This window comes from Haloarcula sp. Atlit-47R (assembly GCF_003665985.1).
Classification (GTDB): domain Archaea; phylum Halobacteriota; class Halobacteria; order Halobacteriales; family Haloarculaceae; genus Haloarcula; species Haloarcula taiwanensis.
This window is the reverse complement of the sequence record NZ_QPLQ01000001.1, coordinates 221,488-276,746: the sequence shown is the minus strand read 5'-3', so window position 1 is coordinate 276,746 and position 55,259 is coordinate 221,488. Positions and strand designations below refer to the sequence as shown.

Genomic DNA, 55,259 nt, shown 5'->3' with positions numbered 1-55,259 from the left:
CCCGACGAACGAGGCACAGAACGCTACAGCGGCGACTTGGCCGCCGACCGGTAACAGCGTCGGCGCGAGCAGACCGACGACCAACCCGACGACCGCCGATCCGACGACGGGGCCATGGTCGAGGCGGACGCTCACGACGAAGGTCAAGGCTGCGGCGACGCCAGCTACCGCGACGAGTGCGACCGCCGTCACCGGGTCCGGGAGCGCTGCTGGCTCGGCCGGGTTCGTGCCCGTCGTCAACGCGACCGTCCCGCATCCGACGAACGCCGTCGTGCCGAGTTTGCCGCCGAACCCGTCGAAGACGCGTTTGGCCGCGACGAAGGTGACGCCGGCCATGAGACCTGCGGCCGCGACCGCCAGGCGGCCCACAAAGACGCTGGGGGCGACCATCCCGACGAACGACCCGCAGTACACCGGAGCGCCGTACGTCGGCACGAACAGCCCGGCTAGCAACCCGACCAGCGCCGAGGCGACGACCGGCCCCAGGCCGGCCTCGACCGCGAGCCAGCGCGTGACCGGCGCGGCGACCGCGACGGCGTGTAGATTCACGATATCGGTCTCTGTCACGACGAAGCCGCCGTCAGTCACGACACGTCTGGCCTCCCCGGCCGTCACGTAGCCGATACAGACCGCTGGCAGACAGGCGAGTGTGATGACCCAGGGCAGAGAGTGCGCGTGAACCAACTCTGCGACACCGCTCGCGGCCGCAACCGTAACCGTCGACGCCGCTACCGCGAGAGTACTCGCTCCGAAAAGATGCGCCGTCCGACGCATGCAACGAGGGTAAGGAATAGTGACGGAACCACACCGTCCCTGCATATACGGGCTGTACTCCGACCCCACACCTCGCTGGTGAGTATCCAGGGCATACTTGCAGAATATACCTACAGAGTGCCGAGAAGCTACATCGACGGACTATGAACGGGTTGGGGCCTCGCTTGGCTGTGAATATCAACGAATCGCCGAGACAGCGACCTCAGACGGGGCCCAACGACTCACCGAGGCTGCTCAGTCGCTCCCGCCGTGCGAGTGGCCGACGAGCAGCGAAACTGCGTTACAGACGACGAGTGCGACGAACGCTGTCCGCGTTGCTCCGGAGTGCAGTCCGGTGACCAGTAGCGGGAGATAGAGAAACGGGAGTGCGATCGCTGTCCAGAATGCGATACCTCGAACGGCGGAGACGAACGGCTCGTCGAACTCCGGAATGGACTCATCAAACTGGGCGAGTAACTCGTATGCGGACGAACTTGACATGTGGGAGGGACCTGTCCACGACTTCCACTGGAGATAGCTTATAACCTCTAGAGGTTTCCGCCCGTTTCGCTTCGTTTCACACACAGCGACACCCCAGCAGCTCATTTTACTACAGTCTGAGCGGTGCTTAGACGTTTTATCCGCGTTGCAGATGCTGTGTGATACGCAGTGGCACTTCCGCTTTCGGTGACAGCTCTGGATGGCGTATTCGACCGATTACGGTCCGAGTAGTGACACGGTTACGTCGTGGTCCGTATCCACTAGTGTCGTGCTATCGACGACGTGATCAGGCAGGGACTCACGCCACTCGGCGAGCCGTTGTTCGTGGTAGGTCCGATGGCGTTCCACCGAGTACGTCTCGTCGTCCGCGTCTCGAAGTTCGTCGGCGGTGTCGTCGGGCGTCGGATACGACGGTGCGTCCGTCGCCAGTAGTGAGTCGGGCTGGATGTGTATCGGCTCATCGTCGTCGCCGGGCTGGACGACGTGGAGACGCGCTCGCATCCGACCGCTGAACGGCGGTGTGACGCGCAACACGGTCTCTGATCCGTCCGCAGTCGCTTCAATGGCTGCGACGAGGTCAGTTGCGTTTATCGCAATTGATTTGATGTCTGTCGGATCTGTGTCCATGGCTGAGTCTGTGGGTTCCATTGGTTCAGGCTGTTACATTCGGTTGCTGTAGTCCCAGGTGTGGAGGCGGTCGGGCGTGATAGTGATCTGTATCTCGCGGCGGTCAGGTGCAAGCAGTCGTTCGGCCAGCGGCGAGTCAGTGCCGCCGAGATACCGGTGTAACAAGTCAGTGAGAACGGTTTTATCATCGTCCGCTGTCATCGTCGCTGTCCCGTTACCCCTGACACCGCAGTACGGCGGCTCGTTCGTCGAAACCTCGAACGAGACGTCGTCGTCGTAGTCGAGGTAGTCGACGACTGCCGCGTCCGCGCCAGTCGCACACTCGAAGGTCCCGTCGACGAACCGGTACCACAGCGAGAGCATCCAGGGCCTGCCTGCTGGAGTTCGACACCCGAGGCGGAGTGGCACAGTCTCGGCGCTGAGAAACTGTGACATTTCCTCGCTCGTCCACGGTCCGGAGACGGTCACCATACACACAGCGTACGGTCGCCGCTATGTTAACATCTCTGGCATGAGTCACTGCATTGTGACAGTACAGTCGCATAAAATGGCAATAGAACAACTGCTGCATTCTCAGAATTGATAATATACTGGATAGCTTTATCCTGTTGTTCAGGAAAGTCTCGGTGAGAGCAGTACGTGAGTCGACAGGAGGGATAACAAGTGCAAATGCGTGGTGAGACGGAGGAAGCAACGGTACTCGTGGTCGACGATGAACAAGACATCGCAGATCTGTATTCGACGTGGCTGCTGACTGCACACGACGTTCAGACCGCACACAGCGGTACGGAAGCGCTCGAGTTAGTGGACGCGTCGGTCGATGTCGTTTTTCTGGACCGGCAGATGCCCGACATGAGCGGTGACGAAGTGCTCGACGCTATCGCACAGCAGGGCATCGACCCGGCAGTGGTGATGGTGACAGCCGTCGACCCGGATTTCGACATCGTCGAGATGCCCTTCGACGAGTACCTGACCAAGCCGGTCGGTCGTGATGACCTCCTCGACACTGTCTCGGAGATGCTCGTCCGAACCACGTACGATGAGCAGGTCCAGGAGTACTTCGCCGTGGCTTCAAAGAAGGCAACGCTAGAAACGCAAAAGAACACGCCGCAACTCGAAGCGAGCGACGAATACCAGAGCGTCAACGAGCAGTTCCACGAACTCCGTGACAGAGTCGACGCCACGGCTGCAGAGATTGACGATTTCGAGTCTGTTTTCCAGCAGTTCCCCGGCAGCGGTCTCTCGTCTGGGTGACCGCTGCCGATTCTTGCTCAGTGAAATCGCTCCACCCTCCGGAACTGCCATGACGAACGTAACGGCGTTTGAGAGCCACTCACCGCTGCGGCGACCTGCTCGCTCGGAACACCATTCTTTCAACCGACACAACGCCATCTGTCCGGCTCCGTGACAGAGAGCTGGTCGCTATTGACCGATGTGATCTGGAAAATGCCCGGGGAGGGCTCCGAACCCTCGATCTCCGCATGGCCCAGGTCTGGGGCGTGACGAGCGCCCCGGGGTCATGACGGGTGTGTGCCGCATGAGTCGAGAGACCCTATGAGTGCGGCGCTATGTCCAGCTAAGCCACCCGGGCGCGGGTGCATTCAGCCGTTGGCCGTTAGCCGTCTTGAAGGTTCTCATCTCCACCGGGACTGTGGCACAGTCCCACGCTGCGTGGGCGCATCGTCGCTGATACTCGACCCGCGGATTTAAGCCATCACGCAGGTATGCAGCCAGTATGGAGATACCAGACCTCGTCCAGCAGGAACTCGGGGACGAGGAGATCCGGGGCGGTGTCAACCTCGGCGACGAAGACGCGGCCTGTTTCACACCGACCCGGACGCTCGTCTACCGCGGTGAGGGTCTTCTCAGCGACGAGAAGGTCGCCAGCTATCCACACGACTTCGAACGGCTCACGGTTTCGGCCGGTCGGCGAAAGACCAAGTTCTCGCTCATCTACACTGGTGAGAAGCTTGAGCTGTCCGTTCCCGGCAACCGCAGCGACGCCGTCCTCGAACGGCTACTCGAAGGCAAGCTCGCCGTCTCGGGCGGTATTGCCCCGGACGAGAGTCTCGCCGGCGTGTTCCGGTTCAGCGAACTCACGCTGGTGGTTACCGACCGCCAGTTGCTCAAGCACATCGGTAACGTCACCTGGGATGCCGACTACGAAGCGTTCTCCTTCGACGACGTGACCGGCCTTGAGTTCGAAGAGGGCAGCGTCGCTACGGCGGTCGTGCTCTCGTTTAACGAGCGACCGGAGCGCATCAAGGCTCCGTCCGAGCAAGCACCGATGGTCCGGAAAACGCTCGAAGAGGCCCTCTTCGCGTACCACGACGTCGACTCGCTTGCCGACCTCAACACCAAAGTCGGGGCCGACCCAGACGAGAGTGCAGACGAAGGTGGCAACGGGCTCGGCCTGGAATCCGGCATCGACCCCCTTGTGAGCAATGACGAGGAGGGCAGTGATGAGTCCGAGACTGCATCTGCGAGCACCAGCACGCAGGCCGCGACCCAATCGACCAGTGAGCAGGGAACTACCGCCGAAGCCACGACCGAGACACGATCCACTGGCACAGCAGGCATAGACACCGACTCGGTCGAGCCGGACACCGCTGCAGACCCCGATATCGCTGAACTCGAAGCACAGGTCGCCGAACTGACCGCTGCTGTCGAGGCCCAGAACGAACAGCTCCAAAAGCAAGAGCGAACAATCAAACAGCTCATCAAGGAACTCCGGCAAGGCCGCTGAGTCGTCTGTTTTGACTGGGGCTGTACTTCTGAGGCCGCTTGGCTAATGAAGTCGTGGGTGCAGCCCCGACCTCGCTACCTGCAGGCCGTACCGTCCCAGTCACAGAATCAGGACCGTCCCCTAAGATTGCGATGCTCACGGCTCCTTGCGTCGCTGTTCGCATCAACGAGGGTCGCTCCCTGCGGTCGCTCCTTTGCTCGCGGGTCGTTCCTCCCCGCTCGCCTGACCGACGCCGTGGCCTCTGTCGCGGCCACCGCTCCGCTACTCCCGCCCTAACACTTTCCGAATACACGTCGACCCGAACGGGCCCAGTTCGCCACCGTCGAACTGGACGAAGTGACCCGTGTTGATAGCTGCACCACAGCGCTGACACGAGAACTCTCCTTCCCGGACGACCACGTCACTGTCGAAGTTCACGTACGACCCCTGTGACCGTGGGCGGACGACACCGTTCTCGCGTTCGATGAGGCCCCGCATCACGGCGGTATCGAGTATCTCGCGCTGGACCTGTGGGTTGGTCGTCACCGTCTCGATACGGTCGAGGGCGTCAGCGACGGACAGCTCACCGTGTTCCAGATGGGCGAGCAGTTCGACGCCGAGTTCGACCGGGTCTCGCGTCTCGGACACAACCACCGATTCAACCCCGAACAACGTAAAAGATACCACAAAGCGTTTGTCGATTGCTGCCGCTCAATTGGGTAGATGGACCGCCTCGCGAAGCGACAGCTGGTCGGGACTGCTGGGCTGGTGGGAGTCGTCGCCATTGCGACGACGCTGCTCACGCCCGAGCGGGTGGTAGCTCAGATGCTGCACCTGGCCGACCACCCTGTCTACCTCGCGGGCGTCATCGTCGGCCTGTATCTCATCCGCCCGTTCTTTGCGTGGCCCACGATGCCGCTGTCCGCGTTCGTCGGGTTCGTCCTCGGCGTCAAGTACGGCTTCCCGGTCGCGCTGATGGGGGCACTCGTCACGTGCCTCATTCCCTACCGGTTCGCGCTCCGGGCTGGTGAACAGGGCGGGATGTTCGGCTGGCTGGGCGACTCCGGCCGCCGGATCATCGAGGTAACCGGCGAGATGCGGGGCGTCCTCGCAGCGCGGCTCTCACCGGTTCCCGCGGACCCCGTGTCCTATGGGGCCGGGTTCGCCCGCGTCTCGCCGCGTTCGTTCGCTGTCGGGACCTTTCTCGGAGAGATTCCGTGGGTTGCCGTCGAGGTCACTGCGGGCGCGTCGCTGCGGTCGTTGACGCTCACCGGCCTCACTATCGACGCGCTCCCGCACGTCCTGCTGTTTTCGGCGGCGCTGGCCGTGTTGGTGCTTGCGGGACCGGCCTATCGCCACGTCAACGCTCCGAACTCGTCGTGAACTCGAACCGCGCGCCACCGCTTTCGCTCTCTGTCACCGACACCGACCAGCCGTGAGCCTGCGCAACTTCGGTGACGATTGCCAGCCCGAAGCCGGTCCCCGTGTCGCTCGTGGTGTAGCCGCGGCCGAACACGTCCTGTCGCTCCTCCGGCGGGATTCCGGCTCCGTCGTCGGCGACGTAGAAACCGTTGTCTGTCGTCCCGACGGAGACCGTTATCGGTGCGGCATCATCCGTCGAGGCCCCGTGTTCCACGCCGCCGTCGGTCCCTGACCGACTGCTCGTGGACCCATGTTCCACACTGTTTCGGAACAGATTCTCGAACACCGTCCGGAGCCGTGCCGCGTCGGCCTCAACCGTCGCCGTTCCGTGCTCTTCCAGCTTGGCTTCGCCTGTTTCGACATCGGCCCAGGCCTGCCCAGCGAGAGCGGTGAGATCCACCATCGCCGTCTCACCGACCGTCTCGCCCTGTCTGGCGAGGGTCAGCAGGTCGTTGATGAGGTCGTCCATCCGGTCGGCCGCGGACTCCGCCGCTTCGAGGTGCGATACGTCGCCCGACGTCCGAGCGGCCGATATCCGCCCTTTGACCACGTTCAGCGGGTTCCGGAGGTCGTGGCTCACGACGGAGGCGAACTCCGCGAGCTGTCGCTCTCTCTCTTTCCGGTCGCTGATGTCGCGGATGACGCCCGCCGTGCCGTTGAACTCTCCATCGGCTGCCGGAAGTAACGCGATGTGAATCTCGATAGGGGTGTGCTCCCCGTCCTGGTCGACGATATCGGTTTCGAAGGTCACGTTCTGCCGGGTCGGCTCGGATAGCATGGTCCGGATGAGGTCGCTACCGCGGTCGATGTCATCACCAGCCATAATCGTGGAGATGTGTTCACCGATGAGGGTATCCGGCTCGAAGCCCGTCAGTCGCTCTATCGCCTCGTTCGCGTAGGTGAACACGCCCTCGTCGTCGAGGGTGTACACCGGGTCGCCGACGGCCTCGATAATCGTCTCGTAGCGTTCGAGTTCCCGCTTGCGCTGCTTTCGATCCGTTATTTCACGCATCACACCGACCGAGCCGTCGAAGGTTCCATCCTCGTCGAACAGTGGGGCGATCCTGTCTTCGTTGATCCGAACCGTCCCGTCAGCCGATATCGTCCGCATCTCGTAGGACGCCCACGTTCGCTCGTCGTCGAGCAGGTCACGAATGAGGTCTGCCGCTTCCTCGACGTCCGCGTCGGGCATGAACCGGGCCGGATTCGAGCCGATGATTTCCGAGCGGTCGTACCCCAGATGGACGGCCATCGCCTCGTTCACCATCTCTATGGTCCCGTCCCTATCGAGGACGTACATCGGGTCTCCGACGTTTTCAACTAGCGTGCGATACTCTCTGAGTGCCCGCTCTCGACGCTTCCGCTCGGTGATATCCCGGCCGATTCCAGCAATCCCGAACGGGTCACCGCGCTCGTCCTCGATGAGCGAGCCCTTGAACTCATATTGGAGTTGCTCGCCGTCAGCCGTCTCAACACCTGCCTCGATGGTTCCGTACCCGGTCTCCAGCGTCTCCTCGAATATCCGCCACAGTTTGTCGTGGTCAGAGTCCACAATGAGCTCGTCAATTCCTATCGACGCTAATTTCTCGTTGGTGTACCCGGTCACCGACGGGACGGTGTCGTTCCATCGGACCAGGCTCCCGTCGGTAGCGACCACGTAGAACATATCGTCGATAGAGTCGATGAGCTTCTCGGTAAATGCCCGCTGATCCGCGAGTTCCCGTTCGCGCTCCTCGCGTGCGGTCACGTCGGTGATGAATCCTTCGAGGATTTCGACGCCGTCGTCGTCAGTGTCGACGACACGCCCGCGTTCCCACATCCAGCGAGTCTCACCGTCGGCCGTCTCAATCTGGTAGGAGACTTCGAACGGTTCGTCGGCGGCGATACAGGTCTGGACTGTCTCCCAGAGACGCTCTGTCTCGGAATCCTCTATGAGCGTGCCCCAAGAAACGTCGCCACTCTCGAGCGCCGCCGAACTGTAGCCGACGAGTTCCGCTGCACCGTCGCTGACGAACTCCATTGGCCAATCGGGTTCGTTCCGCGCGCGATACACCATTCCCGGAAGGTTCGAGATGAGCGTCGACAGCATCCGCTCAGACTCTTCGAGCGCGGTCTTGGCCCGTCGTTCCCCCACAGCCCGCTCGATACGGTTCGCGAGCACGGCGTACTGGTCCGTTCCGACTCCCTTCTGCAGGTATTCGGTGACGCCGGCAGAGATCGCGTCACTCGCGATTTCCTCGCTTCCCTTGCCAGTAAAGAGGATAAACGGGAGTTCCTCGTACTCCTCGCGAACGACTCTCAGAAACTCGAGTCCGTCCATGCCCGGCATGTCGTGGTCGCTGACGACACAGTCGAACGCGTGTTCAGACAGTCGCGCTAACCCGTCGGCCGCACTTCGTTCGGTACAGACAGAGATGTCGCCGTGCGTTTGCTCCAGATGGACCGCAACGAGGTCACCGAGGTCGGGGTCGTCGTCGACGTGCAGCACCGAAATCTCCTCCCCGTGACCACTCATACCACTCTTTTCATTGTTCCAAGCTAATAAACCCGTGAGCGTCTCGTCAGTAGAACGTGTCGGCGCAGTCGTACACGACCCCGTGTTCCGGACAGACGTACTTGCAGTGTCGGTGGTACATCGCCCGTTCACAGAGCGGGCAGGGCCGACCGCCGGGCTGCTCGTCCATGATTCCGTAGACCAACCCCGCTCGCTTGTGTCTTCCGGAGTTTCGGAACGGAATCTGGGTGAAATTGGAACAATCTCTTTTGCCGGGTAGACCGTCAGTGCAGCCATGACTGACGACCTTCTCGACTCGCCCGGCGGGCGGCTGCTGGTCAGTGTCGTTGCAGCCGTCGCGGGCCTGGCCGGCTCCTACGCGGTCACTGGCTACGCACCTGCGTTCATCGCCTCGCCTATCGAACGGACGCTCGCACGGTCGATGCCCGGCATCATCGTCTCGACCGCCATCTCGTCGCTTGGCAGTCTCGGCCAACAGTTGAATCTCCTGTTCGCCATCGCGCTCGCTGGGCTGTTCATCGCACTGGCGGCCAGGGCAGCCATCCTCATCGGGCAACTGGCGAATAACCGCGCCCTCCCTGTTGTCGGAACGGCTGTCGTCACCTGGGTTGTCAGCGTCGTTCTCACCGGCGAAGTCGTCCTTGCCGCTGGCCCGGCGGTCCCCGCCGCCGCCGTCGTCGGCCTTGCGCAGCTCCTTGACGGACTCAGTGGCTCGGTGTCGCCGATATCCTCGAAACGACGGCGGGCGCTCTCGACGGTCGGTGCGGCTGTCGCCGCGGCAACGGTCGGCTACACGGCTGGTAACCGGCGTTCGGTCGCCGCGACGGGTGACGACGCGCCCGTACTGAATGCGCCGGGGGCAGACCTCGACGATGTCGACGAGAAGCTCGCCGTCGCCGCGGAGTCCTCGCTTGGCTTTGGCGACATAGACCCGCTGGTCAGCGAGAACTTCTACGAGGTCGATATCAACTCCATCGACCCGCAGATCTCGGCCGCGGACTGGTCGCTCTCTATCACTGGTGCCGTCGAAGAGGAGATCACGCTCGACTACGGGGACATCCTGGAGATGGACGCCGAAAACCGGTTCATCACGCTCCGCTGTGTCGGCGAGAGTCTGAACGGCTACAAGATAGACAACGCGCTATGGACCGGCGTTCCCGTCGACAGCCTGCTCGAAGAAGCCGGCGTCCAGAGCGGCTGTGAGTGTGTGATGCTCCGGGCCGAAGACGACTACTACGAGGAGTTCCCCATCGACGCGCTCCGGGGCGGGATGCTCGCCTACGGAATGAACGGGAAGATACTCCCGCGCGGCCACGGCTACCCCGTCCGGGCGCTGGTCCCCGGCCACTGGGGCGAGGTCAACGTCAAGTGGCTCTCGGAGATCGAAATTCTCGACGAGGAGGCCGACGGCTACTGGGAGAAACGCGGCTGGCAGGGGACCGGGCCGGTGAATCCGGTCGCCAAACTCCACCACGAATCGATGCTTTCCGACGGCCGGCGGCGGATCGGCGGCCCCGCCTACGCCGGCCTGCGCGGCGTCCAGCGCGTCGAGGTCTCCACCGACGGCGGCGAGACGTGGGCGGACGCAACGCTCTCGGACCAACTGCCGGCCGCCAGCGGCGACGGCCCCGCCGAGGACGCATGGCGACAGTGGGAACATACCTATGACCCGCCGTCCGGCGGCCACACCGTCGTCGTCCGGATGGTCGACCAACGCGGCGAGGTACAGCCCGAGGAGGAGACTGACTCCTATCCCAGCGGTGCCTCGGGCTGGGTGTCGAAGCAGTACTCGTAATGCAAAGCGAGCGGCACATACCGCTGTAGTCGCTATCGTGTGTATGGACGAGACGATTGCCGGCGAGGTCATTCACGTCGTCCCGCCGGCCGATCACGAGGACTACGACTTCGAACCTGAGATGGCGTCGCTCGCCGAATCGCGCTACGTTATCGTCTGCCGGAAGGGTGGGACGCCGTCGTGGCTCGAACGGATTGCAGCCTTTCTTCGCCGCCAGCCCATCGAACCAGTCACGCTCGTCGCAGATTCGGCGGCTGAGGAAGGGACAGAAATCACCGCAGCCGTCGAGGAAACGACGATTACCGGCGTGTACGACGTGACCGAGTTCCGGTAGCCGGTCCTCGGCGAGTCAGCGAACGTGAAAAGAACGGGCTTCAAGCGCGGCGAATGACAGAGCCGCCTCTCAGGCTGAGACGGTCAGCACTCGGACCAGCCACAGGACTCGCAGGTCTTGCAACCCTCTGAGTAGTACAGCGACAGCGAGCCACAGTCAGGACATTCCGGGCTCTCGCCGGCGTCGATGATGTCCTGCTGGTCGCCGCTCGTGTCGGCTGCGGCGGCCGCACCGCCGTCGGTCTGGGTCTGTGTGGCGGGTTCGGTCTCGCCTTCGGCCTTCTCGGCCGTCTCCTCCAGCGTGGTCTGGTCGGGATAGGCCTTGTCGACGTCGCCGTCGAGGTAGCGACGCAGGGCGGTGCCGATGGCGTCCGGGATAGACTGTATCTGCTCGCCCTTGTCCCAGGCGACCTTCGGCGACCGGATGCCCTGCAGTTCGTCGGCGATTTCCTCGGGGTCGACGCCCGAGCGTAGCGCCGTCGAAATGGTCTTTGCCAGCGCCTCGGTGAAGGAGGCGGTGAAGCCGCCGGAGTTGCCGATGTTGGCGAACAGCTCGAACGGCCGGTCGGCCTCGGGGTCCTCGTTGATGTTGACGTAGAGCTTTCCGTAGCCGGTGTCGATGCGCTGGGTGACGCCATGGAGCACGTCCGGCCGGGTCTGCTTCTTGGCGAACTCGGCGTCGGTGTCGCCGTCGGCGACACTCAGGATTTCCTCAACGGAGTCGTCGAGGGCGGCCTGAACAGCCTCGTCTTCGAGGAAGCCCTCGATGCCGCCGAAGACCTCCTCTATCTGGGCAACGACCTCCTCGGCGTCCATGTCCGAGAACTCCGTGTTCTGGGCGCGCGTTGTCAGCACCTGCTTGCTGCGGGTGCCGTCGCGGTAGTAGGTGACGCCCTTGCCGCCGTGGTCGTAGATGTACTCGAACACTTCGGCTGCGTCCTCGGTCGTGGAGTCGTTCGGGGCGTTGACCGTCTTCGAGATGGCGGAGTCGACGCCCTCCTGACAGGCCACCTGGATACCCGCGTGCTGCTTCGCCGAGAGGTCGCCAGTCGTGACGAACAGCTCGCCGATGGCGTCGGGCACAGTCGTCAGCCCGTCGACGCCGTCGAACTCGTTGTTGGCCATCTGCTCTTGGGCCTCCTGCTTGACGGCCTCGACGTCGATGTCGTTGTCCTCCAGTGCGCGGAGGAAGTAGTCGTCGAACTCCACGAGCATCTCGTCGCCCTGCACGTCGTCGGAGACGTTCTTGTAGTAGGCGACGTTGTAGATCGGCTCACAGCCACCGGTGGTGTTGCCGATCATCGAGGTCGTCCCGGTCGGGGCGATGGTCGTGGTGTTGTGGTTGCGGATCGGGTAGCCGTCCGCCCAATCCTCGGCGTCCTCGCCGGTCTGCTTCTCGAACCAGTCGGGGTAGTCCGTCGGGTTCGCGTACTTGGAGTTCTCCCACTCGGAGAAGACGCCGCGTTCCTCGGCGAGTTCGTGGCTCGTGGCCTTGGACCCGTGGTTGATGTGTCGCATCGTCTGGCGGGCGATCTCGTTTGCCTCCTCGGTCCCGTAGGCGACGCCGAGCTGGATGTACAGCTGTGCGAGGCCCATGATACCGAGGCCAATCTTGCGCATCTCCCGGACCTTCTGCTCGATCTTCTCGACCGGGAAGTCGGACATCGTAACGACGTTTTCGAGGAAGCGGGTGCCGAGTTCGATGCGTCGGTCGAACTCGTCCCAGTCGATCGCTTCCTCGAGGAACGCGTCGATAGCCGCTTCAATCGAGTCGTATTCGTCAGCGTGACGGTCCGACCAGACGCGCCAGTCCGGCGCGTCCGTGGCAGCCAGCGTCGAGAGGTTGATGTGCCCGAGGTTGCAGGCCTCGTACTCTTCGAGGGGCTGTTCGCCACACGGGTTCGTGGCGAGAATCTCGTGGTCGGGGTGTTCCTCGACGTCGAAGGAGTGTTGCTTGTTCACCCGTTCGAGATAGATGACACCGGGCTCGCCGTTCTCGTGAGCGCCCTCGACGATGTCGTCCCAGAGCTCCTCGGCCGGAATCGAGAGCTCCTCGCCGACCTCGACGTGCTCGCCGAGGCCGAACATGTCGTACAGTTCTTTCGTCTCTTCGGTGACGATGTGGGCGTCGCCCGTTCGTGGATTGGTGAAGGTGAATTCTTCGCCGGCTTTCAGCGCCTCCATGAAGTCGTCAGTGACCCCGACGGAGATGTTGAAGTTCGAGAGGTGGCCCTCGACGGCGTTGCGGAGGTGCTTTGGCACCTTTCCGTCGTCGTCAATGAGTTCCCGTGCTTCTTCCAGGGCCTCGGCAAAGGAGTTGTGCGTGAAGTCGTCCGGGTCGTTCAGGCGGAGTGTCTCGGCCAGCGAGACGTCCTTGTTCTTGGCGTGGATGAACTGGATGACATCCGGGTGGGAGACGCGCATGACGCCCATCTGTGCGCCGCGGCGAGCCCCGCCCTGCGCGATGGTCTCGCACATCTGGTCGTAGGTCCGCATGAACGTGATGGGGCCGGACGCGATGCCGCCGGTGGAGCCGACGGGGTCGCCGTACGGGCGGAGCTTCCAGAACGCATAGCCCATGCCACCGCCGGACTGGAAGACCTGTGCGGCCTCCTTGGCGGTCTGGTGGATGTCGTCGATGTCGTCAGCCGGTGAGTCGACGAAACAGGCCGAGAGCTGCTGGAGTTCGTCGCCGGCGTTCATCAGCGTCGGCGAGTTCGGCATAAAGGAAAGCTGTTCCATCTGCTCCTGGAAGGCGTCGGCGGTTGCTTTGACATGCTCGCGGACGCCCTCGGGCAGTTCCGGCACAATCGTCTCGTAAGCGAACTTGTTGACGTTGTAAACAGAGAGTTCGGTCTCGACATCGTCGTCGACCGACGTGCCCTTGCCGAACACCTCGTCGGCGAGCTCGTCGCGGCGCGGGTGGTCGGGCTTCAACTGGTCCGGCGAGACGTATACGTCGATGTCTTGCTTGTTGGCCTCGAACACTGCTTCGGCGAGCGCGATGTTCTTGGCGACGCGGTCGAAGAGGTCTTCGGGTTCCTCGATGAGGTCACCGTTGGCATCCTTCCGGAGGTAGCGAGCCGGGAGAATGTTGTGGTAGGCGTTGCCTGTGAGTCGCTCTTCGATCGTGTCACCGTCGGTACGTTTGATCGGGAGCGTGATCTCGTCGGCGGAAAGGTCGCTGTTACTCATCGCCCGCTCCTCCTCCCGACAGCGGCCGTCTGTCGGTCGATACCCCTCGTCGTAGCTACCCGTGATCCTGTCATTTCTGGCGGCGAATACGTATTCATCGATAGCGTTTAATCCTTCTTGTCTGCGATTCGGTGGCGGCCGTAGCAAGCTCCGGAGTCGCGGCTACGGTGCTCGACGAACTGTGCTGGTGACGCGTGAAACGATAGCCGCGTACAACGGAATAGATGCCGTCGATTCTTCTTAATACTGTCTAGACCGAGGTGAAAGTGAAAACCCGTCCTCGTGAACCACCAGACGTGACCGAGATATCCAGTAGAAACAGGCGGGGGTTTGCGCGTTGTGACAGCCGCTCACTAACGGTACGTGGGGAGGTTATAAGACTGTGTTAGGCCCTCCGCCCTAGTGCGGTTTTGCCAAATCAGTCCTGTCAGTCCGTGCGGTTGTCGATATCGCGTGCATGTTCGCTGTTTTGCTCTTGGTTCTTCTGGAACGTGTCCGCTATAGAGTCCGAGAGCGAACTGATTGACAGGCGAGAGGCGGGACGCTTACAGGTCTGTGGACCGAAGAAGAACGCGTGCAGTACGATGGGCTCACCAAGGGAATCGCAGTGGTGTTTGGAGGCCTGACAGTCGTCCTGACGGCGGTGGGCCTCGTAATCAATCCTGCGGTGCTCTTTCTGGCGCTCATGTTCGGGGTGTCGACGTATTTCATGTACTACCACCTCAGCGGGAAGATGGCGGCAAGCCTCTACGAACGGGTTGAGCGACAGGCGGCACAGAACACGGGGAATGCCCGTCGCGGCGGGTTCGGAGCCGGGCCACGAGAGGAGTGGGAACCACCGCGAGACGGTCGTCGAGCACGCCGCTCACAGGCGAGTCAGGGTGGCCAGCGTCGCCGCCAGCGACGCCAGCGCCAACGACGCCAGACAGCGGGCGGCCGGCAGCGCCGACAGCGCGTTCAGTCGTCGGGACCGAGTCCGGCGGAGGCCTACCGACGGCTGGGCCTCGACCCGGATGCCGACCAGAGTTCCATCAAGCGGGCCTACCGGGAGAAAGTCAAAGAGGTCCATCCCGACACCGACAGCGGGAGTGAACGGGAATTCAAGCAGGTGCAGGCAGCCTACGAGACGCTGACCGACGACTGACCGCAATTTCCATAAGCGGTGCTCCGAACCGGAACGTATGGACACCGACACGCCGCCCCTCATTGTCGACATCGACGGGACACTAACCGACGAGAACCGCGCAATCGACCCCCACGTCATGCCAGTCCTCCGCGAGTGGCCTGCACGCGTCGTCATCGCCACCGGTAAGGCAATGCCGTTCCCGATTGCCCTCTGTGAGTTTCTGGGTATCGAGCGGACAGTCGTCGCCGAGAACGGCGGCGTCGTGTTCGTCGAAGCGAGCGACGAACTCAGGCTGGAAGGCGACCACGAGGCGGCGTTAGCGGTCGGCGAGTCCTACCGCGATCTGGGCCACGACCTCGGTTTCGGGCAGGTCGATCTGGCAAACCGATGGCGCGAGACGGAACTCGTCGTGTCGCGCGATCGGCCGCTTGAACCACTGGAGGAACTGGCTGCGGCGCGCGGGCTCGTCGTCCTCGACACCGGCTTCGCCTACCACGTGACGGACCCGGTCGTCGACAAGGGGACCGGTCTTGAAGCGGTGTGTGCAGAACTGGGCTTGGAGCCGGCCGAGTTTCTGGCGGTCGGCGACTCGGTAAACGACGCCCAGATGTTCGACCTGGCCGGCGAGGCTGTTGCTGTTGCTAATGCCGATGAGACGGCACTCGAACGGGCCGACCGAGTGACCAGCGGGAGCTACGGCGACGGCTTTCTCGAAGCGGTCGCGCCATACCGGGAGTGACGGTCGCATGACCGACGGTCTGACCAGTCCCTGTCCGAATGGGCAAGCAGGTGACGCCATCGACACCAGCTAGCACACGGAGCGGCGTCACGCAACCGCGAACCCCGCGTGGCGGCTCAGTCCATGGCCCGCGCTGGCCGCGTCCTTGCGTATAAATATCCGTCCGAGCGCTACTGTGAGAGATACACTCAGCCACCGGATTCAGGAGGGCTCTAGAGCCGTAAATCCGGGGAAGGCTTATGTCTGCCCCACGGTAACGAGGGGATATGAGCCCCGACCGGGCTGTCCTCCGGCGTGCGCTTGACCGCGGCGAGCGTGAGGGCGGCAGCGTCGAGTTCAAAGAACGGCTCACCGAGAACCTCCACCTGTCCGAGGGGCGACTCGAATCTCTCGCGGCGCAGCTGCGCCACCGCGTTCTCTCCGGGGATGGGGAGGCGACGTACGTCGTCGGGGTCACCGACGACGGTGGTCTCGCAGGCATCTCGCCGGCGGAGTTTTCCGAGTCGATGGACGTACTCAGCCTGCTGGCAGAAGAGGCCGGCGCACACATCGAGGATGTCAAAACATGGGGCGTCGATGGCATCTCGGACGACGGGTCGACCGACACGGACGGCATCGTGGGTGTGGCAACGGTCTCCGAGGGGTCGGTCCTCGCGGACGACGACCACATCGTCGTCGGAACTGCTGGGCACGTCGACCACGGCAAATCCACGCTCGTGGGGTCGCTGGTCACCGGTGACGCCGACGACGGCGAAGGCGGGACCCGCGGTTTTCTGGATGTCCAGCCTCACGAAGTCGAGCGGGGACTGTCGGCGGACCTCTCCTACGGCGTCTACGGCTTCGACGACGACGGAGAGCCGATCCGCATGGACAACCCACATCGGAAAGACGACCGAGCACGAGTCGTCGAAGAGTCCGACAGGCTCGTCTCTTTCGTCGACACTGTTGGCCACGAACCGTGGCTCCGGACGACAATCCGCGGCCTCGTCGGCCAGAAACTCGACTACGGTCTCTTGACCGTCGCGGCCGACGACGGGGTGACCGAGACGACGCGGGAACACCTCGGTATCCTGCTGGCGACGGACCTCCCGACGATTGTCGCCATTACCAAAACCGACCTCGTCGAGCAAGAGCGGGTCGCCGAGGTCGAACGCTCCGTCGAGCAGGCACTGCGAGAGGTCGACAAGACGCCGCTCCGGGTCGAGCGCCACGGCGTGGACACGGCTATAAACGAGATCTCCGAGACCGTCGTGCCGGTAATCACCACCAGCGCCGTCACCAAGGAGGGGCTGGACGACCTTGACGAGATGTTCGAGGCGCTGCCCAAAACCGCCGGCGAAGTGGGCGACTTCCGGATGTACGTCGACCGGACGTACAACGTCCAGGGCGTCGGCGCGGTCGCCTCGGGTACCATCAAGTCCGGCGCGGTCGAGGCGGGCGACGAACTGCTTCTCGGACCGATGCAGGACGGGAGCTTCCGCGAGGTCGAGGTCCGCTCCATCGAGATGCACTACCACCGGGTCGACGAGGCCAAGGCCGGCCGCATCGTCGGCATTGCGCTGAAGGGCGTCCGCGAGGCAGACATCGAGCGTGGGATGGTCCTGCTCCCGAGCGACGCAGACCCGTCGCCGGTCCGCGAGTTCGAGGCCGAGGTGATGGTGTTGAACCACCCGACCCGCATCGGTGACGGCTACGAACCCGTAGTCCACCTCGAAACGGTCAGCGAGGCCGCAGCCTTCTATCCGGACGGCGGGCAGTTGCTCCCGGGCGACGCTGGCAAGGCCCGGATCAGTTTTAAGTTCCGCTCCTATCTTATCGAGGAGGGCCAGAAGTTCGTCTTCCGCGAGGGCAGTTCGAAGGGTGTGGGCACCGTCACCGACACCGACCCGGCAGAGTAGCGCCCCGCCGTCTCTATCGTCCTCTCACCGGTCTGCGCTGTCTCCGGTCAGTAACCTGTAGTCGTCATCCGCTCTTTCTGCGAGACCAAACAGCACGGCCCAATCCAACAGACTCGTCGTCCGCTCTCGCCAGACGGCCTCCCAATCGGTGTGCCGCTCGCGCTCCCAGCGAGGAATCTCAGCCCGAAGCGCCTCGAACGCAGCATCGGCATCTACGCCCTCTGAATCGAGAGCAGCGAGGAGCACGTCGACACCGAAAACCGCTTCTTCGAAGGCTGTCGCAAGGGCCGCCCGGTCGGGATCAGTCCTCGTCCGGTAGTAACCTCGTTCGCTCTCGGCGACCAGTCCCAGTGCCTGCAGGAACACCAGGTACTCCTGTGCCGTTTCGCGGTCGGATACGTCGGTTGCTGTCTGTATCGCTCGACAGCAGTCGGCCTCGCTGTCGGGGACCAGCGGAATCGCCTTTCTCGCCGTGTCCAGAAACGAACGCGATCGGGCCGGCGGCGCGACCTTGTAGCGCATACCCGATTACAGGCCGAAGCTCTCGGCTAACACGTTCTCGCTCGTCTCACCGACGACGTGCGTGTCGCCGCCGACAACGTCGATGGTGACGGCAGCTGGGCCAAACAGTTCGACGGGAAGCTCCGCGAAGTCCCAGTCCACGTCCTCGAAGACGCCCTCCAGTGGCTCGCCGTACTCCCTGGCGGCGACGGAGGGGACCTCGTCGAAGCGGTCGAAGGACTCGTCGACGGTGAGATGCACCTCGCTGCCGTAGGCGAGTGCGTCTGTGGTCCGAGCCATCGCGGTCGCCTCGTTACTGGCGACCGGCGCGACCGGCGCGCGGCCGCTGGCCGACAGCACCGACACCGGATCGAAGCCAAGCTCGGCCAGCCGGAAGACGGCCAGCTCGGCGGCCCGCGCCGCGGCGACAACGCTCCCGGTCACGCTCGCTGTCGCAAACGACGGCAGGAACACGCCGGTCTCGGGGACGCCGGTGCGCTCGGCGACCTGGCTCGCAACGTCCTCGTCCGGCAGTTCGTCGGTCTCAAGGGCCAGCACAGCGAAGTCGGCGTCCTCCCGGTAGCCGATACGCTGGAACGCCTCCTCTTCGGCGACCAGCGCGCGTGCCGGGCCGCTCCCGAGCGCCTCGAAGCCGTCGACGGCCAGTTCCCAGCCGCCCTTCTGCGAGCACAGCAGGGCCAGTGCCGGGTGGTCTGTCGACAGCTCGACGTGGTTCAACGGTGCGCCGCCAACGGTGTCCATCGTGGACTGGACCGTCGCCAGCCCGGCTGTCTGAATTTCCGCGAGCAACATGCCAGCTTCGACAGCACCGGGAACCTCGACGCCGAAGTCCAGCACCGCGGCGTCGCCTTCCAGTGCGTGTACGTCTATCGTGAGCTCATCGGCAAAGTCGATGGCCTCGTCGACGAGTTCCGTGGCCATCCGATTGAGACTGTCCATACGCCGTCTTTGGTACCCTTCCCTTTAGTCTCCGCCTTCGGCCGCGTCGCTTCTGGCCGCCCGACCCAGGTGCTCCTCGACGGCGTCGACCTTGTCCCGCGCCTGCTGGTCGACAGTCCGCTTGTCGTCGATCTTCAGGAACGTGCTCACGCGGTCGGTCTGCTCGCCGACGGCCTCGTGAGCCGCGTGGGTGGCCGCGAACAGTTCCTCGCTGTCCTCCGCTTCGATGATGGTCCCCATCGGCGTCGTCTCGTAGTCGACGTCGAACGCCTCCAGCGCCGCGACGGCGTCGGCGACGTACGAGGACATGCTGCCTTCGATGACCGGTGCGACCGAGAGAAACCCTATGCAGGTCATATCAGTCTCCACGCGCGCCCGCGACCTAACCACTGTGGTGCTCGCGTGCTGCTATCGCTGTCGGACTGGAGTAACGAAGCCGCCGCTGTTCGGAACGGTTACTCGCCTTCTTCGACTGGTGCGCCGCGCGCGTTCGTCTTCACGCTCTGGAGCCCCTGTTTCGCCTTCTGCTTCGATGCGTACCCCTGTCCGCAGTCGGCGATTATCTCACCGTTGTCGTGGCGGAGCCGCCAGCGGGCCTTGTCCCCGCTGTCTTTGAACAGTTCGAACGTCGCCTTGCTCCCGCCGTCGTCGGGGGCGGTCTCGTCCTTGGATTTGTCGACGACATACGCGCCGGGGGCGTTGTTCTTGACGCTCTCGAGCCCTTGCTTTGCCTTCTGCTTCGAGGCGTAGCCCTCGCCGCTGTCGGCGATGATGTTCCCGTTGTCGTGGCGGAGCCGCCAGCGGTACTGCTCGGCGTTGTCCTCGTACACCTCGAACGTGGCCTTGCTCGCGACGACCTCGGTCTCGACCTCGCCGTCCGCTTCCTCCCACTCCATCTCGATTTCGAGAGTGACGGTGCCGTCCTCGCGTTCGACCCCGACCTCGAAGTCGGACTCAGCCGGTGGGTCGACAGTCACAGTCTGTTCCTCGTCGGCCGGCACTGGCTCGCCGCGGCTGAGCCTGTTTGCCAACCGCCGGAAGTACGACGCGATTCCTCTTCGACTCCGCGTTTCCTGTGACTCGTGGACGGTCTCGTCTGTCATGCAACCACACTGTCGACGGGAAAACGGATAACGCTGCCCCCCGATTCGTCAGCCGACGGTGCTGTCTGTCGCAGAAGCACGTCATCAAAACGTCAGGAGCCGACACGGCTCGCTGTGCTCGTCGGTCGATGTCGGCAGAAATGCGCTGGCTGGGATTTGAACCCAGGTTGTGACCATGGCAAGGTCACGTGATACCAACTACACTACCAGCGCGTACTTCGTTCGCCCTGACCTTCGCGGCCGTCGGCCGCTCGGTACCAGCGCGCAACGCCTCGTTGCAATCAAATCTGGCGAGGGTGAGAGTAAAAAGCCTTCCGTTTTCCGGGGAAAACCATGGGAAGTGAGGGCAATCATCTCCCCGGCTGAGCGCCGGATCATGTGATGGCGTCACGAGACATAGACTTTCGGAAGCGGCAATACAGTGAGCCGTTGCATCGGTCCCGAACCGGCATGACGGACCATGTGAACGCGACGCATCGCGAACGCGAAACGGGGGCTTTTTAAGCCCTGGAAAGGGAGATATCGGCACAGTCTAGTGGCGCGACGTGGAAGCGTCACGGCATGACGACCAGCGTACTCGTGCCGTCTTCCCTCGCACGGGAAGCCGAGGACAGACGCGAGGCAACTCGCAAGCTCGGTTACGTGGCCCGCGCGGCTGCGGTCTACCGGGTTGATCGGCTGACAGTGTATCCCGACCCTGACGGGGCGGGCAAGTGGGAAGACGGGTTCGTCGAAACCGTGCTGCGGTACGCCGCGACGCCCCCGCACCTCCGAAAGGAGATGTGGGGTAAGCGGGACGAACTAGAGTACGTCGGCGTCCTGCCGCCGCTCCGCGTGCGTTCACAGACCGGCTCCGGATCTGAGGGTTCGGGGTCGTTAAGACAGGGAATCGTGACCGAGGTCGGAGCTGATGGGCGCGTCCGGGTCAATTGCGGCATGCAACACCCGATCTCCCTGCCCGTCCCAGCGGATATGGACGTGGCACAGGGGGAGCGCGTGACCGTCAGGGTCTCTTCGCGACGGCCGGTCCGGGCGAAACTCGTCGACGCCCCTACAACGGGATTCGACGTTGTCGCCGCGGACCTCGATGCGGCACTCTCGCGCGACGATGCCGGGCTCACTATCGCGTCCTCGCGATACGGCGAGCCGGTAACGTCGACCCGTCTCGGCCAGCTGGCCGAGCGGCGCGACGCCGAGGGCGGCATGACTGTCGCCTTCGGGGCACCCGAGCGCGGGTTACCGTCGATACTCGACGTTGCCCCGGACGCCGTCGGGGGAGACCAGACGAGCGACGAACCAGAAGGGTTCGACCTCTGGCTGAATACGGTTCCGAACCAGGGCAGTGAGGTCGTGCGGACGGAGGAAGCTCTGTTCGCCTCCCTCACCTGTCTAACCCTCACGGAGTAAACGAATGCCACAACCAAGCAGACCACGCAAAGGCTCAATGGGCTTTAGCCCGCGCAAGCGCTCGACGAGCGAGACACCTCGCTTTAACAGCTGGCCGTCCGACGACGGGCAGCCGGGCGTCCAGGGGTTCGCCGGCTACAAGGCAGGCATGACACACGTCGTGCTTGTCAACGACGAACCCAACTCCCCCCGCGAGGGGATGGAGGAGACTGTCCCGGTGACAGTCATCGAGACGCCGCCGATGCGCGCCGTCGCCCTGCGAGCGTACGAAGACACGCCGTACGGTCAGCGTCCGCTGACGGAAGTCTGGACCGACGAGTTCCACTCGGAGCTCGACCGGACCCTGGACGTTCCGGAGGACCACGACCCGGACGCTGCTGAGGAACAGATACGCGACGCTCACGAGGCCGGTGACCTCGGGGACCTGCGACTTATTACGCACACCGTCCCCGACGCCGTCCCGAGCGTCCCGAAGAAAAAGCCCGACGTGATGGAGACTCGCGTCGGCGGCGGGTCCGTTTCGGACCGCCTCGACTACGCCCTCGACCTCGTCGAGGACGGTGGCGAACACGCCATGAACGACATCTTCCGCGCCGGCGAGTACGCCGACGTTGCCGGTGTCACGAAAGGCAAGGGGACGCAGGGTCCCGTCAAGCGGTGGGGCGTCCAGAAGCGGAAGGGCAAGCACGCCCGCCAGGGATGGCGCCGACGGATCGGCAACCTCGGTCCGTGGAACCCGTCCCGCGTGCGCTCGACGGTCCCCCAGCAGGGGCAGACCGGCTACCACCAGCGCACCGAGCTCAACAAGCGTCTCATCGACATCGGCGAGGGCGACGAGCCCACCGTCGATGGCGGCTTCGTCAACTACGGCGAGGTCGATGGGTCGTACACGCTCGTGAAAGGCTCCGTGCCCGGTCCGGACAAGCGCCTGGTGCGCTTCCGGCCCGCAGTGCGTCCGAACGACCAGCCGCGCCTCGACCCCGAGGTGCGCTACGTCTCCAACGAATCGAACCAGGGATAACCTATGCAGGCAACAATCTACGACCTGGACGGCAACACAGACGGCGAGGTCGACCTGCCGGACGTCTTCGAGACGCCGGTTCGGACCGACCTCATCGGCAAGGCTGTACGTGCCGCACAGGCCAACCGGAAGCAGGACTACGGGTCCGACGAGTACGCCGGCCTCCGAACGCCGGCCGAGTCCTTCGGTAGCGGCCGCGGGCAGGCACACGTCCCGAAGCAGGACGGCCGTGCCCGCCGCGTCCCGCAGGCGGTCAAGGGGCGACGCGCCCACCCGCCGAAAGCCGAGAAGGACCGCTCGCTCGACCTCAACGACAAGGAACGGCAGCTGGCCGTTCGCTCGGCGCTGGCCGCGACGGCCGACGCCGACCTCGTCGCCGACCGTGGCCACGAGTTCGACCGTGACGAAGTCCCCGTCGTCGTCTCCGACGACTTCGAGGACCTCGTCAAGACGCAGGAAGTCGTCTCGCTGCTGGAGGCGCTCGACGTCCACGCGGACATCGACCGCGCCGACGAGACGAAGATCAAGGCTGGACAGGGGTCGGCCCGCGGACGGAAGTACCGTCGTCCCGCCTCGATCCTCTTCGTGACCAGCGACGAGCCGTCGACGGCCGCCCGCAACCTCGCGGGAGCCGACGTGGCGACCGCAAGCGAGGTCAACACGGAAGACCTCGCGCCCGGCGGCGCACCCGGTCGACTCACCGTCTTCACGGAATCCGCACTCGCGGAGGTGGCCGAGCGATGAGCTGGGATGTCATCAAACACCCACACGTCACTGAGAAGGCCATGAACGACATGGACTTCCAGAACAAGCTCCAGTTCGCCGTCGACGACCGCGCCTCCAAGGGCGAGGTCGCCGACGCCGTCGAGGAGCAGTACGACGTGACAGTCGAACAGGTCAACACGCAGAACACGATGGACGGCGAGAAGAAGGCCGTCGTTCGCCTCTCCGAGGACGACGACGCCCAGGAAGTCGCCTCCAGAATTGGGGTGTTCTAACGATGGGACGACGAATCCAAGGACAACGGCGCGGCCGCGGGACCTCTACGTTCCGTGCGCCGTCGCACCGTTACAAGGCTGATCTGGAGCACCGCAAGGTCGAGGACGGCGACGTCGTCGCCGGCACAGTCGTCGACATCGAGCACGACCCGGCCCGCTCGGCCCCGGTCGCCGCCGTCGAGTTCGAAGACGGCGACCGTCGTCTCATCCTCGCGCCGGAGGGCGTCGGGGTGGGCGACGAGCTACAGGTCGGCGTCAGCGCCGAAATCGCACCCGGGAACACGCTCCCGCTGGCCGAAATCCCAGAGGGAGTCCCGGTGTGTAACGTCGAATCCAGCCCCGGTGACGGTGGGAAGTTCGCCCGCGCGTCGGGTGTCAACGCCCAGCTGCTCACCCACGACCGCAACGTCGCGGTCGTCAAGCTCCCCTCCGGGGAGATGAAGCGGCTTGACCCGCAGTGTCGCGCCACCATCGGCGTCGTCGCCGGTGGCGGCCGAACTGACAAGCCGTTCGTCAAGGCTGGCAACAAGCATCACAAGATGAAAGCGCGAGGGACGAAGTGGCCCAACGTCCGCGGTGTTGCGATGAACGCTGTCGATCACCCGTTCGGTGGTGGCGGCCGCCAGCACCCCGGCAAGCCCAAGTCCATCTCGCGGAACGCCCCGCCTGGCCGTAAGGTCGGGGACATCGCCTCGAAGCGAACTGGTCGAGGTGGCAACGAATGAGTTCAGAGTATCAAATCGGCCACGAAGGAGAGTTCTCCTTCCGCGGCCACACGCTCGACGAGCTGCAGGAGATGGAGCTCGAGGAAGTCGCGGAACTGCTCCCCGCTCGACAGCGGCGAAGTATCGTACGCGGCCTGACCGAGGAGAAACACAAGCTCCTCGACAAGGCCCGCGCGGCCGGCGAAGAGGAGACAGCCAACGACCCGATCCGGACGCACCTGCGCGACATGCCGGTGCTCCCGGAGATGGTCGGGCTGACCTTCGCCGTCCACGACGGCCAGAACTTCGAGCGTGTCAAAGTCGAGCCCGAGATGCTCGGCCACTACCTCGGTGAGTTCCAGCTCACCCGGAGTAGCGTCGAACACGGTCAGGCCGGTATCGGAGCGACACGCTCCTCGAAGTTCGTACCGCTCAAATAATCATGGGAATCAGTTACTCAGTCGAAGCCGACCCGGACACGACGGCCAAAGCGATGCTCCGGGAGCGGCAGATGAGCTTCAAGCACAGCAAGGCCATCGCCCGCGAGATCAAGGGCAAAACGGCCGGCGAGGCTGTCGACTACCTCGATGCGGTTATCGAGGGCGACCAGCCCGTTCCGTTCAAACAGCACAACTCGGGCGTCGGCCACAAAAGCAAGGTCGACGGCTGGGACGCCGGACGCTATCCGGAGAAGGCCAGCAAGGCCTTCCTCGACCTGCTCGAGAACGCGGTCGGCAACGCCGACCACCAGGGCTTCGACGGTGAGGCCATGACGATCAAGCACGTCGCCGCCCACAAGGTCGGCGAGCAGCAGGGTCGCAAGCCCCGCGCGATGGGGCGTGCCTCGGCGTGGAACAGCCCGCAGGTCGACGTCGAACTCATCCTCGAAGAGCCGGAGGTCGAAGACTAATGGCCGACGAACAACAGTTCATCGAGGACGGACTCCAGCGGACCCAGATCGACGAGTTCTTCGCAGAGGAACTCGGTCGCGCCGGCTACGGCGGCATGGACGTCGCCAAGACGCCGATGGGGACCCAGATCGTGCTCAAAGCCGAGAAGCCAGGGATGGTTATCGGCAAGGGCGGGAAGAACATCCGGAAGATAACGACGGAACTCGAGGAGCGGTTCAACCTCGACGACCCGCAAGTCGACGTGCAGGAAGTCGACGAGCCGGACCTCAACGCCCGCATTGTCGCGGACCGACTGGCCAACGCACTCGAGCGTGGCTGGTACTTCCGCAAAGCGGGCCACACCACCATTGATCGTATCATGGAGTCGGGCGCGCTCGGCGCAGAGATCGTCCTCTCCGGCAAGGTCACGGGTGCACGCTCGCGCGTGGAGAAGTTCAACCGCGGCTACGTCAAGCACAACGGCGAGCCCGCGGAGGAAATCGTCGACAGCGGTGTCGGCGTCGCCGTGATGAAGCTCGGTACCATCGGGGTCCGAGTCAAGATCATCCCGCCGGACGCGGAGCTCCCCGACGACTTCGAGATCTACGAGGATGTCGACGTCGAGGACTACGTGGCCGACACCGACGGCGAGTCCGTTGAGGAACTCCTCGAGGGCGAGCCCGAAGACAGCGAAACCGCCGAGGAACTCGACGAGGACGTGGCCGCCGGGGCCACCGACGACGCCGAGTCCGACGAGGAGTTCGTCGACGAGGAAATCGTCGAGGAAGACGTCGAAGTCCCGACCGACGACGATGTCGAGGACGTCGATGTCGACGAACTCGAAGAGGCCGTCGACGAGGAACTCGACGAAGACGTCGAGGCGGAAGCCGAAGAGCTGATGGACGAAATGGACGAGGAGGGTGAGGACGAATGACTGTCCTCCACGTCCAGGAAATTCGGGACATGACGCCCGCCGAGCGCGAGGCGGAACTCGACGACCTGAAGACCGAACTGCTGAACGCCCGGGCCGTCCAGGCCGCGGGTGGTGCGCCGGAGAACCCCGGCCGCATCAAGGAGCTGCGGAAGGCCATCGCCCGCATCAAGACGATTCAGGGCGAAGAAGGCGACCTGCAGGAGAACGAATAATGCCACTGACACCCGAGACGCTCCCACGACACGAACTCGTCGGCCTCGACTGTGAGGTCGTCGCGGCGTCCAACCCGGACGCCGTCGGTATCAGCGGCACTGTCGTCATGGAGACGACACAGATGCTGACGGTCGAGGGGACTGACCGGGTGTGGCACGTGCCGAAGGACAGCGCGACCTTTTCGTTCGGCGTCGACGGACAGCGAGTCCAGGTCGACGGCGACCGACTCGTCGCGCGTCCCGCTCGTCGCACAGAGAACACAGGAGATTCACTATGGCGCTAGGACTGAACGTACAGGAACCGGAGGAAACCTGTGCCGATCAGAACTGCCCGTTCCACGGAGAGCTCTCCGTGCGCGGACAGACACTGAACGGCGAGGTAGCCTCCACTGACATGGAGAAGACCGTTGTCGTCGAGCGCGAGTACGACGTGAAGGTGCCGAAATACGACCGCTTCATGAAGCGGCGGAGCCGCGTTCCGGCTCACGCACCCGACTGTCTCGACCTCGCGGTCGGTGACACGGTCACGATAGCAGAGTGTCGACCGCTCTCGAAAACGAAAAGCCACGTCGTCGTTAGCGCGGGCTCGGACGAGGCCGCGAACGACGAACAGGACGGTGATGCCTGATGGAAGCACTCGGTGCTGACGTCACGCAAGGCCTAGAGAAGGGCTCGCTCATCACGTGTGCGGACAACACGGGAGCGCGCGAACTCAAGGTCATTTCCGTCCACGGCTACTCGGGAACGAAGAACCGCCACCCCAAAGCTGGACTGGGCGACAAGATCACGGTCTCGGTCACCAAGGGGACGCCCGAAATGCGTCGCCAGGTGCTCGAAGCCGTCGTCGTCCGCCAGCGAAAGCCGATCCGTCGACCCGACGGTACCCGCGTCAAGTTCGAAGACAACGCGGCCGTCATCGTCGACGAGAACGAGGACCCGCGCGGGACCGAGCTGAAAGGTCCCATCGCACGGGAAGTCGCACAGCGATTCGGCAGTGTGGCATCAGCAGCGACGATGATCGTATAGAACCATGAGCAAGCAACCAGACAAACAACGCAAGAGTCAACGACGTGCCCCGCTTCACGAGCGGCACAAGCAGGTCCGGGCGACGCTGTCAGCCGACCTCCGCGAGGAGTACGGCCAGCGAAACGTCCGCGTCAACACCGGTGACACCGTCGAGGTGCTCCGTGGCGACTTCGCTGGCGACGAAGGCGAAGTCCTCAACGTAGACCTCGACAAGGCCGTCATCCACGTCGAGGATGTCACGCTCGAAAAGACGGACGGCGAGGAAGTCCCGCGACCGCTGGACACCTCGAACGTCCGCGTGACAGACCTAGACCTCGAAGACGAGAAGCGCGAGGCGCGTCTCGAATCGGAGGATGATTCCGCATGAGTAACCACCAGAAGCGACTCTCGGTGCCAAACAGCTGGCCTGTAGAGCGCAAGACCGCGACGTTTACGGTGAAAGCCGGTGCCGGCCCGCACGGTGAGGACGGGGTTCCCCTACTCATCGTTCTCCGGGACGTGCTCGGCTACGCCGACAACCGCAAAGAAGCCCGCTACGCCCTCAACGAGGACAACGTCCTCATCAACGGGAAGGCTATCTCCGACGAGGAGCGCCCCGTCGGGATGTTCGACATCCTGGCCTTCACCGAGCGCGAGGAGTACTACCGCGTGTTCCCCGGCGAGGGTGGTCGGCTGGCGCTGACCGCAATCGACCCGGACGCGGCCGAATCCAAGCTCGGCAAAATCGTCACCAAGACCCACGTCTCCGGTGGCGACGTCCAGCTGGGCCTCCACGACGGTGAGACACTCATCGTCGAGGACGACCAGACCTACGATGCTGGTGACTCCATCGTCGTCGGCAACGAGGACGGCGAAATCGTCGCCCACTTCGAATACGAAGAGGGCGCGCTTGTCACCGCCGTCGACGGTGCCCACGCGGGCGAGGTCGGCGAAATCGAGGAGATTCAGGTGACGCCGGGCTCGGCCCAGAACAACGTCATCGTCTCACAGGACGACGGCGACGGCTTCGAGACAGTCGAAGAGTACGTCGTCGTCATCGACGAGAACTTCACAGGTGATGACGAATGAGCTCCGAGAGTGAGTCCAGCGGCGATTTCCACGAGATGCGCGAACCGCGCATCGAGAAGGTCGTCGTCCACATGGGTATTGGCCACGGTGGGCGCGACCTCGCCAACGCAGAGGACATTCTCGGGGAAATCACCGGACAGACGCCGGTTCGAACGAAGGCCAAGCGGACTGTCGGCGAGTTCGACATCCGCGAGGGCGACCCCATCGGTGCGAAGGTCACCCTCCGCGACGAGATGGCCGAAGAGTTCCTCCAGACGGCGCTGCCGCTCGCTGAACTGGCGACGAGCCAGTTCGACGATACCGGCAACTTCAGCTTCGGCGTCGAGGAACACACCGAGTTCCCGAGCCAGGAGTACGACCCGAGCATCGGAATCTACGGGCTGGACGTGACGGTCAATCTCGTCCGCCCCGGCTACCGCGTCGCCAAGCGCGACAAGGCGTCGCGCTCGATTCCGACGAAGCATCGACTCAACCCGGCGGACGCGGTCGCCTTCATCGAGTCGACCTACGACGTGGAGGTGAGCGAATGAGCGAAAGTGAAACCACAGACGAGCCCGATTCCGAGACGGCAACCAGTGAGCGAACTGGCCAGCTCGAGTCCTGTCAGCGCTGCGGGCGCGAACAGGGACTCGTCGGCAAGTACGATATCTGGCTGTGCCGCCAGTGCTTCCGCGAGATTTCGCGGGGCATGGGCTTCAAGAAGTACAGCTAACAATGACAGGGAACGACCCATTTGCCAACGCACTGTCGGCGCTTAACAACGCCGAGAGCGTCGGGCACCTAGAGCAGACAGTATCGCCCGCTTCGAACGAGATCGGCAGCGTCCTCGAGGTCTTCTACGACCGCGGGTACATCGACGGATTCAGTTTCGTCGACGACGGCAAAGCCGGCGAGTTCGAAGTCGAACTGAAAGGAGCCATCAACGAGTGTGGCCCGGTCAAGCCCCGCTACTCTGCGGGCGCAGACGAGTTCGAAAAGTGGGAGAAGCGGTTCCTCCCCGCCCGTGACTACGGGACCCTTGTCGTCACGACCAGCCACGGCATCATGAGCCACTACGAGGCTCGTGAGCAGGGCGTTGGTGGCCAAGTCATCGCGTACGTATACTAACAATGCCACGAGTAGAACTGGAGATTCCGGAGGACGTGGACGCCGAGCAGGACCACCTTGACATCACCGTCGAGGGGGACAACGGCAGCGTCACGCGTCGGCTCTGGTACCCTGATATCGACGTGTCCGTCGACGGCGACACGGTCGTCATCGAGTCCGACGAGGACAACGCCAAGACGATGTCGACGATCGGTACCTTCCAGAGCCACATCGAGAACATGTTCCACGGCGTGACCGAGGGCTGGGAGTACGAGATGGAAGTCTTTTACTCTCACTTCCCGATGCAGGTCGACGTCGAGGGTGACGAAGTCGTCATCGAGAACTTCCTGGGCGAGAAGGCCCCCCGTCGCACGACGATCCACGGCGACACGGACGTCGAAATCGACGGCGAGGAGCTGACCATCAGTGGTCCCGACATCGAAGCCGTCGGTCAGACCGCTGCGGACATCGAACAGCTCACGCGCATCAACGACAAGGACGTGCGTGTGTTCCAGGACGGGGTGTACATCACCCAGAAACCGAACCGAGGTGACGCCTGATGGCGGACAACGAAGAAGATGTCGAAGCAGAGGCAGAGTACACCGAACTGACCGACATCAGCGGCGTCGGCCCGTCCAAGGCGGAATCGCTCCGCGAGGCCGGGTTCGAGTCGGTCGAAGACGTCCGCGGTGCCGACCAGTCCGCGCTCGCCGATGTCAGTGGCATCGGGAACGCGCTGGCGGCCCGAATCAAGGCCGATGTCGGCGGACTCGAAGTCGACTCCGAGACCGAAGCCGAAGTCGAAGAGGAAGGCGGCGAAGAAGCCCCCGACGAGGATGTGGAGACAGAACTCCAGGCTCGCGGGCTCACCGACAAGACGCCGGACCTCTCCGACGATGAAGCGCGGCTGCTGACCCAGCGGCACCGGGTCGGCAAGCCGCAGTTCAACCGCCAGGACCACCACAAGAAAAAGCGCGTCTCGACCTCGTGGCGCAAGCCCCGCGGCCAGCTCTCGAAGCAGCGCCGCGGTATCAAGGGCAAGGGCGACACGGTTGAGGCGGGCTTCCGCTCGCCGACCGCGGTTCGTGGCAAGCACCCGTCCGGCTTCGAGGAGGTCCGCGTGCACAACGTGGACGACCTCGAAGGCGTTGACGGCGACACCGAGGCCGTTCGGATCGCCTCGAAGGTCGGCGCTCGCAAGCGCGAGCGAATCGAAGAGGAAGCCGAGGACGCGGGCATCCGCGTGCTCAACCCCACCTACGTCGAAGTCGAGGTGAGTGAGTGATGACTGATCTCTCTGCACAGAAGCGACTCGCGGCCGACATCCTTGACGTCGGGAAGAACCGCGTCTGGTTCGACCCCGAGCGACAGGGCGACATCGCTGACGCGATTACCCGCGAGGACGTTCGCGAACTAGTCGATGAGGGCGCCATTCAGGCGAACGACAAGAAAGGCAACTCCCGTGGACGCGCCCGGGAGCGCCAGAAGAAGCGTGCGTACGGCCACCAGAAGGGTGCCGGTACCCGGAAGGGCAAGGCAGGCGCACGGCAGAACTCCAAGGAGGACTGGGAGTCACGCATCCGCGCACAGCGGACGAAGCTGCGCGAACTGCGTGACGAGGGAACGCTTTCGAGTTCGCAGTACCGCGACCTGTACGACAAGGCCGGCGGTGGCGAGTTCGACAGCGTTGCCGATCTCGAACGTTACATCGACGCAAATCACGGTGACGCATAATGGCGACAGGACCACGATATAAAGTACCGATGCGGCGACGCCGCGAGGCCAGAACCGATTACCATCAGCGGTTGCGCCTGTTGAAATCCGGTAAGCCACGTCTCGTTGCTCGAAAGAGCAATAAACACGTCAGGGCGCAGCTGGTGACGCTTGGCCCCAACGGCGACGACACTCTCGCGTCCGCTCACTCGAGCGACCTCGCCGAGTACGGCTGGGAGGCCCCGACGGGCAATATGCCCTCGGCCTACCTCACCGGTCTGCTCGCCGGGCTTCGCGCGCAGGAAGCGGGCATCGAGGAGGCAGTGCTCGACATCGGACTCAACAGCCCGACCCCCGGAAGCAAAGTATTCGCAATACAGGAAGGCGCAATCGACGCCGGCCTGGACATCCCACACAACGACGACGTACTCGCCGACTGGCAGCGCACGCGCGGTGCCCACATCGCCGAGTACGACGAGCAGCTCGACGAGCCGCTGTACAGCGGCGACTTCGACGCTGCCGATCTCCCGGAGCACTTCGACGAGCTCCGCGAGACCCTACTGGAAGGTGACATCGAACTATGAGTGCTAACAACGGATGGGAGCCACGGACACGCCTCGGCAAGCAGGTCGTCGAGGGCGAAATCGACTCCATGCAGGAGGCGCTGAACTCCGGGCTCCCGCTGAAAGAATCGGAAGTCGTCGACCAGCTCGTTCCCGATCTGGAAGACGAAGTGCTGGACATCAACATGGTTCAGCGGATGACAGACTCCGGCCGCCGCGTGAAGTTCCGCTGCGTGGTCGCCGTTGGCAACCGCGACGGTCTCATCGGCTACGCCGAAGGCCGTGACGACCAGGTCGGCGGTGCCATCCAGAAAGCAATCGACATCGCGAAGCTGAACATCATCGATGTCTCCCGCGGCTGCGGGTCCTGGGAGTGTGGCTGTGGCCGTCCCCACACGGTCGCGCTGCGCACCGAGGGCAAGGCCGGAAGCGTCGAAGTCGAGCTGCAGCCGGCCCCGCGCGGGCTGGGCCTCGCGGGCGGAGAGACCGTCCGCAAGGTGCTCGAACTCGCCGGCATTGAGGACATCTGGACACGCAGTAGCGGGAACACGCGCACCACGGTCAACTTCGCAAAGGCGACGTTCAACGCCCTGCAGAACACGGCCGAGGCGCGCGTCCCCGAACGAACCTTCGAGAAGCGAGAGGTGATCGAGTGATGCACGCGCTCGTCCAGCTCCGTGGCGAAGTCAACATGCACAGCGACATCCAGGACACTCTGGAGATGCTCAACATCCACCACGTGAACCACTGCACGCTCGTCCCCGAGACGGACGCCTACCGCGGCATGGTGACGAAGGTCAACGACTTCGTCGCCTTCGGTGAGCCGAGCCAGGACACCTTGGAGACGATTCTGGCCACGCGCGCCGAGCCGCTTGAGGGCGACGCCGACGTGGACGACGAGTGGGTCGCCGAGAACACGAACTACGACGACATCTCCGGGCTCGCGTTCGCGCTCCTCTCCGAGGAGACGACGCTGCGCGAGCAGGGACTGTCACCGACGCTCCGTCTGCACCCGCCTCGCGGCGGTCATGACGGCGTCAAACACCCCGTCAAGGAGGGCGGGCAGCTCGGGAAACACGACACCGAGGGAATCGACGACCTCCTGGAGGCGATGCGATAATGACGAGTAAAAAGAAACGACAGCGCGGCTCGCGCACGCACGGCGGTGGCTCGCACAAGAACCGACGTGGTGCCGGCCACCGCGGCGGTCGCGGTGCCGCAGGCCGTGACAAACACGAGTTCCACAACCACGAACCGCTCGGCAAGAGCGGCTTCAAGCGCCCGCAGAAGGTGCAGGAAGAGGCCGCGACGATCGACGTTCGCGAGATCGACGAGAACGTCACGCTGCTGGCTGCCGATGACGTCGCCGAAGTCGAAGACGGTGGCTTCCGCGTCGATGTCCGTGATGTGGTCGAAGAGGCAGACGACGCCGATTACGTGAAGGTCCTCGGTGCCGGCCAGGTTCGCCACGAACTCACGCTCATCGCCGACGACTTCTCCGAAGGCGCTCGCGAGAAAGTCGAAGCCGCAGGCGGAAGCGTCGAACTGACCGACCTCGGCGAGCAGCGCCAGGCCGAGGCCGAAGAAACCGACGACGCGGACGCGGACGAGGAATAACGAACGATGAGCTGGAAGGACACCGCCGAACCACTGCTTGTCCGGATGCCTGCAGTCCAGCGACCGGACGGACACGTCCCGTTCAAGCGCAAGCTCACTTGGACAGGTGGCGTGCTCCTGCTGTATTTCTTCCTGACGAACGTGAAGCTGTTCGGGCTGGACATCGACGCCAGCCAACAGGTGTTCGGGCGCTTCTCCTCGATTCTGGCCTCCGGCCAGGGGAGCATCATGCAGCTGGGTATCGGTCCGATTGTCACGGCGTCCATCGTGTTACAGCTCCTCGGTGGGGCGGACCTGCTCGGGCTGAACACCCAAGACGATCCGCGAGATCAGATCCTCTATCAGGGGCTCCAGAAGCTGCTGGTGCTTGTGATGATCTGTCTCACCGGGCTCCCGATGGTGTTTGCCGGCGGCTTCCTCCCGGCTGACACAGCGGTCGCGAACTCACTGGGTATCGGCACGGCCGGTGTCCAGTGGCTCATCTTCGCCCAGATGTTCGTCGGCGGTGTCCTCATCCTGTTTATGGACGAGGTCATCTCCAAATGGGGCGTCGGCTCCGGTATCGGGCTGTTCATTGTCGCCGGCGTGAGCCAACGGCTTGTCGGTGGCCTCCTGACGGCCCCGTTCCTCGGGAACAGCGAGGGGATCATCTACACCTGGTACCTGTTCATCACCGGCGAGCGCGGCACCGGACCAGTGCTAGCTGCTGATGGCCTCCAGACCGTGCTGCTTCAGGGCGAACTGCTGGGGCTGTTCACGACGGTCCTCATCTTCGCCGTGGTCGTCTACGCCGAATCGGTCCGCGTGGAGATTCCGCTGTCGAACGCCCGCGTGAAAGGGGCCCGTGGCCGGTTCCCGGTCAAGCTTATCTACGCGAGCGTCCTGCCGATGATCCTCGTCCGGGCACTGCAGGCGAACATCCAGTTCCTGGGCCGGATCCTGAACGCCCAGCTGGGTTCGATGCCAGCGTTCCTCGGCACGTACGCTAACGGCCAGCCCACCGGCGGCCTGTTCTACTTCCTTGCCCCCATCCAGAGCCGTGGCGACTGGATGTGGTGGCTCGAAGGGACGGCCCAACCGGTCTGGCAGATCCTGACCCGCGTCGGTATCGACCTGTTCGTCATGCTGGTCGGCGGCGCCATCTTCGCCGTGTTCTGGGTCGAGACCACCGACATGGGCCCGGAGGCGACGGCCAAGCAGATCCACAACTCCGGGATGCAGATCCCCGGCTTCCGTCAGAACGTCGGCGTCATCGAGAAGGTCCTTGAGCGGTACATCCCGCAAGTGACCGTCATCGGTGGGGCCCTAGTCGGACTGCTCGCAGTGATGGCCAACATGCTGGGTACCATCGGCGGCGTCTCCGGTACCGGACTGCTGCTGACGGTCTCCATTACGTACAAGCTGTACGAGGAGATCGCCGAAGAGCAGCTCATGGAGATGCATCCGATGATGCGCCAGATGTTCGGATGAGATGACAGAGAATCCGCAAAGCGCCGCTTAGCTACCTCTTTTTCGGTATCGTCCGAATGGCATAGCAGTTTCCTCAAGAATCGGGAGCTACCGATCGGTCATTCAGTGTGGGGCGAATAGACACAGATACCCGTCCGCTCTCGCCTCGGTCAAAGTGCTGCGGATGACCTTTCCTTGCGGGATACACCGTGAAGCGGGACACCCAGAGACGACGACAAGACACGATTGTATCATTACGCCTTGCAAGCACTGAAAAGGGTGCCGCTGACGAAGACGCTGAGCAACGGTGTTCTGAGGCGTGATATGGGGAAACATGACCATGAACTCTCAGTTCCCCTGTCGTTCTTTCACCGGCACGACTGTTTCTAAGCCGCACATGTGATTGACTCCTATAGGCTGAACGTACCGCGTTGCCCTTTCACCTGACACGCTGCAAGCAAACGATCAGAACGCAGGAAAGCAACGGAACAACACTGTCAACAGGTACGACTTCAGTGGAGAGAACGACACGGATATGTGCCGCGATGATGGCAATAATTATCCCCTAGTAAAGAGTGGGTGCAGTTGTTGCTGTTAAGATGTCCACGGTTGGGCCAGACACTACGCGCTTGTTCCGGTGCACGTCCGGCAGGCAGTGAGCACATTGATCCACTCATAGAATCGGGCACCATTGCCAGCGTAATTCAGATTCCAGCCGCATATCGATGTGGTGCAGTCGGTGAATGCCTAAGACGAATGTACCCCTATCCTAAGCCACTGATGACAAAAATGAACGGTAGTAATCTTTTCTCAAGACAGTCAAGTTGCATAAATTCCGTTTGAAAACACCTCGTCAGCAGCCACTCACGGTTTATATTCATCGGTAAGCCGGCGGTCGATAACTGTCACCATCCTTTCAACGGTACGAGTCCATGTATGTGAAGCGGCCCAGCACTGTGCTCCGTCTGAGTACTGTCGGTCGTCATCAAGAAGTTCACGGAGAGCTGCTGCGACGGCGTCTGGGTTGGGACGGGTGCATCTGCCTGACGTGCCATCTGCAATCGCGTCTTCAGCGCCAGTACCGAATGTCCCGACGACTGGGACTCCGTGACGGTTTGCTTCAAGATACACGAGTCCAAAGCCCTCGAAATGGTGGTTGACATACCGGGGCGTGAGGATGAAGGCTTCAGCGGTCGCGTACCATCGCTCAAGTTCTTCGTCTGGAACCTTCCCCTCAAAATGAATACGGTCACTCAGTCCGTTCTCACGCACGATGTTTCGAACGCCGTCTGCGTACTCGGTGTCTGATCCACTGCCGACCAAATGATAGTCAACGTCTGGTTCGTCGTCAGCAATACGGACAAACGCTTCGGCAGAGAGGTGCTGACCTTTTCGAGGCTTGAACGCCCCGACAGTCAGTAAGACACGGTGGTCGAGCGAAAACGGCGTTGGAGGATCGTTCACCGGAGGCACGCCGTTAGGGACCGTGACGAGGTTCTGAGATTTTGTAACTGACCGAATGCAGTCGGCGGTAAACGTCGAAACGCAGAACGCTGCGGCTGCCTTAGACAGCGCTAAGCGCGCCGGTAATCTGTGCTTCGAGTGGAGCGGCTCGACCGCGTACGTCCCGTGACACGAGACGAAGTACGGCACGTCAGTACGACGAGTGGCGAGGTAGGCTACCAGTGAGTAGGGGTACGCGACCAGTGAGAAAATGGCGTCTACGTCGTCAGTCGCACGCCGAACGCTGCTGGCCGCCCGGAGAACAGAAACAGGCGATGACTGCAGCGCCAATGGGCTAGGGAGGTCGGTTCGGACGTCAACTTCATAGTAGTCACGGAGTCTTGAGACGACCGCCTCGGAGTACTGTCCCCAGCCAGTGTCGGGGGATAATGTTGGCGTCAGAATAAGGAGACGATGCATAACATATAGAACGAAATAACGAGATATGCAAATACTTGTTGGCATTCCCTGTAGCAGGCATATCATTAAATCGCCCGCCTTTGCCGGAGATCTCGGTTTATTATCGGCATCATAAGAGCGTCAGCCTTCCCGGCGGACGCATCCGGGGACGATTCAACGAAAAGATTGACTATTTGTCGCCGTCCACGGTTCATTAAATGAATCTGACAACGCTGGTAGCGGGTGGTGGCGGTTTTCTCGGAAGTCACCTCTGTACGGCATTAGTCGAAGACGGACACGAGGTTATCTGCATTGATAACTTTGGTAGTGGACGCCGTGAGAACCTCGCACACCTTGAGGACCACCCGCGGTTCATGCTCATTGAGGCTGATATCCGCGAACCGCTAGGACTGCCCGCTGCTGACCGCGTGTACCACCTTGCGTCGCGCGCCTCGCCGACAGACTTCACTGAGTTCCCGGTACAAATCGCGCTGACCAACACTGAGGGAACCCGCAATCTACTTGACTACGCGGTCAAGCACGACGCACGGATGGTGTATGCAAGCACGAGTGAGGTCTACGGCGACCCGGAGGTCCATCCCCAGCCCGAAAGCTACACCGGAAACGTCAATATAAGAGGTCCACGTGGCTGTTATGACGAGTCGAAGCGTTTCGGCGAAACACTGACCGTCGCCTACGAGAAGCGTTATGACATCGACGTTCGGACCGCACGAATCTTCAATACATACGGTCCCAGAATGCGGGCTGACGACGGTCGGGTTGTCCCCACATTCGTTACACAGGCGCTTGACGGGGAGGACCTCACCATCTACGGCGACGGCACACAGACTCGGAGCTTCTGTTACGTCAGTGATATGGTGGCCGGTCTCAGAGCTTTGATGGACCAGCCAGGTCTCGACGGCGAAGTGGTCAACATTGGCAGAGAAAACGAGATTACAATTCGGACGCTGGCCGACCGCATTCTCGAACACTGCGACACGGATAGTGACCTCATATTCGAACCGCTGCCTGAGGACGACCCTGAACGGCGACGCCCCGATATCTCAAAGGCACAGAAACTGCTCAACTGGGAACCAAACGTATCACTGAACGAAGGTCTTCGCCAGACCATCTCGTACTTTGGACACAATTAACTTCTGAACCGTATGTGGTCTCGGCAGAACGTAATGTCTTAGTCGTCCTCCCGAAGCTATCTATTATGCATATTGCAATTCTTTCTGATCGGTACCCGGGACATGGCGCTGCTGGGGCAGGGACGATGGCCGCACGACTCGCAGAACAATATGATAAGCGCGGCCACATCATTAGCGTCCTAACAACTAGCTCTGAAACAGAACGGCCAACCGCATTTACTGCCATGTCCCCCAACATTGACAGCCACAACGACATTACCGTCTACTGCTTCCCCCGTCCCCCCTACCGCCAGTTTCGCTCGTACCATGCCCTCTACAACCCGTGGACAAGCCCCTCAATCCAGCAGTGGTTCGCTCATCATGCCGTTGATGCTGTGCACGCTCACAACGTTCATGAGTTCCTTTCGTATGATGCCCTCCGAGCCGCCAGCACCCATACAGACAGTGTCGTCCTCACCTATCACGACGGAATGAGCTTCGCATACGGGAAGGTTAACCACTTTGTAGACGGTGACCCCAATAACGACGGCCGACCACCTAGTTATGCATACTGCCCCTCAGAGCTACACCAGATACGTAGAGCGAAGTTCCAGTACAATCCCGTTCGAAACCGAGTAAACAAGTGGTATTTATCGACCTATATCAATCATGGTATCGCAGTTAGTCACGAGCTCGGCCGCGCGCTCCGCGCAAACGGCCGGCCAGTTGATTATATTATCCATAACGGTATTGACCCACAACGATATCTTGAAGCTGATGGTAACCAGTTCCGAGATAAATATGGCCTGAATGAACAACCGTTTATCCTTTTCGGCGGCCGTGCCTCAGACCTCAAAGGGGGTACTCAATTAGCCCGTGCTATCGCATGCTCGGAAACCCAGCCCCTACTGGTCCTTACTGGCGAAAATAAAAAGTACGCTGAAAAGTTACGTAGCATGCACCCGCAAATATCGATACGAGAAACTGGCTGGGTGGACGAAGACCTGATGCCTAGTGCGATGTCCGCTGCGGCAACCGTGGCGACGCCGAGTGTCTATCTTGAGCCATTTAACCTCCAGAACCTGGAGGCGATGGCCGCAGGAACACCGCCGATCACCACCTGTTACGGAGGACCACCGGAGGTTGTGGAAGACGACCGCACCGGGTTTGTTGTCAACCCGTTTTCAACCCGTGAGTTCGCTGACCGGATTGACGCCCTCATTCAACATGCCGACAAATGTCAAGAGTTGGGCCATAATGCCCAACAGAATGTCACTAAGTCGTTCACTATTGAAGACACCGCTAGCAAGTATCTGTCACATCTTATGGCATAAACCACATCAGTCCCATAGTGCGTCCTGATCAATGACTTCCGCCGGACTGCCAACAAAAAGGGTTGTTAGTGAGCATCGTCGGTGACCGCGCCTTCGCTGGCGATTACCGTTCCACTCTGACGATAACTGCTTGATTGAATATCACGCCGTCTCCAGTCCAAACGACGTCTTTAATCTCGATTGGTACTATTCAGGCTTACGTATCACTGCCCCGGTAGAGCTGATCACGGTCTGTGTCGAGAATCTGAACATCCTATGAGATGGCATAGTTATCACCGACAGCATTCGGTCTTGAAAATCACTTTCGTCATTGGATTAGCATCTGAGCGTCACATTTCAAACTCTCGTTCAATTTTCACACGCAAACAACGCACGCACACACAGTCCAGTATCGGAAAACTAATTACGGTACTAAACGTCCGAATGTCGGCAGTACGGACTCATTTGTATCTTCAAGTCGCCGTGGGACTTCCCAGTTGGATAGTGTCTGGTGTGGCGACAGTCATCGTGGCTGATAGCGTTGCCGTTAAATATCATGACTGGACGGCTATTTTCCAGCACCGCCGGTCGAGTGAGGGGAAAAGTAGTCCGAGAGGACGTAGACTTGCATTAGCAGAGTGGAGATGAAGTGCAAAATATAGGTTTTGGAAATGGGTTCGGTTCCGGAACGTATTTTCGCCGGCAACCAGTGCTAGCGGTAATGGCAGTCAGTGAATTGCTTATTCTCGGAGTAGATGCCGCGGATTTTAGTGTTCTCAGTTCGGACTCGGTCTCACTTCCGACGCTCGAACGACTAATGCAGGAGGGTGTTTCGGCCCCTCTCGAGAGCACCACGCCTCCGATAACCGGCGCAGCGTGGCCTGCGATGGCCTGTGGGCGCGACCCCAACAGTATCGGAATGTTTGACTTCCGGAACTTCTCGCGAGAGGATTGCGGTGAGTACCGTCCTTCGCCGTCGGCAGTTGATCCATTCTGGAGTTACCTCAGTGAGGAAGGGTATACTGCGGGTATCAGTGGCTACCCGATCGCGCCGCTGGACAAGCCCGTCGACGGGTTCGTCCTCTCATGGCCGTGGTATCTACCAGCGGACGAGCAACGCTTGGCTCCTGCGGAGTTCTTTGAGGACACTGACATCGAGGTTGATGACTACATCCGGGAGAACACAGAGTTCGAGGTCGAGCAGGTACTCACCGACCTCTGGGACAAGGCCGAGTTTGACGAACGTGTTTTAAATCGCTTTGATTTCGATGTGTATTTCACGCATCTTGACGCTGACACCATCATTCACATCGCAGACGAAGATACACTTGACGACGTGTATCGAGTCTACGAAGCGATAGACGAGATTGTCGCGTCCATACTTGAACACTGTGCAGACGACTGTGCCGTCATGATGGTCTCGGATCACGGCATTTCGAAAGTGCATGGGAAGTTCTACATGACACAGTTTCTCATTGACCAAGGGCTGCTTCAGAGAGAGACCACGGCAGCCGAACGGGTCACACAGACGGATATCAGCCAGCGCGCTATCGAGTTGGCCAAAACCACGCTGAACGCTCTCGGACTCACACGTCCCATCCAGAAGTTGTTGTTAAGTGACGATAAGATTCGCCAGCAGGCAGGACTCGAACACGGATTGGATTTCGAGGATATCGACTGCGAGAACACCGTTGTCGTCAACAGCGGAGATTGGGGTCAGTTATACGGTACAGACGGAGACGACGAGGTCAAAGCAGTTGTAGACTACCTCTCTCGGATGGCGGCTGAACAGGGCTTCGAGGTAGTCGTAGACTGGCCCGAAACGGCATACGAAGGCGATCAGTTGCATCCTGATGCGCCAGACGCCATCGTAACGATACGCGCACAAGACGGAATCCTGCGCCCAAAATCAGTCGTCTCACCAGGAAAAGAGGACCCTGAGGACTACTTCGAGACGTTCGACACGGCAAATCTGAACCACGGCGAAGACGGAGTGTTCGTCCTTTCGGGACCGAACGTGAAGCACAACACAGAGGTCGAACCGCTTCATTTGCTTGACGTCGCACCGACGATTCTGAACCAACTTGTGGGCGTCGTACCACCCGACGTACACGGGACAGCCCGGACCGATCTCTACGAGCCCGGTAGTCGGCCAGCGTCAACTCCCCAAACCGGATTCAAAGATTTCCAGCAGACGTTAATCGAGGACCGGTCGGAGCACGGAGAGATGGACGAGGTGAAGGAGAAACTGGCCGAGCTCGGATACTTCGAATAATTTCGATGGCATCGGATTTCATCCGCGACCTGCGCTGGGTTTCGTTTGCTGAAGTCTTCTCACAGGCCGCGTCATTTGCCACAGTCCCACTCCTTACACGGGCATTGGTCCCGTCTGAATACGGTCTCTATCGGTCGGCGTTCGTGGTGGTGTCACTGTTGATGTTCGTCAGGGGTGTAGTGAACCTCCAGCCGCTTCTTCTCGACCAACTACCACGGCTCGAGAGACAGCGCCAGAGGTCGTTGACGGTGGCAGTCAGCGTATGTACGGTTGCTTTGACCACGATGTCGCTCGTCGGACTCGTCCTTTTGACAGAGATAGGGATATTGAACGAGGTTTCGGGTCGGATCCAAGAGTTCGTGGCCGCTAACCTTTGGTTGACGATGTCTCTCGTGGCATCGAGGTCGCTGTATCAATACGGCCTTACTGTATGCAAAGCCTTGGACGAGTTTGCGACGTACAGTGGCGTCAAGTTCCTGTACGAGATGACGTTCTTGGGGGCACTTGTCGCGTTGTTCGCTGTCGATCTGCTCACGATTGTAACGGCAATCTCGGCGTACGTAGGCGCGAGTATGCTAGCCATCGGTATCATCCTCGTGATTGTCCACGATGAACTCCGCGCGAAGCCCGACTTTGGGAAGCTGATTGGCGAGTACCGTCGAGTCTCAGCGCCACTGATTCCCAGGTCACTTGTCGAGAAGACAAAAGGGCTCACTCCTCGATTCCTCATCGTGAGCGCGTTCGGGGTCGGAACCTTCGGGAGCTGGTCAGTTGTCTTCTCCCTTGCCATGTCGTTTCGGCTATTGAGCAGGCCGTTCTCGGAGATTCTCCTGCCGAAGATATCGAAAGCGCTCTCAGAAGGCCAGTCGCTCGACGGACTCGTATACCAGTACTACCGCGTGATGGGAACTCTCATTTCACCGGCGGTCGTCGGCGGCTGGCTTCTCGGTGCTGAGGTCATTCAGTACGTCTTTGGTGCGGAGTATGTTCTCGCTGACGTCGTGATTTGGCTTCTGCTCGCCGGGTTTGGCATCCAATCGATCAATGCGATAACGGGTTCGGTATACGTGGCCACTGATCGAAGTGATCTCGCGACATATACCCAGATCCTGTCCGCAGTCGGCCTTCTCTCGCTCGTGTTGCTCGGAGCTTTCGTCTTCGATTCACTTATTATCGTCTCAGCCGGATATCTCGCAGAAAACCTTATCGCGTTATCAATCTCACTCAGATATCAATCTACCATCCTTGAACTTCCACGGCCGAGTTTCGAGACGGTCTGGAAGCTCTGTTTGTCACTCGCTATGATGGTGATAGCCGTAGTGCTCGTAGAACCGTGGATAGCTGGTGTACTGACGACATTCGCTGCCGTCGCTGTCGGTGCGGCCACGTACTTTGTGACGCTCTACGCTACAGGATTCATCCGCGAGCAGGAGTGGGAACTCCTTCACCAGTTTGTTAGTATATAACCAACACGTATTTATTTGCGCATCCTAGTCCGATACTACTGTCGTTAGATCGAACGCATGCACGTACTTTCAATAAGTTTAGACGAGTCGATTGCGCTGTCGGAGAGCGACGCTCACCAGCGACAGCGGAGGTACGCCAAGTATTTCGACAGATACACTGTTGTGGCAAAAACCGATTCAGAACACGACAAGCAGATTCGGGACGGGGCACTACGGGTGATTCCCACGAATTCGACGACACGGTATCACTTTCTGATAGACGCCTACCGACTCGGACGTACGGCGGCCGAAGAGTGGGCACCTGATTGCGTGACAACGCAGGATCCGTTCTCAACTGGCGTCGTTGGACTCGCGCTTGCACGACAGTTCGATGCGTCGCTACGGGTGCAGGTTCACGCCGATTTCATATCTAACCCAAAGTGGCGGTGGCAGTCGGCGAAGAACCCGTTCGCGGAAGCGCTCGGCCGAATCGTATTGAAGCATGCTGATGCGGTTCGAGTTGGAACTAAACACGAACGTAGAAAGGTCAGTTCGGTCGTCCAAGACTCGACCAGGGTTTCGGTCGCTCCGGTTCGGATGGACTTCGATGGGGTTGTCGGTGGTAGTGAGCGGTCGGTGACCGAACTTCGGTCGGCCTTCGGTTTTGGCGAGCGCCCAGTCATCTTCTTTGCGGGCCGGTTCACCGATCAAAAGAATTTGCATAAGTGGCTCGAAGTTGCCGCGATCGTTCACGAAGCGGCTAACAGGACGCCACTATTCGTCATGGTGGGTGACGGCCCACAGTCCGAGAATGTTCGACAGCAGGTCACTGAGTTCGGCATAGAGGACAGCTTCCGGTTCCCTGGATGGGTAGAGACCGAGCGCCTCGCGGAGTACTACGACCTCGCAGACGTGTTTCTAATAACCTCTGACTATGAGGGCACTTCCCGAGTCGTCGTTGAGGCTGGCATGAACGAGACGCCGGTCGTCGCGACACCGTTTGCAGGCGCAATGGATAACATTGTTGACGGAGAAACTGGCTTTGTCGCTGAAGACGTGGAAACGCTCGCTCGACGAGTCTGCGAGCTACTTGAAGACGCGACCGTACGCCAACAGATGGGCACTCGGGCACGGGAACACTTGATGGAGCGATTCGACGCCGAGCGGCTGGTTGAAGAGTACGTAGAGTTCTTGCAGGATGGACTATGTGGAGAACGAAGATACTAGGTTTTGAGAGTCCTCGTATGAAGTGGATAGAACAAACCGCTGAGAGTGAACGCATACTCGACGTTTGATTCGTCGACGAGTGTGAAACAAATACTGCACGCCGAAGCGTTGCATAGCCGAATCCTGATGCAACATTGTAGGAACTGATTTAAAACCGACTGTTGGGGAACGGGCGGCTGGCGAGCCCATCAGAGACGACCTCTTTCCTCTGTCCTTTGCAGATGGCATTTTCGATGGCGTCGTTTTTGCAGAGGTACCGGAACGCTTGCCCAATCCTGGAGACGCGATACCAGAGCTCGCAACTGTTCTTGAAACAGGCGGGCGGCCATATCTAACAAGAACCCGCTCGGCCTGTATCGCTACCTTCGACACTCCCTACTAGTGGACTCTCCTGACCAGGGTCACTACCACGAGGCGGACGGCCATGTCCAGCTTGTAGCCCCGCTCTCGCTGTCACATCTGTTTGATGGTCACGGATTCCGTGTTGAAGAACGGACCCGCCCAAGTATCACTCTATCTAGGTCTCCGACGTGCCCTCGATTGACCGCTCTTCCAGAGTTTCTGTTCAACCGGGGTTGAACAGACACCTGTATCGTCGCGGTGAGCGAGTGATTCAGCCGCCTTCGCAGGGTTCTCAGAGTCTGGACGCCAGATTCGACATCAAGGCCCGTACGTCGTGGCGGTCACGGGCAACTTCTCGACTCCGCTGACAGAGGCTACGGTACTCGGCGTCGTTCAACTCAAAGATGGATTCGAGACGGTCGGCAAGCGCCGCCGGATCACCACTTGGGAACGTGAGGCGAGAGGCGTTAAGGTCCGAGTCGTGGACCATATCTACGTATGAATCGTTGGAGGAGACGACCGGTGTCCCGGATGCCATCGCTTCGACTTCCGTCTTGTCGAGACTTCCCGTCGCACTATCATTGAGGAAGACACCCGCACGCTGGTACTTCAGGACGACTTCCTCATGCGGGACGGCTCCAACGAATTCGACCAAATCGGTCAACCCCTGTGATTCAACCGTCTCGTATAGTTCTTCGACATACGCCTCGTCACCCGACGGTGCACCAACGATCTGTAGTTTCGCGTCGATACCGCGGGTATCGAGCACCTCGATAGCACCGACAAGTGTCTCGAACCGCTTTACCGGATCAAGGCGGCCGACGCCAAGAGCCAGTCGTCGGTCGGTGCTTGAACCGTTTGGCGCGAACGTATTGGTGTCGATACCGTGACCGAGCACCGAGAGCTTGTCCGACGGAAGTCTGAAGCTACCTTCGGTCGCGGTCACTACCCGGTCGGCTAGCCGGTGTGCAACCTTTAGATGCCACTCGACGCTGCTGTGGGCGTACCAGAGCGTAACTGGAACTCCTGCCGACCTGAACCATGGCCAGCCCGCAATAACGTAGTGTGGAATCATGTGGGCGAAGACCGCATCGATACCTCGCCGTACGGCCTCGATACAGTGTCGCTCGAACGAGAGGACCCGCCTCGCCTTCGAGTATCCCTTCTCCTTCCCGAAGCTGTAAAGCGTAACGTTGTCGGGGAGGTCGTACTGGCCGATGTAGCTTGTTAGTACGTCAAGCTTCTCAACGTGTTCGGCAAGTGCGCTGACCCAGTCGACAGTGAATCCGAGGATATCGTCGGTCGAATCTACCTTTTGTGTGATCATTAGGACGTGCATGCTCAGACCCCTATCTGTAGGAAATCAACGATGCTCTCGGCTCGGTGCTTCCACGTATACTGTTTGACGTCCTCTCGAGCGTGGCGTGCGACCTTGCTTGCGTCCGGGTCGTCCAACACATGACGTATTGAACGCGCGAGTGAACTGGAGCTGTCAGGCGGTGCGAAGTAGGCACTGGAGTCGTTCAACACTTCCTTCAACGACGGGATATCGGTGGCGATTATCGGTCGCCCGACTGCCATGTACTCGAACAGTTTGAGCGGCGAGGTGTACCGGCGTGAGATAGCTCTTTCAGCTGTGTTCGGGAGGACGAGCGCATCGCTGGCCGCGAGATACTTCGGGACCTGGTCTGGGTGGACGTGTCCAACCATCTCAACATTGCTCGGCATTGTCCCCACAGCAGTTTCAAGTCGGTCCTGCTGAGCGGCCGTACCGCCCACGAGACAGACAGTCACTTCAGGTATGTCTTTAGCTGCTTCGACCAATGTATCGACGCCTTTCCACTGTTTGAGGCTGCCGGCGTAGCAGACTAACTCGCCCTCCGGGAGCGATAGCTCGGTTCGAAGTGACGACTTTGAGCGCTTGATTGTGAACCGGTCAAGGCGTACACCATCCGGTGCGACAAGCATCGGCGCATTGGTGAACGAGCGCCACTCGTCCCGGAGCCCCTCGCTGATGACAACTACACCGCAAGTGTGCTCCAATGCCCGTCCAAGAAGTGCTGCGACTCGGTCTCTCGAAGGCCGACGGTGCAGTTCGACCGCAAGCGAATCGCCGAACAACGGTGCACCGAGGACGGCGAACAGAAGTCCGCGGGAGTACAGCCAGTCCCAGTCGGATCTGAGCGTGTACGCGAGCGCAGCGAGTGTGAACGTGATCGACTGGAGGTAGAACGCGAAGCGGAGGAGCGGCTGGCGTGAGCTACTGCCGAGAAAATCGATACACGGCAGTCGTGTTATTTCGAAGTTAATAGGTGAGTCGAAGTATTCCTCAACTGAATCGGGCGCGTCGTCTGGCTGGACGCGATCAGGGATGACTAGTTCAACCTCGTGTCCGTTCTCGGTAAATGCGTCGCACATCTGGACGATTTGATAGGCGTGTGCTCGCCGGCTCGGAAGCCTTGCGTTTGCCACGTACTGTATCCTAGCCATTTTTTTTTCGGTGGCCGTCTCTCGCGGAGGCTACCTTCCGCAGAAGGGTCTCGTATTCGGCGACCATCTGTTCGTGTTCAAACTGGCTCTCGAGGCGCTTGTACGCTTGCGTTCGGAGTTGACTCCGGAGCGAGGAGTTCGAGAGTAATTGCTCAAACCGCTCAGAGAACGCCTCAATGTCGTCCTGTTCAACGAGGAACCCGTCTTCGCCGTCGGTAATGGCCTCAGGAGTGCCACATACCGCGGACGCGACGACAGGTGTCCCGCAGGCCATCGCTTCGAGGACAACATGGGGAAGCCCCTCGTAGGTCGAATTTAACGCGAAGACGCGGCTACGAGAGACGATGTCGAGTACACGTTCGTGAGGGATGCGACCATGAAAGACAACTTGCTCACTCACGCCCCGTTTGTCTGCGTGCGCTTCGAGGGTGTCCCGTTCAGGCCCGTCACCGATGACGTGTAACTCCGCGTCGGGTACGTCGGCTCGTTCGAAAGCATCAACGATTCCGCCTATCCCTTTCCACGGGACGAGTCGACCGACGGTCACGATTCGGGGTGGTCGATCGGAGTCGGTTATCGACGGCCTCTCTATGTCTATCGCATTGTAGATGACGCTCGTCCGGTCGGGAGCCACTCCCCACCCAGTCACGAGTGAGCGGAGAAACTTGCTTGGCACCGCGACGTGGTCTGCCAATCGAACTGGCGCTGTCCGAAGAAGTTTCCAACCTTCGAGTTTCGGATTAAAAGTGAACTGCTGGAACGTCTCAATGTCGTTGCAGGTCTCGCCGGAACGGCGGGCCCGCTCCCATGCGGCGTCACCGACGATTTTGCTGACGGTCGGGACGCCCACGATGCGCCCGGCAGTTATCGCCTGCAAGTCGAACGCGTTTACCAACATCACGTCCGGTTCGTACGACCGGAGTTCGGCCACGAGGGTTCGAATCTGTCGGGCATATCTAAAGACGACGGAATCACCACGAGGAATGCGTACGACTTTGAACGGAAACCGGTCGTCGAACCCCGACGAGGCACGACCGTTCGTGACGACGCGGACAGAGTGGCCCCGGTTGACGAGTTCGCGTCCAAGCGATGAGACGAATGTCGCTGGACCTCCGGAATCGGGTGGAAAGATACCGGGGGCGAGCAATACGCTGACTGACTCCTTCACTGTTGGCTGAACAGTGTCTGTCCCGCTTGAAATATCGTTCTATTCGCGATGGAACTCTCGGAAAAGCGTGTAACGGCCGTTCAAGAACCTGTCGCCTTCTCTGGCCAGTCTCCAGAAAAGCACTATCGAATTAAACACGCTCTCGCCAGTGAGGACTGATACTTATCTGCTACCGAACGTCATCTCAACCATTCTCGATAGCGCACGCAGAGACCACGCGACATTGAACGAAAATAGAACGAAATATATGGTATCTTATCGGTACGAGTGCATTGAGCAAGAGTTGGGACATTATCCGCACACTGTACGACAACGAACTCGACGATGCCGACGCGTGCGTCGGTCAACTACCGAATTGGTCAGCGACTCAATGCCGGGGAACGGGATTCCTCGTGGCCACTACCCGTGGTGAGCTACTGGGCAATAGATAACTCAGCGAACAGATATGCGAGCGGCCGGTCAAACTTGGCTCGTGGCCGGAGGAAGCCAAAGTCAGTACACCTTTGGTAGAACACTAGAAATCAGGCGACAATGACAGATACACCGAGCGTTCTCCATGTTATTTCTGGTATCGATGTCGGCGGCGCAGAGAATCACCTTCTGATGCTTCTTGACGGACTCGCCTCACGGGAGTTTGACGTTACCGTAGCATATCTGAAAGGCGACGGCGAACTCGCGGACGACTTCCGAGAAGCAGGCTGCTCTGTTGAGCGAATTGGTATCCGGTCGGACTTGGACCCACTCGGGCTCGGGAGACTCGTCGCAAAAATAGCTCGAAACGATTACGACATTGTCCACACTCACCTCTTTCACGGTGACGTATACGGCGCGACAGCCGCAACTGTTGCTGGAGTTCCAGCTATCGTCTCCTCGAAGCATAACGATCCACCATACTGGCAGGACCAACCGCACAAGCTAGTACACGACCTGTCGCTGTCTCGTACCGACCGTATTCTCCCAATTTCTGAACATGTCCGTGACTACTTGCTTGAAACCTCGAATGTCAGCCCAGATCGAGTTCAGACGGTCCGATACGGGTTCTCGCTAAAGGACTTCGAAGACGTATCTGAGAGTGACGTCCAATCGGTACGGCGAGAATTTGTCGACGATAATAAGCCACTCGTTGGAACCGTCGCTCGACTCACTGAGCAGAAAAATCTGGAAACGCTTCTCCGCGCGTTCGAGCAAGTCAGAGACCGGGTGCCGGGCGCACATCTCGCTATCGTTGGACGCGGCGAGGAAGAAGACCGCTTGATACGCCTTGCAGACACTCTCGGTATTGCGGACGCCGTGACATTCGCCGGATTTCGGACTGACATTCCCGAACTTATGCACGCATTTGACGTGTTCGCACTGCCATCGCGGTGGGAAGGCTTTGGCGTTGTGTTTCTCGAAGCGATGGCCGCCCAGACACCCGTCGTCGCATCTGAAGTGAGTGCCATCCCAGAAGTGGTCGCAGACGGCAAGACTGGACTGCTGTGTCCCCCGACAGACGAGACGCAGTTTGCCGATGCTATCTCAACCCTGCTTGAGGACCGAGAACTGGCCGAATCGATGGGCGAAGCCGGGAGGGAACGGCTCGACAGGAAGTTCACGGTCGATAGGATGGTCGAAGAAGTAGCGACAATCTATCAAGAGATACTGTCCACCAAATCGCGGTAGAGCGATTGGTACGACTGTTCCATGTTTTCGAGCGTAAATCGGCTGAGGTCGGCGGTAGTTTGTTTGCTCATCTTACGCCGGAGCGACGGTGATGCGACGAGTTGCCCGATGCGGGCGCTCAGTTCTGAGATGTCACCCGGCTCGACTAGAAATCCGGTTTCGCCATGCGAAACCTGTTCGGGGATTCCTGCGACAGTCGTCGAGACGACCGGCAACCCGGCAGCACGGGCTTCGGTGACGACGCGGGGCATTCCCTCACGATAGGAGGGGAGTACGAAGACATCCGCCGTGGCGAGGAGCCGGGCAACATCGTCGCAGTAGCCGAGAAATGAGATGTTGTCTTCAAGCCCACGTCGCTTGACCGCATCCTGTAGTTCTTCTCGGCTTTCTCCTTCGCCCGCGATATCTAACTTGACCGGATGCTCTCCGGCGACCTGATCGACTGCCTCTATCAGGTCGAACAGGCCCTTGCCGTCCGCTAGTCGGCCGACGAAAAGTAGCGAAACTGGTTCATCGGCGGATGGCAGGTTATCCCACCGGTCCGGAACGCGATATGCGTCTAAGTCTAGACCGTCGTAGATGACCTCGTACTGGTCCGGATGACCAAACCCGCGGTCGAGATAGGTGTCACGAACCCTCACTGAGTTGGTGACTATGCGGTCGCTCAGCGGTGCACTCGCGCGCTCGAAGACGTAGAGTGTGGCGTTCAACAGCGGGTTCCGGTCGCTTGCGATTGGGTCACCGTGAACGCTGTGGATAGTGACTGGGACATCTGCAAGGGCGCCCGCCCAGCGTCCAATCACGCCTGCCTCTGTGCTATGTGTGTGGAGGATATCTATCTGTTCGTGTTTGAGATACCGTGCGACGCACAGGACCGCCGGAAGTGCAGTTACTGGGTTGTAGTGTCTGATCGCCCGGAACACAGTGACGTCGATTCCTCTCTCCCGGAGAGCATCAAGTCGCTCGGAAGCATGTTCCGCGCCGACACCGACTCGTAGGTCGTACTGCTCTGGTGCGGTCCGAAGCGCCGAGAGGATTTGTTCGACGCTCTTCTCTGCACCGCCATCGAGAAACCGAGTGATGAGGTGGAGGACACGATACGGCTCAGTCACAGGTCTACGTTTCGACGACTCGAGTAAAGGATTGCCGAAACTTCATCATCGACCGACCAATCTACGAACTATCCGCACAATGGCCGTGGTGCAGAATCCCACCTTTCGAATGAAATTTTTATGTCGAGCCAGAGTGATTTGTTTCAAACGTTTTTAATGTTGTGCTTCGATTCCTTTTCGCATCGTGACCTACTCAGGCCGTTACTCCCGGCGAGTCTGGTCTGTCTGAGCCTGACGAAGCACCACTTACGCCAGTCAGATGCCAGCGGTGAGTTTAGGACACTCGGAATACCGCTCAACGATGCTCTTGTCCCTCACCAGAACCGACCAGATTTGTTGGGCCTCGTTGAACCATGTGCTTCCAAGACACGACCGAGCCGAATAATGCTTAGTCTCCTTCGAGAGCGATTATCGAAGGCCGCCGGTATACAAGAACAGCGGTCGTGAACGCTGTCTAAATGGGAGGGGATCTAGCTAAGATGTGAGCAACGGTCGAGGCCAAGATAGAACCACGAATACTTATCGCCCGATACCCACTCCAGGAGGATATCAGGCTCAAAAGACGGCCTGACCGTTTGAAAGCTCTCATCTATGGCATGCGGACAAGATATTGTGCCGTCGGACACCAGTCTACGAATCGATGCCGAAGGGCAATTGCTACTTATCTTTTAAGTGGATACCATCACAACTATATTCGTCGGTTGTAGTGTTCCAACAGAGAAGGTAATGACGCTCAAGTCGATGTTCCGTGGTCGATTACACGAGTGGCTCCTCCGAGCCAACCGACTCTATCACAGACGGCTTTACACAGTAGAGTCCAATCCTGACGGAATCGACATTTTTGACGAGGACTGGGACTCACTTGTTCTTCTTGACGCTTGTCGGTACGATGCTCTCGTAGACCGGGATGAACTCCCCGGTAACTTGGAGTCACGGGTTTCTAAGGGGTCACAAACATACGAATTCCTCCGAGCGAATTTCACAGACCGAGACTTGCGTGACACGGTTTATGTTACCGCAACGCCGCAGTACTACCGGTTCGAAGACGAACTCAACGCGACGTTTCACGAGGTTGTTAACATCTGGAGCGATGATTCGAACGTATGGCACGATGGTGGACGACAGGTCGTGCGCCCCGAAACGACCACCGAGCACGCACTCCAAGCCGCCGAGCAGTACCCGAACAAGCGGCTACTGGTGCATTACATCCAGCCCCACACTCCCTTCCTCGATCGACCGACCGAGAAACTGAATACTGACCGAAACACGTACCGACAGTTCATCAGCGGAGAGCTATCGGTGGACGCCTCGACGCTGCGTGAGGCGTACCGACGGAACGTTGACATTACGCTTCCGCACGTAACTGACTTACTCGAGGGGCTTGACGGAAAGACCGTTGTCACTGCGGACCACGGAGAGCTACTGGGAGAACGATTATATCCGGTACCGGTTTCGGGCTGGGGACACCCACACGGAACATACGTCGACGAACTCGTACGTGTGCCGTGGCTAGTCCACGAACAGGGTGAGCGACGAGATGTGACCTCCGGGTCGTCGAAGAGTGGCGACGAAGAAATTAAGCATGACGTGGTTGAACAGCGACTGCGTAGCCTTGGCTACACGAACTAATCGAGATTGACAGGGACTGACCGAACCGCGAGAATCCATTTCACAGGTAACCGAGGTCTCGAAGGTGTTCGACTGTCTCCTTTCGTTCAAATTCGTCCTTGTCACCTTGTTCGCCAGTAACCCTCGGTTTGAACTTGGGTTCGTACTCGCCTCTGTCACGTGCAGTTGTAGTCGCCCATGGGACGCATTTCACGTTCGGTTGGAGGCTTCCGAGGGGGTGTTTGTACGTTCCCCAGCGGCCGAATCCTTCGCCGTGGTCCGCGCTAATTGCGACGCGCTCGGCATTCAGATTCTCAAGCAACACCGAAACGGAGTCAAGACTCATCCTGAGATTTTCGAGATACGCGTTCCAGACCGTCTCTCGCTCTACACTTCCGGCTCGAAGGCATTTGAATGGATTCGATTCCCATGGTTTCAGTTCCCGTCCTTCACGCCTCGCCATGGCGATGTACGGTGAGTGGGGTTGCGAGTAGTGGACAATGAGTCGGTCTGGCTGGAGTTCGCGGCCGACCGTGATAGCGCGGTCGGTCAAATGTTCGGGGAGCATGTGTTTGTAGGGGTGCTCGGGCTGATACTGCCACGCGTCGTCTACAAGCAAAAAGTCGTCTGCATCCGCCACCTTCCAGTTCACTGGTGCCCGGTCAGCCGGGAAGTTACGATCTTTGAGAACTCGCTTCGAGAAGGCGTTCGCTGAAACGTAGGCCGTTCCACGAATCTCGCTCGTATACGTTGTGCGAAACGTGTTTGCGACCCACTCTCGACTGGTGCTCCCAACAGAAACTATCGAATCGATATCTGACAAAAACGAGTACTCATCTGCAACCTCTTTCAGTGCGTCTACACGGCAGGTGTCGAGTATGATGAGCGCATCCCAGTCTCGCTCAAAGACATTCGCCCCAACTGGGTATCGGGAAGTGAGCGAGGCCCACAGCGCAATGTACGCGTCCCGCAGCTCCTCTGAAATCAGTGTGGTGATTTTAGTCGGCTGCATGTGTTCGAACTGATTACGAACTCCTTTATGGTCAATAGGTCATATATTTTGAGATCCTCACATTTGGCTATGCTTCTAACCAGAGGACTGATGATACCGGGTTTCCCATCCGTCAGCACTACGCAGGGTCGCCGAATATCGCGAGAAGGGAGTAATCTCTTTCGATAGAGTTTATACGGCGACATTCTAATCGATAATGAATGCGTCAGGGCGCTACGATGGCGATGGGAGCCGGAGTGGCGATGGCAGTCGGTATGATTCTCGCCGTTTGGGGTTTGACAGCGGTGCTTACCTTAATCTCAATCGTACTCACCCTCCTTATTCTGTTCAGCGGTGCAGCCCTCCTCTGCCGGAGTCGGGCGTGGTTCGCTATCCTGCTCGTCGGCATACTCGTTCGGCTCCCGTACACGGTATTGAAACCCGTCCACGACGACTCCTCAGTATACGTCGGGAGAGCACTCAACCTGCTTGAGGGCCAGATCACAATTTCCGGACACATCGGTGTAGAAGCCATCATGGCGCTGTTTCTCGGGCTCTTTGGCCAAATGGGTGGAAACCTCGCGTCGTTTGTGGCGTCTTTGGCAACGGTGTGGCTCGTCGGTCGAACAGCCACTGTGCTGTTTGATTCTCCCCGGGCAGGTCACGCCGCCGGATTCGTCCTCGCAGTTACGCCGCTTCACATCAACTTCTCGTGGTGGGCTTACACAGAACCGATTGCTGTCTGTTTTTTCACTCTCAGCCTATACTTCTTCGTTAGTCGAAGGTACGTGGCCGGAGCGGCCGTCGGAATCATCGTATTTTTTATGCGTCTAGAATACCTGTTTCTTCTCCTTGCTCCGCTCGCCGGACTCTATGCGTTCTCTGAAGACAGGTTTCGCCACGTCTTCGTACTCGGCCCACTGCTGGGGTTCGTTGGAGTCATACTGCTTTATCAGCTCTCGTCAGGGGACTCACCAGTAGTTACCGTTCGGACACTCGTCTCAATGCCCTCGCTGTTCTCGACCGGCTTCTTCGTCGGCTTGTCGAATGCACCACTCGAACATACGGTTCGGAACCTCCAATTCTATGCGCCTCATTTTCTTCATTGGGGTGTTCCTTACTTCGAGTTCGTACTGGTGAACCCTCTTCTACCGGTACTCTTTTTGATTGGAGTTGTGGCTCTTCTCCCAAGGGTGCGGTACGCTCGCATCTTGCCGGTAACTAGTGCTATCATCATCGCTGCCGCATTCATGTATCGCGAGCTAACTGTCGGGACGGGGCTCATTGGGCCTTCGATAGAGCTGGTTGCATGGCTATATGCTAGCATTTTCGTCGCACTCGTCGTGCTTGTGTTACAATCGACCGATAAGCGACTCTTCCCGCTGTTTGCTACGATTCCGTATCTGTGTCTTCTTGCTATCCTATACCTGGCCCCTAGATATCTCCTCCCGATGGCTGTCGTGGGTAGCCTCTACGCCGGATACGGGCTCAAAACCATCCTTGACATGGTGGTTATTAGCAGCGACGACACTGAAGACGCTGCAGCTACCTAGTCCCAGTGTGTTGCGAGTTTTCCCGTAACTATAGTAACAGTTGAAACGATTTACACACTGATCGCACTGCCGTCGGGCGATCAGGTGTGCATTGATTTTCAATGGCTACTATAGCACATCCTACTCTTGGTTTGTTCAATGCCGATCAATGAACTGC

At 60.5% G+C, this 55,259-nt stretch carries 60 protein-coding genes and 2 tRNA genes (1 of these 62 running past the window's edge); 42 read left to right on the top strand and 20 right to left on the bottom strand.

The annotated features are described in order from the left end of the window. The 4 genes from DVK00_RS01455 to DVK00_RS01440 all read right to left on the bottom strand — a co-directional run. A protein-coding gene (locus DVK00_RS01455; RefSeq protein ID WP_121535185.1) for a hypothetical protein crosses the window boundary here: on the bottom strand, nt 1-774 show its 5' portion. The gene continues 177 nt to the left of window position 1, outside the view; only the first 774 of its 951 coding nucleotides appear in the window; its start codon is at nt 772-774; the stop codon falls past the left edge of the window. A 234-nt stretch (nt 775-1,008) separates the two neighbouring features. Then, entirely contained in the window at nt 1,009-1,254 is a 246-nt protein-coding gene (locus DVK00_RS01450) for a hypothetical protein (RefSeq protein WP_053967630.1), read from the bottom strand. A 216-nt stretch (nt 1,255-1,470) separates the two neighbouring features. Beyond that, nucleotides 1,471-1,881, bottom strand: coding sequence for a hypothetical protein (locus DVK00_RS01445; RefSeq protein ID WP_101351460.1), 411 nt, complete (start codon nt 1,879-1,881; stop codon nt 1,471-1,473). Between the two features lie 33 nt (nt 1,882-1,914). Beyond that, on the bottom strand, nt 1,915-2,352 hold the full coding sequence (locus DVK00_RS01440; RefSeq protein ID WP_101350606.1) for a pyridoxamine 5'-phosphate oxidase: 438 nt from the start codon (nt 2,350-2,352) through the stop codon (nt 1,915-1,917). 192 nt (nt 2,353-2,544) lie between these two features. Here DVK00_RS01440 and DVK00_RS01435 point away from each other — a divergent pair, with 192 nt between their 5' ends. Then, nucleotides 2,545-3,135 (top strand): HalX domain-containing protein, encoded by a 591-nt coding sequence (locus DVK00_RS01435; RefSeq protein ID WP_101350605.1) that lies wholly within the window; start codon nt 2,545-2,547, stop codon nt 3,133-3,135. Nucleotides 3,136-3,328: 193 nt separating this feature from the next. Here the strand turns inward: DVK00_RS01435 and DVK00_RS21285 are convergent. Next, a tRNA-Met gene (locus DVK00_RS21285) sits at nt 3,329-3,472 on the bottom strand. A 144-nt stretch (nt 3,473-3,616) separates the two neighbouring features. On the opposite strand from DVK00_RS21285, the gene DVK00_RS01430 reads away from it, so the two are divergent. After that, a complete protein-coding gene (locus DVK00_RS01430; protein WP_101350604.1) occupies nt 3,617-4,627 on the top strand; it encodes a hypothetical protein in 1,011 nt (336 codons plus the stop codon). Nucleotides 4,628-4,888: 261 nt separating this feature from the next. Here the strand turns inward: DVK00_RS01430 and DVK00_RS01425 are convergent, their stop codons facing one another. After that, complete coding sequence (locus tag DVK00_RS01425) at nt 4,889-5,278, bottom strand: DUF5830 family protein (RefSeq protein ID WP_101350603.1); 390 nt, start codon at nt 5,276-5,278, stop codon at nt 4,889-4,891. Nucleotides 5,279-5,329: 51 nt separating this feature from the next. Here DVK00_RS01425 and DVK00_RS01420 point away from each other — a divergent pair, with 51 nt between their 5' ends. Continuing rightward, nucleotides 5,330-5,989 (top strand): TVP38/TMEM64 family protein, encoded by a 660-nt coding sequence (locus DVK00_RS01420; RefSeq protein WP_101350602.1) that lies wholly within the window; start codon nt 5,330-5,332, stop codon nt 5,987-5,989. On the opposite strand, the gene DVK00_RS01415 is transcribed toward DVK00_RS01420, so the two are convergent. After that, complete coding sequence (locus DVK00_RS01415) at nt 5,967-8,543, bottom strand: PAS domain S-box protein (RefSeq protein WP_121577124.1); 2,577 nt, start codon at nt 8,541-8,543, stop codon at nt 5,967-5,969. The two genes, DVK00_RS01420 and DVK00_RS01415, sit on opposite strands and share 23 nt — an antisense overlap. 46 nt (nt 8,544-8,589) lie before the next feature. Then, on the bottom strand, nt 8,590-8,712 hold the full coding sequence (locus DVK00_RS22175; protein ID WP_004591539.1) for an HVO_2523 family zinc finger protein: 123 nt from the start codon (nt 8,710-8,712) through the stop codon (nt 8,590-8,592). Nucleotides 8,713-8,817: 105 nt separating this feature from the next. Here DVK00_RS22175 and DVK00_RS01410 point away from each other — a divergent pair, with 105 nt between their 5' ends. Next, nucleotides 8,818-10,338: a sulfite oxidase gene (locus DVK00_RS01410; protein WP_101350600.1), complete on the top strand. Its 1,521-nt coding sequence runs from the start codon at nt 8,818-8,820 to the stop codon at nt 10,336-10,338. 43 nt (nt 10,339-10,381) lie between these two features. After that, the gene (locus DVK00_RS01405) at nt 10,382-10,672 is read left to right on the top strand and encodes a hypothetical protein (protein WP_101350599.1); all 291 of its coding nucleotides are present in this window, start codon (nt 10,382-10,384) and stop codon (nt 10,670-10,672) included. Nucleotides 10,673-10,755: 83 nt separating this feature from the next. On the opposite strand, the gene DVK00_RS01400 is transcribed toward DVK00_RS01405, so the two are convergent. Continuing rightward, nucleotides 10,756-13,866, bottom strand: coding sequence for an adenosylcobalamin-dependent ribonucleoside-diphosphate reductase (locus DVK00_RS01400; RefSeq protein ID WP_121577123.1), 3,111 nt, complete (start codon nt 13,864-13,866; stop codon nt 10,756-10,758). Nucleotides 13,867-14,440: 574 nt separating this feature from the next. Here DVK00_RS01400 and DVK00_RS01395 point away from each other — a divergent pair. The 3 genes from DVK00_RS01395 to DVK00_RS01385 all read left to right on the top strand — a co-directional run bounded on the left by DVK00_RS01395 (nt 14,441) and on the right by DVK00_RS01385 (nt 17,629). Beyond that, a complete protein-coding gene (locus tag DVK00_RS01395) occupies nt 14,441-15,010 on the top strand; it encodes a J domain-containing protein (RefSeq protein ID WP_101350597.1) in 570 nt (189 codons plus the stop codon). A gap of 37 nt (nt 15,011-15,047) precedes the next feature. After that, nucleotides 15,048-15,731, top strand: coding sequence for a phosphoglycolate phosphatase (locus DVK00_RS01390; protein ID WP_121577122.1), 684 nt, complete (start codon nt 15,048-15,050; stop codon nt 15,729-15,731). 266 nt (nt 15,732-15,997) lie between these two features. Then, complete coding sequence (locus tag DVK00_RS01385) at nt 15,998-17,629, top strand: GTPBP1 family GTP-binding protein (RefSeq protein ID WP_121577121.1); 1,632 nt, start codon at nt 15,998-16,000, stop codon at nt 17,627-17,629. A gap of 24 nt (nt 17,630-17,653) precedes the next feature. Here the strand turns inward: DVK00_RS01385 and DVK00_RS01380 are convergent, their stop codons facing one another. The 5 genes from DVK00_RS01380 to DVK00_RS01360 all read right to left on the bottom strand — a co-directional run bounded on the left by DVK00_RS01380 (nt 17,654) and on the right by DVK00_RS01360 (nt 20,406). After that, nucleotides 17,654-18,151, bottom strand: a complete 498-nt coding sequence (locus DVK00_RS01380; RefSeq protein WP_121577120.1) for a hypothetical protein — start codon at nt 18,149-18,151, stop codon at nt 17,654-17,656. 6 nt (nt 18,152-18,157) lie between these two features. After that, nucleotides 18,158-19,090 carry a methenyltetrahydromethanopterin cyclohydrolase gene (gene mch / locus DVK00_RS01375; RefSeq protein ID WP_121535133.1) on the bottom strand — a complete coding sequence of 311 codons (933 nt, stop codon included), beginning with the start codon at nt 19,088-19,090 and terminating at the stop codon, nt 18,158-18,160. 24 nt (nt 19,091-19,114) lie between these two features. Beyond that, a complete protein-coding gene (locus DVK00_RS01370) occupies nt 19,115-19,447 on the bottom strand; it encodes an MTH1187 family thiamine-binding protein (RefSeq protein WP_101350592.1) in 333 nt (110 codons plus the stop codon). A 98-nt stretch (nt 19,448-19,545) separates the two neighbouring features. Beyond that, nucleotides 19,546-20,193: an HVO_2922 family protein gene (locus DVK00_RS01365; protein WP_121535132.1), complete on the bottom strand. Its 648-nt coding sequence runs from the start codon at nt 20,191-20,193 to the stop codon at nt 19,546-19,548. 141 nt (nt 20,194-20,334) lie between these two features. Beyond that, nucleotides 20,335-20,406: transfer RNA gene (locus DVK00_RS01360), tRNA-Gly, on the bottom strand. Between the two features lie 348 nt (nt 20,407-20,754). Here DVK00_RS01360 and DVK00_RS01355 point away from each other — a divergent pair. The 25 genes from DVK00_RS01355 to secY are packed head-to-tail and all read left to right on the top strand — an operon-like array spanning nt 20,755 to nt 34,902. Next, nucleotides 20,755-21,600: a putative RNA uridine N3 methyltransferase gene (locus DVK00_RS01355; RefSeq protein ID WP_121511699.1), complete on the top strand. Its 846-nt coding sequence runs from the start codon at nt 20,755-20,757 to the stop codon at nt 21,598-21,600. Nucleotides 21,601-21,604: 4 nt separating this feature from the next. Next, nucleotides 21,605-22,621 (top strand): 50S ribosomal protein L3, encoded by a 1,017-nt coding sequence (gene rpl3p / locus DVK00_RS01350; protein WP_121577119.1) that lies wholly within the window; start codon nt 21,605-21,607, stop codon nt 22,619-22,621. 3 nt (nt 22,622-22,624) lie between these two features. Further along, nucleotides 22,625-23,365: a 50S ribosomal protein L4 gene (gene rpl4p / locus DVK00_RS01345; protein ID WP_101350588.1), complete on the top strand. Its 741-nt coding sequence runs from the start codon at nt 22,625-22,627 to the stop codon at nt 23,363-23,365. Continuing rightward, the gene (locus tag DVK00_RS01340) at nt 23,362-23,619 is read left to right on the top strand and encodes a 50S ribosomal protein L23 (RefSeq protein ID WP_004591553.1); all 258 of its coding nucleotides are present in this window, start codon (nt 23,362-23,364) and stop codon (nt 23,617-23,619) included. The genes rpl4p and DVK00_RS01340 overlap by 4 nt, the downstream gene beginning before the upstream one ends. A gap of 2 nt (nt 23,620-23,621) precedes the next feature. Beyond that, nucleotides 23,622-24,344 (top strand): 50S ribosomal protein L2, encoded by a 723-nt coding sequence (locus DVK00_RS01335; protein WP_004516968.1) that lies wholly within the window; start codon nt 23,622-23,624, stop codon nt 24,342-24,344. Continuing rightward, nucleotides 24,341-24,763 carry a 30S ribosomal protein S19 gene (locus DVK00_RS01330; protein WP_101350587.1) on the top strand — a complete coding sequence of 141 codons (423 nt, stop codon included), beginning with the start codon at nt 24,341-24,343 and terminating at the stop codon, nt 24,761-24,763. Before DVK00_RS01335 ends, DVK00_RS01330 begins: the two co-directional genes overlap by 4 nt. Nucleotides 24,764-24,765: 2 nt before the next feature. Beyond that, a complete protein-coding gene (locus tag DVK00_RS01325) occupies nt 24,766-25,233 on the top strand; it encodes a 50S ribosomal protein L22 (RefSeq protein WP_101350586.1) in 468 nt (155 codons plus the stop codon). After that, nucleotides 25,233-26,147 carry a 30S ribosomal protein S3 gene (locus tag DVK00_RS01320; protein ID WP_101350585.1) on the top strand — a complete coding sequence of 305 codons (915 nt, stop codon included), beginning with the start codon at nt 25,233-25,235 and terminating at the stop codon, nt 26,145-26,147. Before DVK00_RS01325 ends, DVK00_RS01320 begins: the two co-directional genes overlap by 1 nt. After that, complete coding sequence (rpmC, locus tag DVK00_RS01315) at nt 26,144-26,359, top strand: 50S ribosomal protein L29 (RefSeq protein WP_004516964.1); 216 nt, start codon at nt 26,144-26,146, stop codon at nt 26,357-26,359. The genes DVK00_RS01320 and rpmC overlap by 4 nt, the downstream gene beginning before the upstream one ends. Beyond that, a complete protein-coding gene (locus tag DVK00_RS01310) occupies nt 26,359-26,643 on the top strand; it encodes a ribonuclease P protein component 1 (RefSeq protein WP_101350584.1) in 285 nt (94 codons plus the stop codon). Before rpmC ends, DVK00_RS01310 begins: the two co-directional genes overlap by 1 nt. Beyond that, on the top strand, nt 26,634-26,987 hold the full coding sequence (locus DVK00_RS01305) for a 30S ribosomal protein S17 (RefSeq protein WP_008312918.1): 354 nt from the start codon (nt 26,634-26,636) through the stop codon (nt 26,985-26,987). Before DVK00_RS01310 ends, DVK00_RS01305 begins: the two co-directional genes overlap by 10 nt. Beyond that, nucleotides 26,987-27,385 carry a 50S ribosomal protein L14 gene (locus DVK00_RS01300; RefSeq protein WP_004516961.1) on the top strand — a complete coding sequence of 133 codons (399 nt, stop codon included), beginning with the start codon at nt 26,987-26,989 and terminating at the stop codon, nt 27,383-27,385. The genes DVK00_RS01305 and DVK00_RS01300 overlap by 1 nt, the downstream gene beginning before the upstream one ends. A 4-nt stretch (nt 27,386-27,389) precedes the next feature. After that, nucleotides 27,390-27,752, top strand: coding sequence for a 50S ribosomal protein L24 (rplX, locus tag DVK00_RS01295; RefSeq protein WP_121577118.1), 363 nt, complete (start codon nt 27,390-27,392; stop codon nt 27,750-27,752). Further along, nucleotides 27,749-28,453 (top strand): 30S ribosomal protein S4e, encoded by a 705-nt coding sequence (locus DVK00_RS01290; RefSeq protein ID WP_101350582.1) that lies wholly within the window; start codon nt 27,749-27,751, stop codon nt 28,451-28,453. Before rplX ends, DVK00_RS01290 begins: the two co-directional genes overlap by 4 nt. Continuing rightward, nucleotides 28,450-28,983 carry a 50S ribosomal protein L5 gene (locus tag DVK00_RS01285; RefSeq protein ID WP_101350581.1) on the top strand — a complete coding sequence of 178 codons (534 nt, stop codon included), beginning with the start codon at nt 28,450-28,452 and terminating at the stop codon, nt 28,981-28,983. Before DVK00_RS01290 ends, DVK00_RS01285 begins: the two co-directional genes overlap by 4 nt. After that, nucleotides 28,980-29,165: a 30S ribosomal protein S14 gene (locus DVK00_RS01280; RefSeq protein WP_008312921.1), complete on the top strand. Its 186-nt coding sequence runs from the start codon at nt 28,980-28,982 to the stop codon at nt 29,163-29,165. Before DVK00_RS01285 ends, DVK00_RS01280 begins: the two co-directional genes overlap by 4 nt. A gap of 2 nt (nt 29,166-29,167) precedes the next feature. Next, on the top strand, nt 29,168-29,560 hold the full coding sequence (locus DVK00_RS01275; RefSeq protein ID WP_004516956.1) for a 30S ribosomal protein S8: 393 nt from the start codon (nt 29,168-29,170) through the stop codon (nt 29,558-29,560). Between the two features lie 2 nt (nt 29,561-29,562). After that, nucleotides 29,563-30,099 carry a 50S ribosomal protein L6 gene (locus DVK00_RS01270; RefSeq protein WP_101350580.1) on the top strand — a complete coding sequence of 179 codons (537 nt, stop codon included), beginning with the start codon at nt 29,563-29,565 and terminating at the stop codon, nt 30,097-30,099. Next, nucleotides 30,099-30,824 (top strand): 50S ribosomal protein L32e, encoded by a 726-nt coding sequence (locus DVK00_RS01265; protein WP_101350579.1) that lies wholly within the window; start codon nt 30,099-30,101, stop codon nt 30,822-30,824. The genes DVK00_RS01270 and DVK00_RS01265 overlap by 1 nt, the downstream gene beginning before the upstream one ends. Next, nucleotides 30,824-31,273, top strand: a complete 450-nt coding sequence (locus tag DVK00_RS01260; protein ID WP_101350578.1) for a 50S ribosomal protein L19e — start codon at nt 30,824-30,826, stop codon at nt 31,271-31,273. The genes DVK00_RS01265 and DVK00_RS01260 overlap by 1 nt, the downstream gene beginning before the upstream one ends. Then, nucleotides 31,273-31,836 carry a 50S ribosomal protein L18 gene (locus DVK00_RS01255; protein ID WP_101350577.1) on the top strand — a complete coding sequence of 188 codons (564 nt, stop codon included), beginning with the start codon at nt 31,273-31,275 and terminating at the stop codon, nt 31,834-31,836. The genes DVK00_RS01260 and DVK00_RS01255 overlap by 1 nt, the downstream gene beginning before the upstream one ends. Further along, nucleotides 31,833-32,471: a 30S ribosomal protein S5 gene (locus tag DVK00_RS01250; RefSeq protein ID WP_004957374.1), complete on the top strand. Its 639-nt coding sequence runs from the start codon at nt 31,833-31,835 to the stop codon at nt 32,469-32,471. Before DVK00_RS01255 ends, DVK00_RS01250 begins: the two co-directional genes overlap by 4 nt. Then, nucleotides 32,471-32,935, top strand: a complete 465-nt coding sequence (gene rpmD / locus DVK00_RS01245; protein ID WP_121577117.1) for a 50S ribosomal protein L30 — start codon at nt 32,471-32,473, stop codon at nt 32,933-32,935. The genes DVK00_RS01250 and rpmD overlap by 1 nt, the downstream gene beginning before the upstream one ends. Next, the gene (locus DVK00_RS01240; protein ID WP_053967663.1) at nt 32,935-33,432 is read left to right on the top strand and encodes an uL15m family ribosomal protein; all 498 of its coding nucleotides are present in this window, start codon (nt 32,935-32,937) and stop codon (nt 33,430-33,432) included. Before rpmD ends, DVK00_RS01240 begins: the two co-directional genes overlap by 1 nt. A gap of 6 nt (nt 33,433-33,438) precedes the next feature. Beyond that, on the top strand, nt 33,439-34,902 hold the full coding sequence (secY, locus tag DVK00_RS01235) for a preprotein translocase subunit SecY (RefSeq protein ID WP_101350575.1): 1,464 nt from the start codon (nt 33,439-33,441) through the stop codon (nt 34,900-34,902). An 843-nt stretch (nt 34,903-35,745) separates the two neighbouring features. Here the strand turns inward: secY and DVK00_RS01230 are convergent. Then, nucleotides 35,746-36,804 (bottom strand): glycosyltransferase, encoded by a 1,059-nt coding sequence (locus DVK00_RS01230; RefSeq protein WP_158598753.1) that lies wholly within the window; start codon nt 36,802-36,804, stop codon nt 35,746-35,748. Nucleotides 36,805-37,001: 197 nt separating this feature from the next. On the opposite strand from DVK00_RS01230, the gene DVK00_RS01225 reads away from it, so the two are divergent. The 6 genes from DVK00_RS01225 (at nt 37,002) to DVK00_RS22430 (ending at nt 44,558) form a co-directional block, all read left to right on the top strand. Further along, nucleotides 37,002-37,937, top strand: coding sequence for a UDP-glucuronic acid decarboxylase family protein (locus DVK00_RS01225; protein WP_101350573.1), 936 nt, complete (start codon nt 37,002-37,004; stop codon nt 37,935-37,937). 65 nt (nt 37,938-38,002) lie between these two features. After that, nucleotides 38,003-39,250 carry a glycosyltransferase family 4 protein gene (locus tag DVK00_RS01220; RefSeq protein ID WP_101350572.1) on the top strand — a complete coding sequence of 416 codons (1,248 nt, stop codon included), beginning with the start codon at nt 38,003-38,005 and terminating at the stop codon, nt 39,248-39,250. Nucleotides 39,251-39,950: 700 nt separating this feature from the next. Next, the gene (locus tag DVK00_RS01215) at nt 39,951-41,504 is read left to right on the top strand and encodes an alkaline phosphatase family protein (protein WP_101350571.1); all 1,554 of its coding nucleotides are present in this window, start codon (nt 39,951-39,953) and stop codon (nt 41,502-41,504) included. 5 nt (nt 41,505-41,509) lie between these two features. Continuing rightward, on the top strand, nt 41,510-42,970 hold the full coding sequence (locus tag DVK00_RS01210; RefSeq protein WP_101350570.1) for a lipopolysaccharide biosynthesis protein: 1,461 nt from the start codon (nt 41,510-41,512) through the stop codon (nt 42,968-42,970). Between the two features lie 57 nt (nt 42,971-43,027). Continuing rightward, on the top strand, nt 43,028-44,176 hold the full coding sequence (locus DVK00_RS01205; protein WP_101350569.1) for a glycosyltransferase family 4 protein: 1,149 nt from the start codon (nt 43,028-43,030) through the stop codon (nt 44,174-44,176). A gap of 133 nt (nt 44,177-44,309) precedes the next feature. Further along, nucleotides 44,310-44,558, top strand: a complete 249-nt coding sequence (locus tag DVK00_RS22430; protein ID WP_121535129.1) for a methyltransferase domain-containing protein — start codon at nt 44,310-44,312, stop codon at nt 44,556-44,558. A gap of 252 nt (nt 44,559-44,810) precedes the next feature. Here DVK00_RS22430 and DVK00_RS01195 read toward each other — a convergent pair whose 3' ends face one another. Genes DVK00_RS01195 through DVK00_RS01185 form a run of 3 tightly spaced genes read right to left on the bottom strand, consistent with a single transcriptional unit; the run spans nt 44,811 to nt 48,176 of the window. Next, nucleotides 44,811-45,857 carry a glycosyltransferase family 4 protein gene (locus DVK00_RS01195; protein ID WP_121535128.1) on the bottom strand — a complete coding sequence of 349 codons (1,047 nt, stop codon included), beginning with the start codon at nt 45,855-45,857 and terminating at the stop codon, nt 44,811-44,813. Between the two features lie 2 nt (nt 45,858-45,859). Beyond that, the gene (locus DVK00_RS01190) at nt 45,860-47,008 is read right to left on the bottom strand and encodes a glycosyltransferase family 4 protein (RefSeq protein ID WP_121577116.1); all 1,149 of its coding nucleotides are present in this window, start codon (nt 47,006-47,008) and stop codon (nt 45,860-45,862) included. Then, nucleotides 47,001-48,176, bottom strand: a complete 1,176-nt coding sequence (locus DVK00_RS01185) for a glycosyltransferase family 4 protein (RefSeq protein ID WP_157829432.1) — start codon at nt 48,174-48,176, stop codon at nt 47,001-47,003. Before DVK00_RS01185 ends, DVK00_RS01190 begins: the two co-directional genes overlap by 8 nt. Before the next feature lie 531 nt (nt 48,177-48,707). Here DVK00_RS01185 and DVK00_RS01180 point away from each other — a divergent pair. Beyond that, nucleotides 48,708-49,838, top strand: coding sequence for a glycosyltransferase (locus tag DVK00_RS01180; protein WP_101350565.1), 1,131 nt, complete (start codon nt 48,708-48,710; stop codon nt 49,836-49,838). Here the strand turns inward: DVK00_RS01180 and DVK00_RS01175 are convergent. Then, entirely contained in the window at nt 49,808-50,950 is a 1,143-nt protein-coding gene (locus tag DVK00_RS01175; protein ID WP_101350564.1) for a glycosyltransferase family 4 protein, read from the bottom strand. The genes DVK00_RS01180 and DVK00_RS01175 overlap by 31 nt on opposite strands. Nucleotides 50,951-51,943: 993 nt before the next feature. Between DVK00_RS01175 and DVK00_RS01170 the strand changes: the two genes are divergently transcribed. Continuing rightward, nucleotides 51,944-52,579, top strand: a complete 636-nt coding sequence (locus DVK00_RS01170) for a hypothetical protein (protein ID WP_232794468.1) — start codon at nt 51,944-51,946, stop codon at nt 52,577-52,579. 40 nt (nt 52,580-52,619) lie between these two features. Here the strand turns inward: DVK00_RS01170 and DVK00_RS01165 are convergent, their stop codons facing one another. Beyond that, complete coding sequence (locus DVK00_RS01165) at nt 52,620-53,570, bottom strand: hypothetical protein (protein ID WP_101350562.1); 951 nt, start codon at nt 53,568-53,570, stop codon at nt 52,620-52,622. A gap of 200 nt (nt 53,571-53,770) precedes the next feature. On the opposite strand from DVK00_RS01165, the gene DVK00_RS01160 reads away from it, so the two are divergent. Next, on the top strand, nt 53,771-55,102 hold the full coding sequence (locus DVK00_RS01160) for a hypothetical protein (protein ID WP_121577115.1): 1,332 nt from the start codon (nt 53,771-53,773) through the stop codon (nt 55,100-55,102). The last annotated feature ends 157 nt before the right edge of the window (nt 55,103-55,259 follow it).

Bases quoted from the DNA above. Each gene is read 5' to 3' on its own strand.
- DVK00_RS01450 (WP_053967630.1), bottom strand. From the start codon at position 1,254: ATGTCAAGTTCGTCCGCATACGAGTTACTCGCCCAGTTTGATGAGTCC.
- DVK00_RS01445 (WP_101351460.1), bottom strand. From the start codon at position 1,881: ATGGACACAGATCCGACAGACATCAAATCAATTGCGATAAACGCAACT.
- DVK00_RS01440 (WP_101350606.1), bottom strand. From the start codon at position 2,352: ATGGTGACCGTCTCCGGACCGTGGACGAGCGAGGAAATGTCACAGTTT.
- DVK00_RS01430 (WP_101350604.1), top strand. From the start codon at position 3,617: ATGGAGATACCAGACCTCGTCCAGCAGGAACTCGGGGACGAGGAGATC.
- DVK00_RS01420 (WP_101350602.1), top strand. From the start codon at position 5,330: ATGGACCGCCTCGCGAAGCGACAGCTGGTCGGGACTGCTGGGCTGGTG.
- DVK00_RS01415 (WP_121577124.1), bottom strand. From the start codon at position 8,543: ATGAGTGGTCACGGGGAGGAGATTTCGGTGCTGCACGTCGACGACGAC.
- DVK00_RS22175 (WP_004591539.1), bottom strand. From the start codon at position 8,712: ATGGACGAGCAGCCCGGCGGTCGGCCCTGCCCGCTCTGTGAACGGGCG.
- DVK00_RS01410 (WP_101350600.1), top strand. From the start codon at position 8,818: ATGACTGACGACCTTCTCGACTCGCCCGGCGGGCGGCTGCTGGTCAGT.
- DVK00_RS01405 (WP_101350599.1), top strand. From the start codon at position 10,382: ATGGACGAGACGATTGCCGGCGAGGTCATTCACGTCGTCCCGCCGGCC.
- DVK00_RS01400 (WP_121577123.1), bottom strand. From the start codon at position 13,866: ATGAGTAACAGCGACCTTTCCGCCGACGAGATCACGCTCCCGATCAAA.
- DVK00_RS01390 (WP_121577122.1), top strand. From the start codon at position 15,048: ATGGACACCGACACGCCGCCCCTCATTGTCGACATCGACGGGACACTA.
- DVK00_RS01385 (WP_121577121.1), top strand. From the start codon at position 15,998: ATGAGCCCCGACCGGGCTGTCCTCCGGCGTGCGCTTGACCGCGGCGAG.
- DVK00_RS01380 (WP_121577120.1), bottom strand. From the start codon at position 18,151: ATGCGCTACAAGGTCGCGCCGCCGGCCCGATCGCGTTCGTTTCTGGAC.
- mch (WP_121535133.1), bottom strand. From the start codon at position 19,090: ATGGACAGTCTCAATCGGATGGCCACGGAACTCGTCGACGAGGCCATC.
- DVK00_RS01370 (WP_101350592.1), bottom strand. From the start codon at position 19,447: ATGACCTGCATAGGGTTTCTCTCGGTCGCACCGGTCATCGAAGGCAGC.
- DVK00_RS01365 (WP_121535132.1), bottom strand. From the start codon at position 20,193: ATGACAGACGAGACCGTCCACGAGTCACAGGAAACGCGGAGTCGAAGA.
- DVK00_RS01355 (WP_121511699.1), top strand. From the start codon at position 20,755: ATGACGACCAGCGTACTCGTGCCGTCTTCCCTCGCACGGGAAGCCGAG.
- rpl3p (WP_121577119.1), top strand. From the start codon at position 21,605: ATGCCACAACCAAGCAGACCACGCAAAGGCTCAATGGGCTTTAGCCCG.
- rpl4p (WP_101350588.1), top strand. From the start codon at position 22,625: ATGCAGGCAACAATCTACGACCTGGACGGCAACACAGACGGCGAGGTC.
- DVK00_RS01340 (WP_004591553.1), top strand. From the start codon at position 23,362: ATGAGCTGGGATGTCATCAAACACCCACACGTCACTGAGAAGGCCATG.
- DVK00_RS01335 (WP_004516968.1), top strand. From the start codon at position 23,622: ATGGGACGACGAATCCAAGGACAACGGCGCGGCCGCGGGACCTCTACG.
- DVK00_RS01330 (WP_101350587.1), top strand. From the start codon at position 24,341: ATGAGTTCAGAGTATCAAATCGGCCACGAAGGAGAGTTCTCCTTCCGC.
- DVK00_RS01325 (WP_101350586.1), top strand. From the start codon at position 24,766: ATGGGAATCAGTTACTCAGTCGAAGCCGACCCGGACACGACGGCCAAA.
- DVK00_RS01320 (WP_101350585.1), top strand. From the start codon at position 25,233: ATGGCCGACGAACAACAGTTCATCGAGGACGGACTCCAGCGGACCCAG.
- rpmC (WP_004516964.1), top strand. From the start codon at position 26,144: ATGACTGTCCTCCACGTCCAGGAAATTCGGGACATGACGCCCGCCGAG.
- DVK00_RS01310 (WP_101350584.1), top strand. From the start codon at position 26,359: ATGCCACTGACACCCGAGACGCTCCCACGACACGAACTCGTCGGCCTC.
- DVK00_RS01305 (WP_008312918.1), top strand. From the start codon at position 26,634: ATGGCGCTAGGACTGAACGTACAGGAACCGGAGGAAACCTGTGCCGAT.
- DVK00_RS01300 (WP_004516961.1), top strand. From the start codon at position 26,987: ATGGAAGCACTCGGTGCTGACGTCACGCAAGGCCTAGAGAAGGGCTCG.
- rplX (WP_121577118.1), top strand. From the start codon at position 27,390: ATGAGCAAGCAACCAGACAAACAACGCAAGAGTCAACGACGTGCCCCG.
- DVK00_RS01290 (WP_101350582.1), top strand. From the start codon at position 27,749: ATGAGTAACCACCAGAAGCGACTCTCGGTGCCAAACAGCTGGCCTGTA.
- DVK00_RS01285 (WP_101350581.1), top strand. From the start codon at position 28,450: ATGAGCTCCGAGAGTGAGTCCAGCGGCGATTTCCACGAGATGCGCGAA.
- DVK00_RS01280 (WP_008312921.1), top strand. From the start codon at position 28,980: ATGAGCGAAAGTGAAACCACAGACGAGCCCGATTCCGAGACGGCAACC.
- DVK00_RS01275 (WP_004516956.1), top strand. From the start codon at position 29,168: ATGACAGGGAACGACCCATTTGCCAACGCACTGTCGGCGCTTAACAAC.
- DVK00_RS01270 (WP_101350580.1), top strand. From the start codon at position 29,563: ATGCCACGAGTAGAACTGGAGATTCCGGAGGACGTGGACGCCGAGCAG.
- DVK00_RS01265 (WP_101350579.1), top strand. From the start codon at position 30,099: ATGGCGGACAACGAAGAAGATGTCGAAGCAGAGGCAGAGTACACCGAA.
- DVK00_RS01260 (WP_101350578.1), top strand. From the start codon at position 30,824: ATGACTGATCTCTCTGCACAGAAGCGACTCGCGGCCGACATCCTTGAC.
- DVK00_RS01255 (WP_101350577.1), top strand. From the start codon at position 31,273: ATGGCGACAGGACCACGATATAAAGTACCGATGCGGCGACGCCGCGAG.
- DVK00_RS01250 (WP_004957374.1), top strand. From the start codon at position 31,833: ATGAGTGCTAACAACGGATGGGAGCCACGGACACGCCTCGGCAAGCAG.
- rpmD (WP_121577117.1), top strand. From the start codon at position 32,471: ATGCACGCGCTCGTCCAGCTCCGTGGCGAAGTCAACATGCACAGCGAC.
- DVK00_RS01240 (WP_053967663.1), top strand. From the start codon at position 32,935: ATGACGAGTAAAAAGAAACGACAGCGCGGCTCGCGCACGCACGGCGGT.
- secY (WP_101350575.1), top strand. From the start codon at position 33,439: ATGAGCTGGAAGGACACCGCCGAACCACTGCTTGTCCGGATGCCTGCA.
- DVK00_RS01230 (WP_158598753.1), bottom strand. From the start codon at position 36,804: ATGCATCGTCTCCTTATTCTGACGCCAACATTATCCCCCGACACTGGC.
- DVK00_RS01225 (WP_101350573.1), top strand. From the start codon at position 37,002: ATGAATCTGACAACGCTGGTAGCGGGTGGTGGCGGTTTTCTCGGAAGT.
- DVK00_RS01220 (WP_101350572.1), top strand. From the start codon at position 38,003: ATGCATATTGCAATTCTTTCTGATCGGTACCCGGGACATGGCGCTGCT.
- DVK00_RS01215 (WP_101350571.1), top strand. From the start codon at position 39,951: ATGGCAGTCAGTGAATTGCTTATTCTCGGAGTAGATGCCGCGGATTTT.
- DVK00_RS01210 (WP_101350570.1), top strand. From the start codon at position 41,510: ATGGCATCGGATTTCATCCGCGACCTGCGCTGGGTTTCGTTTGCTGAA.
- DVK00_RS01205 (WP_101350569.1), top strand. From the start codon at position 43,028: ATGCACGTACTTTCAATAAGTTTAGACGAGTCGATTGCGCTGTCGGAG.
- DVK00_RS01195 (WP_121535128.1), bottom strand. From the start codon at position 45,857: ATGCACGTCCTAATGATCACACAAAAGGTAGATTCGACCGACGATATC.
- DVK00_RS01190 (WP_121577116.1), bottom strand. From the start codon at position 47,008: ATGGCTAGGATACAGTACGTGGCAAACGCAAGGCTTCCGAGCCGGCGA.
- DVK00_RS01180 (WP_101350565.1), top strand. From the start codon at position 48,708: ATGACAGATACACCGAGCGTTCTCCATGTTATTTCTGGTATCGATGTC.
- DVK00_RS01165 (WP_101350562.1), bottom strand. From the start codon at position 53,570: ATGCAGCCGACTAAAATCACCACACTGATTTCAGAGGAGCTGCGGGAC.
- DVK00_RS01160 (WP_121577115.1), top strand. From the start codon at position 53,771: ATGCGTCAGGGCGCTACGATGGCGATGGGAGCCGGAGTGGCGATGGCA.